Source organism: Pseudonocardia sp. CA-142604 (assembly GCF_050948475.1).
Classification (GTDB): Bacteria; Actinomycetota; Actinomycetes; order Mycobacteriales; family Pseudonocardiaceae; genus Pseudonocardia; species Pseudonocardia alaniniphila.
Genome location: NZ_CP192045.1, coordinates 4,257,009 through 4,314,679, shown reverse-complemented (window position 1 = coordinate 4,314,679; position 57,671 = coordinate 4,257,009). Strand labels below are relative to the sequence as shown.

At 69.1% G+C, this 57,671-nt stretch carries 50 protein-coding genes and 1 pseudogene (2 of these 51 cut by a window edge); 24 read left to right on the top strand and 27 right to left on the bottom strand.

Features of this window, described 5'->3' with window-relative positions:
* Positions 1 to 383, bottom strand: the 5' end (the start) of a protein-coding gene (locus ACQPZQ_RS19545) for a hydantoinase B/oxoprolinase family protein (protein ID WP_433297824.1). The gene continues 1,339 nt to the left of window position 1, outside the view; 383 of the gene's 1,722 nt are visible here — the first part of the coding sequence; the start codon lies at positions 381 to 383; its stop codon lies off the left edge, out of view.
* Positions 380 to 2,422: a hydantoinase/oxoprolinase family protein gene (locus ACQPZQ_RS19540; protein ID WP_433297822.1), complete on the bottom strand. Its 2,043-nt coding sequence runs from the start codon at positions 2,420 to 2,422 to the stop codon at positions 380 to 382. The genes ACQPZQ_RS19545 and ACQPZQ_RS19540 overlap by 4 nt, the downstream gene beginning before the upstream one ends.
* Positions 2,423 to 2,604: 182 nt before the next feature.
* Here ACQPZQ_RS19540 and ACQPZQ_RS19535 point away from each other — a divergent pair, with 182 nt between their 5' ends.
* From ACQPZQ_RS19535 to ACQPZQ_RS19505, 7 genes are read left to right on the top strand one after another with little or no spacing between them, the layout of a single operon-like run.
* Complete coding sequence (locus ACQPZQ_RS19535; protein WP_433297820.1) at positions 2,605 to 2,931, top strand: putative quinol monooxygenase; 327 nt, start codon at positions 2,605 to 2,607, stop codon at positions 2,929 to 2,931.
* Positions 2,931 to 3,947 (top strand): sugar ABC transporter substrate-binding protein, encoded by a 1,017-nt coding sequence (locus ACQPZQ_RS19530; RefSeq protein WP_433297817.1) that lies wholly within the window; start codon positions 2,931 to 2,933, stop codon positions 3,945 to 3,947. The genes ACQPZQ_RS19535 and ACQPZQ_RS19530 overlap by 1 nt, the downstream gene beginning before the upstream one ends.
* Before the next feature lie 9 nt (positions 3,948 to 3,956).
* Positions 3,957 to 5,489: a sugar ABC transporter ATP-binding protein gene (locus tag ACQPZQ_RS19525; protein ID WP_433297815.1), complete on the top strand. Its 1,533-nt coding sequence runs from the start codon at positions 3,957 to 3,959 to the stop codon at positions 5,487 to 5,489.
* Positions 5,490 to 5,526: 37 nt separating this feature from the next.
* Positions 5,527 to 6,516 (top strand): ABC transporter permease, encoded by a 990-nt coding sequence (locus ACQPZQ_RS19520; RefSeq protein ID WP_433297813.1) that lies wholly within the window; start codon positions 5,527 to 5,529, stop codon positions 6,514 to 6,516.
* 19 nt (positions 6,517 to 6,535) lie between these two features.
* Entirely contained in the window at positions 6,536 to 7,834 is a 1,299-nt protein-coding gene (locus tag ACQPZQ_RS19515; RefSeq protein ID WP_433297811.1) for a hydantoinase/oxoprolinase N-terminal domain-containing protein, read from the top strand.
* Positions 7,831 to 8,934, top strand: a complete 1,104-nt coding sequence (locus tag ACQPZQ_RS19510) for an S-methyl thiohydantoin desulfurase domain-containing protein (RefSeq protein WP_433297808.1) — start codon at positions 7,831 to 7,833, stop codon at positions 8,932 to 8,934. Before ACQPZQ_RS19515 ends, ACQPZQ_RS19510 begins: the two co-directional genes overlap by 4 nt.
* Positions 8,931 to 10,556 carry a PucR family transcriptional regulator gene (locus ACQPZQ_RS19505; protein WP_433297806.1) on the top strand — a complete coding sequence of 542 codons (1,626 nt, stop codon included), beginning with the start codon at positions 8,931 to 8,933 and terminating at the stop codon, positions 10,554 to 10,556. The genes ACQPZQ_RS19510 and ACQPZQ_RS19505 overlap by 4 nt, the downstream gene beginning before the upstream one ends.
* 48 nt (positions 10,557 to 10,604) lie before the next feature.
* Here the strand turns inward: ACQPZQ_RS19505 and ACQPZQ_RS19500 are convergent, their stop codons facing one another.
* The 4 genes from ACQPZQ_RS19500 to ACQPZQ_RS19485 form a co-directional block, all read right to left on the bottom strand.
* Positions 10,605 to 10,856, bottom strand: coding sequence for a helix-turn-helix domain-containing protein (locus tag ACQPZQ_RS19500; RefSeq protein WP_433297804.1), 252 nt, complete (start codon positions 10,854 to 10,856; stop codon positions 10,605 to 10,607).
* Between the two features lie 73 nt (positions 10,857 to 10,929).
* Positions 10,930 to 11,286 carry a type II toxin-antitoxin system RelE/ParE family toxin gene (locus ACQPZQ_RS19495; RefSeq protein ID WP_433297801.1) on the bottom strand — a complete coding sequence of 119 codons (357 nt, stop codon included), beginning with the start codon at positions 11,284 to 11,286 and terminating at the stop codon, positions 10,930 to 10,932.
* A gap of 133 nt (positions 11,287 to 11,419) precedes the next feature.
* Positions 11,420 to 13,108 (bottom strand): hydantoinase B/oxoprolinase family protein, encoded by a 1,689-nt coding sequence (locus tag ACQPZQ_RS19490; RefSeq protein ID WP_433297799.1) that lies wholly within the window; start codon positions 13,106 to 13,108, stop codon positions 11,420 to 11,422.
* The gene (locus ACQPZQ_RS19485; RefSeq protein WP_433297797.1) at positions 13,105 to 15,150 is read right to left on the bottom strand and encodes a hydantoinase/oxoprolinase family protein; all 2,046 of its coding nucleotides are present in this window, start codon (positions 15,148 to 15,150) and stop codon (positions 13,105 to 13,107) included. The genes ACQPZQ_RS19490 and ACQPZQ_RS19485 overlap by 4 nt, the downstream gene beginning before the upstream one ends.
* 433 nt (positions 15,151 to 15,583) lie before the next feature.
* On the opposite strand from ACQPZQ_RS19485, the gene ACQPZQ_RS19480 reads away from it, so the two are divergent.
* Complete coding sequence (locus tag ACQPZQ_RS19480) at positions 15,584 to 16,978, top strand: LytTR family transcriptional regulator DNA-binding domain-containing protein (RefSeq protein WP_433297795.1); 1,395 nt, start codon at positions 15,584 to 15,586, stop codon at positions 16,976 to 16,978.
* An 18-nt stretch (positions 16,979 to 16,996) separates the two neighbouring features.
* Here ACQPZQ_RS19480 and ACQPZQ_RS19475 read toward each other — a convergent pair whose 3' ends face one another.
* Both ACQPZQ_RS19475 and mmuM read right to left on the bottom strand, forming a co-directional pair.
* Positions 16,997 to 17,557, bottom strand: a complete 561-nt coding sequence (locus ACQPZQ_RS19475; protein ID WP_433297792.1) for a manganese efflux pump MntP — start codon at positions 17,555 to 17,557, stop codon at positions 16,997 to 16,999.
* A gap of 255 nt (positions 17,558 to 17,812) precedes the next feature.
* Positions 17,813 to 18,706 (bottom strand): homocysteine S-methyltransferase, encoded by an 894-nt coding sequence (gene mmuM / locus ACQPZQ_RS19470; RefSeq protein ID WP_433297789.1) that lies wholly within the window; start codon positions 18,704 to 18,706, stop codon positions 17,813 to 17,815.
* Between the two features lie 231 nt (positions 18,707 to 18,937).
* Here mmuM and ACQPZQ_RS19465 point away from each other — a divergent pair, with 231 nt between their 5' ends.
* Genes ACQPZQ_RS19465 through ACQPZQ_RS19455 form a run of 3 tightly spaced genes read left to right on the top strand, consistent with a single transcriptional unit; the run spans position 18,938 to position 21,419 of the window.
* Complete coding sequence (locus ACQPZQ_RS19465; protein ID WP_433297787.1) at positions 18,938 to 19,984, top strand: alpha/beta fold hydrolase; 1,047 nt, start codon at positions 18,938 to 18,940, stop codon at positions 19,982 to 19,984.
* A 5-nt stretch (positions 19,985 to 19,989) separates the two neighbouring features.
* The gene (gene amrS, locus ACQPZQ_RS19460; protein ID WP_433297784.1) at positions 19,990 to 21,090 is read left to right on the top strand and encodes an AmmeMemoRadiSam system radical SAM enzyme; all 1,101 of its coding nucleotides are present in this window, start codon (positions 19,990 to 19,992) and stop codon (positions 21,088 to 21,090) included.
* A gap of 59 nt (positions 21,091 to 21,149) precedes the next feature.
* Positions 21,150 to 21,419 (top strand): hypothetical protein, encoded by a 270-nt coding sequence (locus ACQPZQ_RS19455; RefSeq protein ID WP_433297783.1) that lies wholly within the window; start codon positions 21,150 to 21,152, stop codon positions 21,417 to 21,419.
* Here the strand turns inward: ACQPZQ_RS19455 and glnA are convergent.
* Positions 21,407 to 22,822 (bottom strand): type I glutamate--ammonia ligase, encoded by a 1,416-nt coding sequence (gene glnA / locus ACQPZQ_RS19450; protein ID WP_433297780.1) that lies wholly within the window; start codon positions 22,820 to 22,822, stop codon positions 21,407 to 21,409. The two genes, ACQPZQ_RS19455 and glnA, sit on opposite strands and share 13 nt — an antisense overlap.
* A gap of 298 nt (positions 22,823 to 23,120) precedes the next feature.
* Between glnA and ACQPZQ_RS19445 the strand changes: the two genes are divergently transcribed.
* The 4 genes from ACQPZQ_RS19445 (at position 23,121) to ACQPZQ_RS19430 (ending at position 27,115) form a co-directional block, all read left to right on the top strand.
* Positions 23,121 to 24,395 (top strand): CaiB/BaiF CoA transferase family protein, encoded by a 1,275-nt coding sequence (locus ACQPZQ_RS19445; RefSeq protein ID WP_433297777.1) that lies wholly within the window; start codon positions 23,121 to 23,123, stop codon positions 24,393 to 24,395.
* Positions 24,396 to 24,518: 123 nt separating this feature from the next.
* Entirely contained in the window at positions 24,519 to 25,451 is a 933-nt protein-coding gene (locus ACQPZQ_RS19440) for an HpcH/HpaI aldolase/citrate lyase family protein (protein ID WP_433297774.1), read from the top strand.
* Positions 25,448 to 26,416: a 2-hydroxyacid dehydrogenase gene (locus ACQPZQ_RS19435; protein WP_433297772.1), complete on the top strand. Its 969-nt coding sequence runs from the start codon at positions 25,448 to 25,450 to the stop codon at positions 26,414 to 26,416. Before ACQPZQ_RS19440 ends, ACQPZQ_RS19435 begins: the two co-directional genes overlap by 4 nt.
* A gap of 24 nt (positions 26,417 to 26,440) precedes the next feature.
* Positions 26,441 to 27,115, top strand: a complete 675-nt coding sequence (locus ACQPZQ_RS19430; RefSeq protein ID WP_433297770.1) for a GntR family transcriptional regulator — start codon at positions 26,441 to 26,443, stop codon at positions 27,113 to 27,115.
* A 53-nt stretch (positions 27,116 to 27,168) separates the two neighbouring features.
* On the opposite strand, the gene groL is transcribed toward ACQPZQ_RS19430, so the two are convergent.
* Complete coding sequence (groL, locus tag ACQPZQ_RS19425; RefSeq protein ID WP_433297768.1) at positions 27,169 to 28,806, bottom strand: chaperonin GroEL; 1,638 nt, start codon at positions 28,804 to 28,806, stop codon at positions 27,169 to 27,171.
* 179 nt (positions 28,807 to 28,985) lie between these two features.
* On the opposite strand from groL, the gene ACQPZQ_RS19420 reads away from it, so the two are divergent.
* Positions 28,986 to 29,654: a TetR/AcrR family transcriptional regulator gene (locus tag ACQPZQ_RS19420; protein WP_433297766.1), complete on the top strand. Its 669-nt coding sequence runs from the start codon at positions 28,986 to 28,988 to the stop codon at positions 29,652 to 29,654.
* A 15-nt stretch (positions 29,655 to 29,669) separates the two neighbouring features.
* Here ACQPZQ_RS19420 and ACQPZQ_RS19415 read toward each other — a convergent pair whose 3' ends face one another.
* From ACQPZQ_RS19415 to ACQPZQ_RS19365, 11 genes and pseudogenes are all read right to left on the bottom strand, one after another.
* On the bottom strand, positions 29,670 to 30,083 hold the full coding sequence (locus ACQPZQ_RS19415; protein ID WP_433297764.1) for a hypothetical protein: 414 nt from the start codon (positions 30,081 to 30,083) through the stop codon (positions 29,670 to 29,672).
* 160 nt (positions 30,084 to 30,243) lie between these two features.
* Positions 30,244 to 30,924 carry a GntR family transcriptional regulator gene (locus ACQPZQ_RS19410; RefSeq protein WP_433297762.1) on the bottom strand — a complete coding sequence of 227 codons (681 nt, stop codon included), beginning with the start codon at positions 30,922 to 30,924 and terminating at the stop codon, positions 30,244 to 30,246.
* Between the two features lie 93 nt (positions 30,925 to 31,017).
* Entirely contained in the window at positions 31,018 to 31,905 is an 888-nt protein-coding gene (locus tag ACQPZQ_RS19405) for an LLM class flavin-dependent oxidoreductase (RefSeq protein ID WP_433297760.1), read from the bottom strand.
* Positions 31,906 to 31,927: 22 nt separating this feature from the next.
* On the bottom strand, positions 31,928 to 32,455 hold the full coding sequence (locus ACQPZQ_RS19400; protein ID WP_433299291.1) for a carbohydrate ABC transporter permease: 528 nt from the start codon (positions 32,453 to 32,455) through the stop codon (positions 31,928 to 31,930).
* Between the two features lie 48 nt (positions 32,456 to 32,503).
* Positions 32,504 to 32,611, bottom strand: a pseudogene (locus tag ACQPZQ_RS19395) (carbohydrate ABC transporter permease); the annotation flags it as partial.
* Positions 32,612 to 32,865: 254 nt separating this feature from the next.
* A complete protein-coding gene (locus ACQPZQ_RS19390) occupies positions 32,866 to 33,825 on the bottom strand; it encodes an ABC transporter permease (protein WP_433297758.1) in 960 nt (319 codons plus the stop codon).
* Between the two features lie 85 nt (positions 33,826 to 33,910).
* A complete protein-coding gene (locus ACQPZQ_RS19385) occupies positions 33,911 to 36,235 on the bottom strand; it encodes a CoA transferase (RefSeq protein ID WP_433297755.1) in 2,325 nt (774 codons plus the stop codon).
* Positions 36,228 to 37,064: an enoyl-CoA hydratase/isomerase family protein gene (locus tag ACQPZQ_RS19380; RefSeq protein ID WP_433297753.1), complete on the bottom strand. Its 837-nt coding sequence runs from the start codon at positions 37,062 to 37,064 to the stop codon at positions 36,228 to 36,230. The genes ACQPZQ_RS19385 and ACQPZQ_RS19380 overlap by 8 nt, the downstream gene beginning before the upstream one ends.
* A 4-nt stretch (positions 37,065 to 37,068) precedes the next feature.
* Positions 37,069 to 37,479 (bottom strand): Zn-ribbon domain-containing OB-fold protein, encoded by a 411-nt coding sequence (locus tag ACQPZQ_RS19375; RefSeq protein ID WP_433297750.1) that lies wholly within the window; start codon positions 37,477 to 37,479, stop codon positions 37,069 to 37,071.
* A gap of 13 nt (positions 37,480 to 37,492) precedes the next feature.
* A complete protein-coding gene (locus ACQPZQ_RS19370) occupies positions 37,493 to 38,719 on the bottom strand; it encodes a thiolase family protein (protein WP_433297747.1) in 1,227 nt (408 codons plus the stop codon).
* Between the two features lie 6 nt (positions 38,720 to 38,725).
* Positions 38,726 to 40,396, bottom strand: a complete 1,671-nt coding sequence (locus ACQPZQ_RS19365; protein ID WP_433297744.1) for an extracellular solute-binding protein — start codon at positions 40,394 to 40,396, stop codon at positions 38,726 to 38,728.
* Positions 40,397 to 41,131: 735 nt separating this feature from the next.
* Here ACQPZQ_RS19365 and ACQPZQ_RS19360 point away from each other — a divergent pair.
* From ACQPZQ_RS19360 to ACQPZQ_RS19340, 5 genes are all read left to right on the top strand, one after another.
* Complete coding sequence (locus ACQPZQ_RS19360) at positions 41,132 to 41,680, top strand: UGSC family (seleno)protein (protein WP_433297741.1); 549 nt, start codon at positions 41,132 to 41,134, stop codon at positions 41,678 to 41,680.
* The gene (locus tag ACQPZQ_RS19355) at positions 41,677 to 42,747 is read left to right on the top strand and encodes a hypothetical protein (protein ID WP_433297738.1); all 1,071 of its coding nucleotides are present in this window, start codon (positions 41,677 to 41,679) and stop codon (positions 42,745 to 42,747) included. Before ACQPZQ_RS19360 ends, ACQPZQ_RS19355 begins: the two co-directional genes overlap by 4 nt.
* Positions 42,744 to 42,986: a hypothetical protein gene (locus ACQPZQ_RS19350; RefSeq protein WP_433297736.1), complete on the top strand. Its 243-nt coding sequence runs from the start codon at positions 42,744 to 42,746 to the stop codon at positions 42,984 to 42,986. Before ACQPZQ_RS19355 ends, ACQPZQ_RS19350 begins: the two co-directional genes overlap by 4 nt.
* The gene (locus tag ACQPZQ_RS19345; protein WP_433297733.1) at positions 42,983 to 43,840 is read left to right on the top strand and encodes an IclR family transcriptional regulator; all 858 of its coding nucleotides are present in this window, start codon (positions 42,983 to 42,985) and stop codon (positions 43,838 to 43,840) included. Before ACQPZQ_RS19350 ends, ACQPZQ_RS19345 begins: the two co-directional genes overlap by 4 nt.
* 66 nt (positions 43,841 to 43,906) lie before the next feature.
* Positions 43,907 to 44,836, top strand: a complete 930-nt coding sequence (locus tag ACQPZQ_RS19340) for an SDR family NAD(P)-dependent oxidoreductase (protein ID WP_433297731.1) — start codon at positions 43,907 to 43,909, stop codon at positions 44,834 to 44,836.
* A 15-nt stretch (positions 44,837 to 44,851) separates the two neighbouring features.
* Here the strand turns inward: ACQPZQ_RS19340 and ACQPZQ_RS19335 are convergent, their stop codons facing one another.
* From ACQPZQ_RS19335 to ACQPZQ_RS19310, 6 genes are all read right to left on the bottom strand, one after another.
* A complete protein-coding gene (locus ACQPZQ_RS19335; RefSeq protein ID WP_433297729.1) occupies positions 44,852 to 46,024 on the bottom strand; it encodes an acyl-CoA dehydrogenase family protein in 1,173 nt (390 codons plus the stop codon).
* A gap of 203 nt (positions 46,025 to 46,227) precedes the next feature.
* Positions 46,228 to 47,850 (bottom strand): ABC transporter substrate-binding protein, encoded by a 1,623-nt coding sequence (locus ACQPZQ_RS19330; RefSeq protein WP_433297727.1) that lies wholly within the window; start codon positions 47,848 to 47,850, stop codon positions 46,228 to 46,230.
* A gap of 135 nt (positions 47,851 to 47,985) precedes the next feature.
* A complete protein-coding gene (locus ACQPZQ_RS19325) occupies positions 47,986 to 49,608 on the bottom strand; it encodes an ABC transporter substrate-binding protein (RefSeq protein ID WP_433297724.1) in 1,623 nt (540 codons plus the stop codon).
* A gap of 236 nt (positions 49,609 to 49,844) precedes the next feature.
* Entirely contained in the window at positions 49,845 to 51,194 is a 1,350-nt protein-coding gene (locus ACQPZQ_RS19320; protein WP_433297721.1) for a Rieske 2Fe-2S domain-containing protein, read from the bottom strand.
* Between the two features lie 674 nt (positions 51,195 to 51,868).
* Complete coding sequence (locus ACQPZQ_RS19315; protein WP_433297719.1) at positions 51,869 to 53,041, bottom strand: LLM class flavin-dependent oxidoreductase; 1,173 nt, start codon at positions 53,039 to 53,041, stop codon at positions 51,869 to 51,871.
* A gap of 24 nt (positions 53,042 to 53,065) precedes the next feature.
* Positions 53,066 to 53,860, bottom strand: coding sequence for an alpha/beta fold hydrolase (locus ACQPZQ_RS19310; RefSeq protein ID WP_433297717.1), 795 nt, complete (start codon positions 53,858 to 53,860; stop codon positions 53,066 to 53,068).
* Between the two features lie 386 nt (positions 53,861 to 54,246).
* Between ACQPZQ_RS19310 and ACQPZQ_RS19305 the strand changes: the two genes are divergently transcribed.
* The 3 genes from ACQPZQ_RS19305 to ACQPZQ_RS19295 form a co-directional block, all read left to right on the top strand.
* On the top strand, positions 54,247 to 55,128 hold the full coding sequence (locus ACQPZQ_RS19305; protein WP_433297715.1) for an AraC family transcriptional regulator: 882 nt from the start codon (positions 54,247 to 54,249) through the stop codon (positions 55,126 to 55,128).
* Positions 55,129 to 55,213: 85 nt separating this feature from the next.
* On the top strand, positions 55,214 to 56,821 hold the full coding sequence (locus ACQPZQ_RS19300) for an ABC transporter substrate-binding protein (protein WP_433297713.1): 1,608 nt from the start codon (positions 55,214 to 55,216) through the stop codon (positions 56,819 to 56,821).
* A 41-nt stretch (positions 56,822 to 56,862) separates the two neighbouring features.
* Positions 56,863 to 57,671: the 5' portion of an acyl-CoA dehydrogenase family protein gene (locus tag ACQPZQ_RS19295; RefSeq protein WP_433297711.1), read on the top strand. 358 nt of this gene lie beyond the right edge of the window; 809 of the gene's 1,167 nt are visible here — the first part of the coding sequence; it begins with the start codon at positions 56,863 to 56,865; its stop codon lies off the right edge, out of view.

The window sequence follows — 57,671 nt, the reverse complement described above, 5'->3', positions numbered from 1 at the left end:
TCGAGCACGTGGATGCGGCAGGACGCGAAGCCTGCCAGCGCACCGTCGACGTGGATCGGGGCGAACACCAGCGGGTCGAGGGTGTGCGCCGAGGACCAGTACGGGTAGTTCAGCACGAACATGTCGCCGGGGGCCATCGCGTCGGCGCCGAGGAACTCCACGGCCTTCTTGATGCCGTGGTCGTTGCCGCGAGTGAAGATCGCGATGCCGGGGGCGTCGGCCACGACGTCGCCGCTGACGTCGTGCAGGCCGATGCCGTAGTCGTGGATCTCGTAGACGACCGTGTTGTAGGCCGTGCGGCACAGGTTGCGGGCCATCTCCTCGGCAGCCGCCAGCAGGCCGTGGCGGATGATCTCCACGGTGATCGAGTCGGTGCCGGTCATCGGGCGGTTCCTCCCCGTACGGTGACGACGAGCTCGCCGTGCGCGCCGACGCGCAGGTGGTCGCCGGTGTGGATCACGGTTGTCGCGGTGTGCTCCGCGATCACCGCGGGCCCGGCGATCTCGTCGCCGGCGAGCAGCGCCTCCCGCGTGTACAGCGAGTACGGCACGGCAGGCTCCTGCGCCGACCGGTACACCGGGCGGCTCCCGTCGGGCTCCGGCCCGCCCGATTCCCGGCGCGGCAGCAGCGGCAGCTCCGGCTTCTCGACCGCGCCGGTCGCGCGCAGCCGCAGCATGGTGACCTCGACCGGGTCGGTCATCGTGTGGCCGTACTGCCGCTCGTGCAGCCGGGCGAACACCTCCTCCACGGTCGCGCCGAACGCGGCGTCCGGGGCCGGGCACGGAACCGTCACCGAGTGCTCCTGGCCCGCGTACCGAACGTCCAGGCTGCGGGCGATCCGGCGGTCCGGCGCCGCGAAGCCCTCGGCGTCGAGCGCCTTGTCCGCCTCCTCGGCCATCTCCGCGTAGACGGCCTCCACCTGGGCCGGGTCGAGGCCCGCGAGCGGCGCGACGAGCGTGCGGGCGAGGTCGTGCTGCACGTCGGCCATGAGCATCCCGAACGCCGAGAACGCACCCTGCCCCGGCGGAACGATGACCGTCGGCACGCCCAGCTCGGCAGCCACGTCCACCGCGACCAGCCCGCCGCCCCCACCGAACGCGAGCAGCGCGAAGTCCTTCGGGTCGCGCCCCACCTCCACCGTGATGGCCCGGACGGCGCCCATGATCTTGGTGGTGGAGATCCGCACGATCCCACCGGCGAGCGCAGGCACGGTCATGCCCAGCCGTGCCGCGATCGGGGCGAGCGCTTGATCGGCGCGCTCGGCGTCGAGCACCAGCCGGCCGCCCAGCGGCGTCTCCGTGCCGAGATAGCCGATCGCCAGCGCGGCGTCGGTGAAGGTCGGTTCGGTGCCGCCGCGCCCGTAGGCGGCGGGGCCGGGCACCGCACCCGCGCTCTGCGGCCCTACCTGGAGCGCACCGGCCTCGTCGAGCCGGGCGAGCGAGCCGCCGCCCGCGCCGATCGTGTGGATGTAGAGCGAGGGCGTGTTGATCGGCAGCTCCTCGAACTCGGCGCCCTGGTGCAGCACCGGCTCGCCGTCGAGGACCAGGGAGGCATCCAGGCTGGTGCCGCCCATGTCGATCGTGATCAGGTTCGGCTCGCCCAGCATCCGGGCGAGCGCGGCCGCGCCGATCACGCCGCCGGCCGGGCCGGAGAGGATCAGGCTCACGGGCTGCTCCCGGGCCCGCCCGACGGTCATCGCGCCGCCGCCCGAACGGGTCATGAGGAAGCGGCCGCGGAACCCGTCACGGGTGAGGCTGCCCTCCAACTCGTGCAGGTAGCTGCGGACCACCGGCTTCACGTAGGCGTCGAGCACCGCGGTGCTCGTCCGCTCGTACTCCCGGTACTCCCGCGACAGCTCGTGCGACAGCGACACCGCAACGCGCGGAGTGACCTCGGCCAGCACGTCGCGCATCGCCAACTCGTGTGCCGGGTTGGCGTAGGCGTGCAGGAACGCGACTGCCACGGCCTCGTAGCCGCGCTCGGCGATCGTCGCCGCCACCCGGCGGGCGTCGTCGAGGTCGAGCGGGACGTGCACCGAGCCGTCGTAGAGGCTGCGCTCCACCACCTCGAACGTGTCGTAGCGCTCCAGCAGCGGCGCGGGCTTGCGGTAGGTGATGTCGTAGTTCGTGCGACGGTCGGTGCGCCCGAGCAGGTAGACGTCCCGGAATCCCGCCGTCCCGATCACGGCGGTGCGGGCGCCGCTGCGCGTGAGCAGCGCGTTCAGGCCCAGCGTCGTGCCGTGGGTGAACATCGTGACGCCTGCCGCGCCCGCCTCCGCCACGTCGACGGCGTTCAGCACGCCCTCCGTCGGGGCCTGCGGGGTCGTCGGCACCTTGTCGAACCGCAGCCTGCCGGCCCGCAGCTCCACGACGTCGGTGAACGTGCCGCCGACGTCGATCGCCAGGCGGCTGGTTCCGTTCATGGTCGATTCGCCTCTCTCGCCGGATCCGGGGCAGGCGGAGTATCGGAGTTTCCGGCGAGGAACGACTGTGTGACGGTGCACAGGCGCGGCGCCCGGCCCTGTGCGCGCAGCACAGTGGCGCGCTCCCCATGACCGTCAGCATTCCTCCACCCGATCACACCCAACGGTGGAGGTGGCCACGGATGATCCGCAGTGTCCTGGCTCTGCAGGCCCGACCCGGCGCCGCCCGCGCCGTCGAGGAGCTCTACCGCGACCGCAGGATCATCGAACGCTCCCTGCGCTTCCCCGGGTGCCGCAGCTCGGCGCTGCTGCGCTCGGTCGACGACAGTCCGGCCTCCCACCTCGTGGTCGCCGAGTGGGACGACGCCGACGCCTACGCCCGCTGGGTCGCCGACCCGTGGCGCGCCGCCGTCAGCGCCGAGCTCGCCGAGCTGCTCGAGGCCCCGCCCGGCTCTCCCGTCGTGGCCCGGCTGTACGAACCCGTCCCGCTCACCCCCGAGGAGCAGTGATGAGACGCCCGCTCAGGCACTTGGCGCTCGCCGGCGCCGCACTCGCCCTGTCCGTGTCGGTCCTCTCGTGCAGCAGGCCCAGCACCGACACCACCACCGCGGCACCACCCGCAGCGGCGGACAAGCAGCTCAGCATCGGCTTCTTCGGCTTCGCGAAGGCCAACTCCTTCGCGCAGGCGACCTGGGCCGGTATCCAGGAGTACGCGGCGGCCAACAACGCCACGGCCACCTTCCTGGACTCGAACTTCGACGGGCCGACGCAGGTCAACCAGCTGCAGGACGCCGTCACGTCCAAGCGCTACGACGTGGTCATCGTGCAGGCCAACGACGGCACCGCGATCGTCTCGGCGGTGAAGCAGGCCGTGGCGGCCGGCATCACGGTGGTCATCGAGTTCACCCCCGTCGGCGGGCGCTACGACACCACCGAGGCGCAGATCCCGGGCACCGTCAGCATCGTGGACGCCCCGACGATCAACGGCGAGGGCCTGGCGACGCTCGGCCTCGGCGCGTGCAAGGAGGCGGCCGCGACGCCGTGCAAGGTGGCCTACCTGCAGGGCTTCGCCAACTACCCGCTCGACACCGCCCGCACCAACGCGGCGGTGGCGGCGCTGGAGAAGGGCGGCGCGCAGGTGGTGGCCAACGTGGTCGGCGGCTACACCCCCGACTCCGGCCGGGCGGCATTCCAGAACGTGCTGCAGGCCCAGCCCGATGTCGACGTGGTCATCGGGTCGTCGCAGGCGATCGAGGGCGCGGCACCGCTCGCCGCCGGCAAGGACATCAAGTTCGTCGGCAACGGCGGCTCGACGCAGGCGTTCGACGGGGTGGACTCGGGCGCCTGGTACGGCGTCTACGTCATCCCGGAGAAGGCCGAGGGCGCCAAGGCCGCGGAGCTGGGTCTCGCGAAGGCCAGGGGCCAGCAGGTTCCGACCGCAACCGACGCACGGTCCCTGACCCCGTACGCGGCGCTGGGCACGAAGGCGACGCTGCAGGGGCAGACGGCCGACTACTCGGACTGACGAGGAGCCATGGCCTCGCTCACCACCGCGGGATCCACGACCGCAGCGTCCACCGGCACGGCCCCGAACATCTCCCTGCGGGGGATCGGCAAGAACTACAGCGGGGTGTCGGTCCTGCGGGACGTCGACCTGGACATCGGCCGAGGCGAGGTCCACAGCCTCGTCGGCGAGAACGGCGCGGGAAAGAGCACGCTGCTCAAGATCCTCGGCGGCGCCGTACGTGCAGACCACGGCACGCTCAGCTTCGACGGCGAGCAGGCCGCGATCAGCGGGCCGCGCGACGCGATCCGCCACGGCGTCAGCCTCATCTCGCAGGAAGGCGCCCTGGTACCGGCGATGACCGTGCTCGAGAACGTGTTCCTCGGGCGCTGGTCGAACCGGCTCGGCCTCGCGCGGCGCCGCGCGGACCGCGCCCGGTTCGACGAGCTGATCGACGTCACCGGCTTCGCGGTCGACCCGCAGGCCCGTGTCGACCGGCTCCCGATGGGGACGCGCCAGCAGGTCGAGATCCTGCGCGCGCTCGCCCGCGGCGCCACGGTGCTGGCCATGGACGAGCCGACGGCCGTCCTGACCGAGCACGAGAAGGAGAACCTCCTCGGGCTGATCCGCAGGCTCGCCGCGGGCGGCACCACGGTGATCCTCGTGTCCCACTTCCTCGACGAGGTGCTCACCGTGGCCGACCGGGTCACGGTGCTGCGCGACGGGGCACTCGTGATCACCGACGACGCCGCGCAGCTCACCCCCGCCACGCTGGTCCGCCACATGGTCGGGCGCGAGATCGACGTGCTCCACGCCGAGCCGGCCCCGGTCCCACCGGACGCGCCCGTCCGGCTGGCCGCTCGCGGGCTGCGGCGGGGACTCGTCGACGGCGTCGACCTCAGCGTGCGGGCCGGGGAGATCGTCGGCATCGCGGGGCTCGTGGGCAGTGGCCGCAGCGAGACGCTGCGGCTCCTCTTCGGCGCCGACCGGGCGGCCGACGGTGTCGTGGAGCTCGACGGCGAGACGCTCACGCGGCTCACCCCGCGCAAGGCGATGGCCGCGGGCATCGCGCTGGTCCCGGAGTCGCGCAAGGAGGAGGGGCTGGTCATGGTGCGCTCGGTGCGCGAGAACGTCGCGCTGGCCTCGCTCGCCGGGCGCCGGTACGGGCCGTTCGTACGGCCCGCTGCGGAGCGGACGTCCGTCGACGATGTGTCCCGCACGGTCGACATCCGCGCCGCGCAGCCCGCTGCCGCGGTCGAGACGCTCTCCGGCGGCAACCAGCAGAAGGCCCTGTTCGCCAAGTGGCTGCTCCGTGAGCCCCGCGTGCTCTTGATCGACGAGCCCACCCGCGGCGTCGACGTCGCCGCCAAGACCCAGATCCACCGCCTGGTCGTCGAGCTGGCCAGGAACGGGATGGCGGTCGTGGTCGTGTCCTCCGAGATCGAGGAGGTGCTCGGGCTCTCCCACCGGGTGCTGGTGCTGCGGCAGGGGCGCGTGGTCGGCGAGTTCCCGCGGGGCGCTCCACGGGAGGACGTCATGGCGGCCGCGTTCGGACACGCCTGAACCACTCCGCACGCACCCGACAGAAAGGAGGAATGCCATGGCCCTCGACACCCCCACCGCGCATCGACGCACCCCGGCGCCGACGATCTCGCGCGGAGCGCGGGTGCGCGACTACGGGATCGTCGTCGCGCTCGTCGCGATCGTCATCGCGCTGTCGCTCTCCACCGACACGTTCCTGAGCACCGGGAACCTCGTGAACCTGCTCGACCAGTGCGCCGTGGTCGGGCTGCTCGCCACAGGCGCCACCGTGTGCATCATCAGCGGCGTCTTCGACCTCACCGCGAGCGCCACGCTGGCGCTCTCGGCGATCGTCGGTGTGCAACTGGTGCGCACCGTGGGCGTGCTGGGCGGCTTCGCCGCAGCCGTGGTGGCGGGCGCCCTGCTCGGCCTGATCACCGGCACGATCGTCGTGCGCAGCGGCGTCAACTCGTTCATCGCGACGCTCGCCACCAGCATCATCTACCGCGGGCTGGCGGTCGTCGTGACCGCCGGTTCGATCATCTACCCCCTGCCGGAGCAGGCCGAGGACTTCGGCATGCTCACCTTGCCGTCGGTGTTCGGCCTGACGTCCGCCACGATCGTCTTCGTCGTGGTCGTGGCCGGCATCGGAGTCCTGATCGCCGCCACGACGTTCGGGCGCCGGGTGTACGCCGTGGGCGGCAACGTGGAGGCCGCGCGGCTGTCCGGCATCCGCGTCGGACAGATCCACGTCGCGGTCTACGTCGTCAGCGGCATCTGCTCGGCGCTCGCGGGCTTGATCCTCGCCTCCCGGGCGGGCTCCGCCCAGTCGAGCATGGCCACCGGCATGGAGCTCACGGCGATCGCGGCGGCCGTCATCGGCGGCACGAGCATCCTCGGCGGCGAGGGCGCGATCTGGCGCGGTGTGGTCGGGGCGCTGCTGCTCACGCTGATCGGCAACGGGTTCAACCTGCTCGGCTGGGACACCATCTACCAGCAGGTCGTGCAGGGCTGCCTGATCCTCGTGGCCGTTGCCGTGGACCGCTACCTGCGCAAACGTGGTCGATAGCCGGAGGTAGTGTTCAGAGATGCCTGGCCGGGCTGCTCCACCCGCACTGGTCGGCGTGAGCCTCGGCCCGGCACGCTCGCACGCTGTCGTGATCCAGAACCGCAGCGTGATCACGTCCCACTCGGTGGCCGGTCCCGACCCCGCCGAGCTGTTCGCCCGCATCGCCTCCGAGTTGCGGCTCCCCGTGGCGGGCGTCGTCGTCGACATCGGCCGGCTGCTGCTCGAGCGGATCCTGCGGCAGCCTGCGGAGCTGTCGGCCGTGGCGATGATCCGCGTCGTACCCCGAGCCGCGTCCGACCCCGCTCTCGGCCGGCACCCGGACGACGTCATCGAACGGCTCATCACCCAGCGGTTCACCGTTCCCGGCGGCCACGACCTGTTCGGCCACGAGCTGCGCCCCCTCGACCGCGAGGCGTTGGGTGCGGTCTGCCGGGAGATCGCGGCGTACCCGACCCGCTGTGTGGCAGTGGTCGCCGCGGGGGCTGGCACCCAGCCGCGCCACGAGCGCGAGGTCGCCGACGCCGTGCAGGCCGCGGTACCGGACGCGCGGATCTCCGCTGCACACGAGTTCGGCGGGCAGGGTCTGGCGGCACGCGAGGCCACGGTCGTGCTGAACGCGGCGCTCGCGGCGGCGGCGCAGGACGTCCTGGACTGCTGCGAGCGGGCCGCACAGCGCGCGATGCCCGGCGTGCCACTGCACATCGCGCGCGGCGACGGCGGATGGAACAGCGCATCCCGCCTGCGGGTGCTGCCCGTACTCGGCCTCGGCGCCACCGACGCGCTCCAACTGCGCGGTGCGGCCGAGGTGGCAGGCGGGGACTGCCGGGTCCTGCTCCGCCGCACGCCGCATCCCGTCGTCGGCGACGTCCGGCGCGGCCTGGTCGCAGTGCGGCCACAGGTCCTCCGCGAGCTCGACACCGCCCTCGTCGTCCCGACCGCGACGCTCGCGCGCGCCGGGCCGGATCCGGGGGCGGGACCGGCGGGCGACGTTCCGCTCGTCGTGGCCGACGGCGACCCCGACGAGCTGGCCTGCATCGGCGCCGCCGTGAGCCGTCCGACGGCGTGGCTCGACGAGATCGCGTTCATCGAGTCCACCGCGCGGCTCGACGGCGTCCGGCGCGACGCCGAGGCCCGTGCCACGGCCATCGCCACCGCCAACGGCGCAGCGCCCGGCACGTCCGACATCGTCGAGGTGTCGACGGTCGCCGTGCCCTACAGCCCGTCGGGCACGGTGCGGATCCGCGTGCGTGTCGCGGGTGCACCGGACGGGACGCAGAGCCCGGGCCGATCGGCTGAGCTGTCCCCGGTGACGGGATGACCAGCAGGTATGTGGGGGCCGCGAGCTCGGTGACGGCCGACGACGTGCCCGCGCTCGTCGAAGGCGCCAAGTTCTACTCCCCCGCCGTCGGTGACGCGGGATGGATCTCGATGGTGTCGTGGACCACCGAGCTGCTGCGCCGCAACGGGCCTGTCGTCCTCGTCCGGCCGGACGCCGTGGCCCCGCAGACGCGCGCCGTCGCGTTGTGCGCCATCGGCTCCGGCGCCGCGCTGGCCGACCTGCCCCCGGCGGGCGACGAGTTCGCCCTCGCGGTGCGGGAGGTCGAGCACCTCACGCGCCGGCGGGCCGGTGTGGTTTACCCCCTTGCCGCGGCCACCGTCAGCGCGCTGGTCCCGCTGGTCGCCGCCGCGCAGCTGGAGGTGCCCTTGCTGGACGCCGACGGGATGGGCCGCACCTTCGCGCTGATCCACCACACGTCGATGCACCTCGCCGGGCTCCCGATCGGCCCGCTCGTCGCCCGCGGCGCCACCGGGGAGTCGATCGCGCTGAGTGTGCACGCCGCGGCCCGCGCCGACACGCTGCTGCGCGGGGGCATCGACAGCCTCGGCGGCTGGGCCGCTCTCGCCGCCTACCCCTGCACAGCCGGACAGCTGCGCACAGCCGCGCTGCCGGGCACGGTGTCGCGACTCATCAACGTGGGCAGGCTGCTTCTCGAGTCCGGCGACACCGAGGTGCTGATCGGCAGGCTCGCCGCCGTGGCGGGTTGCCGTCGCATCGGCCGCGGCCGGATCGTCGAGCTGGAGCACCTCAGCCGCCCCAGCGACGTGACGATCCCCGCGCACCCGTCGAGCGTCGTGATCGACGAGGTCGGCGGCCACGGCAGGTTGCTGCGCCTGGAGCTGCGCAGCGAGATCGTCGCCGTCTTCGCCGACGGCGCGCTGGCCGCAGCGGCGCCGGACCTGATCTGCCTGATCGACGTCCTGCGCGGCGAGCTCGCCACCCTCGACAGCCTGGAACCGGGCGCACTCGTCGACGTGCTGGTGATGCCTGCCGACGCGGTCTGGTACTCCGCCGACGGCCTCGCCATGGTCGGCCCCGGCTCGCACGGAATCCCACTGGACCATCCGAGGCGCCGGTGACCGGGACCGTGCGTCACCCCCCACCGCGGCGATCCGCCACCGCCCCGCTGGAGCTGGCAGAGCTCCTGCGGGTCGAACCGCTGGCGAGCGCTGACGCCGTACACGTCCCCGATCCGGGACGGCTCGTGCACCAGGTCGTGCTCGCCGAGACCTTCGAGCGACTGGGCCGGACGGGGCCGCACGCGCTGGTCGTGCTGCACGCGGAGGCGGCGACCGGTGGCTGGTCACTCGCGGCCGGGCTGCACGCCACGTGGGAGCGCAACGCCGCCGCAGTGGTCGTGCCGCGCCCGGCGATGAGCGCCTCCAGCGTGATACTCGCGCAGCGGCTGGGCATCGCGCTCCTGGTGATCGACGCTGACCCGGTCGACACATCGCTCGCGCTCGCCGGGCAGGTGAGCGCACCGGAGGCGGCGCGGGCCCTCCGCGTGGCGCTGTGCGCCGAGCGACTCGCCGACCAGACGAGCATCCGCGGCGTACTCGGCGTGCTGAACGCCGAGCTGGCACCCGCACCCGTCGCTCTGATCGTCGGCAGTTCCGTCGCCGCGGGGCGCGCCGCCGCGCTGCAGGAGCGACCCGACCACCGGCAGGTGCGGATAGAGGTCAACGGAGCGGGCGGGCGCCCGTGGGCCGAGCTGGTGGCGAGCGTGCCGGGTGCCACCCGGGCGGCCGCGGGTCACGTCGAGTCGTTGCTGGGTCTCGCCCGGCTGCCCCTGCTGGCGGCGTGGGCGCAAGCCCGCTTGCAGACGTCCACGCAGGCCGTCCAGGAGCGAGCCGCGTTCCAGCTGCTCCGCAGGCTCGCAGGCGACCCGGACAGCGATGCACTTCCGCGTTCCCGCGTGGAATCGCCCGATGTCGCGGCGCCGTCCTGGGCGAGCGACCTCGGCTGGCGCGTCACAGGCACCAACCGCGCGGTGTGGATCGGCGCGGCACACGGCGCCGACACCGAACCCGCCCCGGAGCTGACGGAGCTGGTGCGCTCGGCGTGGCAGCGCGAGCGGCCGGACTGGCCGATCATCGCCGACGCCGACGGCTGGGTCTCGTGGCAGAACATCTCGGCCGAGGCCCCGACCGGCGACGACCCCGACGGGGATCACGTCGACGACACCGACACCGACGACGCAGCGGCGATGCGGAAGGTGATCGGCGCGGTCGGGCGAGTGGCCCGCCGCCACGGCCTGGTGCTCGGCATCGGCGGCGCGCACGCCGGCATCCCCGGCCTGATGCACTCGGTCGAGGAAGCCCGGCTGGCCGCCCACGTCGCCCGCGACGGCGGACCAGGGACGGTGCAATGGTTCGACGAGGTGGGAGCCCGCGCCACACTGGCCTGGCTGCCGCGCGGCCAGATCGCCGGGGTGGCCGAACTCTCCCTCCCCGACCTCATGGCCGCCCGCGACCGCGTCTCGCTGGTCGACACCGTGCTCACGGTGCTGGACTGCGGCGGCTCACTCAGCCAGGCTTCCACGAGGCTGGGAGTGCACCGCAACACAGTCCTCGCGCGAGTGGCCCGAGCCCGGGAGCTGGGCCTGGTGGTGGACGACCCGGACCGACGCCTGGCGATGCACGTGCTCTGCTACGCCCTGGCGACCCTCTGGACGACGCCCGCCCGCACTATGGACACGTAACGCTGTTCGAACGGGCGCCAAACAGCGTCATGTGTCCACAGTGGATGCTCAGGCCAGGACGATCTTCTGGTCTCCGAAGTCGGCCACCACGTCGAGGTGGCCTCCCAGCGCCTCGACGTAGGCACGGATGGTGGCGATGCCCGCGCGCTCGATCTCGCCGCGTTCCAATGCGGAGATCGAGGGCTGCGTGACATGCATCCGCGCGGCCAGATCCACCTGGGTCACGCCCTGACGTTCACGGATCTCGCGCAGCCGGTAGGCACGGACCTCCGCGTCCATGTGCGCCCGGTGCTCGGTCACCCGATCCTCACGCGGTGGGCGCTCCGCGCGAATCTCGTGCCAACTCCTCGCCATCGACCTCACCTCCCCTGGCTCACTCGCATCCTTCGCTTCGCCGCCACTCGTCATACCGGCGCTCCGCGAGCGGAATCGCCGAGGCGTACCACGATCGCCAGGCTCGTGCCTTGTCCCCGGCCACCAGCAGCACCGCCCGGCGCAGCGGATCGAACACGAACAGGATGCGCACCTCGCTGCACCCGGACGAACCTGGCCGCAGCTCCTTGAGATTGTGCGTCGCGGACCCCGTGATCCGGTCGACCAGCGGCCTGCCGAGCGTTGGTTCGTTGTGGGCGAGTTTGTCGATCGCCGCAGCGACCTGGTCGTACGAGTCGTCGTCCAGCGCTAGCAACCACGACTCCACCTCCTCCAGCACACGGACGTCCCATCCCACCGGCCGGAATATAGACCACAGCCACTATAAGTCGTGGCCTGTTCCAGCGCCATGGGCGGGCGAGTGCGGGTCATGGACACGTAACGCTGTTCGAACGAGTCGCTTGACAGCGTTACGTGTCCATAGTGCGAGGTCAGGTCGTGTGCGGGCCCACCCCGTAGCGTTGGAGCGCTGTTGATTCCGTGATGTGGCGGTCCAGTACGTCCGCGCGGACGTCGGCCTCGGCGCGTTCTACCGGGTCGCCGAAGCCGCCACCGCCACCGGTGGCGCACCGCACCACGTCGCCCTTCTTCAGGGCGGCGCCGTTGACCTTGAGCATCCGTCGCTCGTCGGGGCGCCCGGGGTTGATCACCACCTCCGGGCCGGTGGCGTCCTCGCCGCCGAACAGGCCCCACGCCGGCTGCCGCGACCGCTCGAACCACAGCGAGATCGAGCAGTCGCACAGCGCCTCGTACTCGCGGATGACGCCGTTGCCACCGCGCCACCGGCCCGCCCCACCGGAGTCGGCGCGGATGCGGTACTCGCGGATGCGCAACGGGTAGCGCGTCTCCAGCACCTCGATCGGGATGTCCTTCAGCGAGCCGTTGACGTTGTTGATCAGCGCGCTCTCCCCGTCCGAGCCCTGCCAGGCGCCCCAGCCGCCGACGGTGGCCTCGAGGTTGACGAACTCGCGGCCCACGCGGGGGTCGAGTCCCGAGGTCAGCACGATCATCGAGTCGCCGTGGCTCGCTCCGGCCACCCGCTCGGGCACGGCGGGCGCCAGCGCCCTGGCGACCATGTCGATGAGCAGGCCGAGGTGGGAGAAGTACCACTGGCACGCCGCGGGCGCCTGCGCGCCGAGGACGGAGCCCTCCCGGACCTGGGTGGTCATCGTGCGGAACGAGCCGCCGTTGCCGGGCAGGTCGGGGCTCACGAGGAGCTTGTAGCCGACCCGCAGCGCCGACACGGCCTGGGCGACGCCGCAGTTCACCGGCCCGGTGGTCTGGTCGGCGGACTCCCGGACGTCGAAGTCGATGGTGTCGCCCGCCACGGTGATCCGCAGCCGGATCGGCACCGGGGCGTCGAGCACGATGCCGTCGTTGTCCAGCACGCCCTCGGCGGTGTAGACGCCGTCGGGGATCGCGGCGATCGTCGCACGCTCCAGCGCCTCGGTCTGCCGGAAGATCTCGTCGCGCGCTTGCGTGAGCGTGTCGAGCCCGAAGCGCTGCACGATCTCCTGGAGGCGCTTCTCCCCCATCGTGATGCAGGCGATCATCGCGTGCATGTCCCCGGTGGTCGGGTACGGGAAGCGCACGTTGCGGGCGATGGTGTCCATGAGCGCACGCTCGTCGGCTCCGCCGGAGACGAGCTTCTGCGGACCCAGCCGCAGCCCCTCCTGGAAGATCGTCACCGAGTCCATCGAGCCGCCGGGGTCCTTCGAGCCGACGTCCACCCAGTGGGCGCGCGACGCGGTGAAGCCCACCAACTCCGTGCCGACGAACACCGGGCCGAAGATCGTGACGTCGTTGAGGTGGGTGCCGCCGAGGTAGCTGTCGTTGAGGATCCACACGTCGCCGGGCTGCCAGACGTCCCGGCCGAAGGTCTCCTCGGTGGCCTTGGTGCAGGTCTCCAGGTTGCCGAGGAAGATCGGCAGCCCTGCGGACTGACCGAGCACCTGGTGGTCGGCGTCCAGCAGCGCCACCACGCAGTCGCCGCACTCGTAGATGATCGGGGTGTAGGCGGAGCGGATGAGGGTGGCGTTCATGTCCTCCGCGGCGGAGTTCAGCGCGTTACGGATGATCTCGACGGTGACCGGGTCCACCCCGATGGTCGTGCTGGTCATGCCTTGCCCTCCACTCGGATGATCATCGAACCGAGCTCGTCGACGGTCAGCTCGTATCCCGGCGGGACGACCGTGGTGGCCGTGTCCTCCACGACGACCGCCGGTCCGGTGAGGCCGTGACCGGTGAGAAGGTCGTCGCGGCGCACCACCACCGTGTCACGGGCTTCGCCGTCGAAGATCACCTGTCGCACCTCGTGCGGGAACTCCGGCGACTGCGCGAGCGGCCACTTCTGCGGTTCGGGGCGGCCCAGGTCCCCGAACGCCGTGGTGCGCAGCGTGACGAACTCGATCGGCGCACCGAGGTTCGCGTGGCCGTACCGGCTCTTGTGCATGTCGGCGAACCGGCGTGCGACCACGTCGAGGAAGTCCGCCCCCGCCGGCTCCGCGGCGTCGGTGAGCGGCACGGTGAGCGTGTACTCCTGTGCCTCGTAGCGGATGTCGACCGCGTGGGACACCGCGCGGTCCTGCTCCGGCACACCCTCCTCGCCGAGGGTGGCGAGCGCGTCCCGCTCGATGCCGGCGAGCACGGCTGCCATGCCTGCGCCGTCGAGATCGGCGTCGAGGGAGAAGTACGGCTGGGTCAGGTCCTTGCGGATCCTGGTCTGCAGCATCCCCCACGCGGAGAAGGCGCCGGGAAAGCGCGGCACGATCGTCTCGGCGATACCGAGCTCTCTCGCAAGGAAGACCGCGTGCATCGGGCCGGCCCCACCGAAGGCGACGAGGCTGGAGTCGCGGGGCTCCACACCCCGCGAGACCGTGATCGTCCGGATGGCCTGCGCCATCTTCGAGTTGGCGACGTCGCAGACGCCCTCGGCCATCGCCACCGCGTCCAGCCCGAACTGCGCGCCCAGGCCCTCGACGGCGGCCACCGCCAGGTCCACGTCGAGCGACATCGAGCCGCCGGCGAACCCGTCGGGATCGATGCGCCCGAGCACGAGGTTGGCGTCGGTGACGGTGGGTTCGGTGCCGCCACGCCCGTAGCAGGCCGGTCCGGGCCGGGCACCCGCCGAGCGCGGTCCGACGCGCAGCCCACCCGCCTCCACCCAGGCCACCGAGCCGCCACCCGCGCCGACGGTGTGGATGTTCACGACGCTCATCAGCATCGGCAGGCCCTCGAGGTGCGCCTCGGCCGACACGTCCGGCTCGCCGTCGACGATCAGGGAGACGTCGAAGGACGTGCCGCCCATGTCGATGCCGATCAGGTTGGGCCGCGCAGCCGCTCGCGAGAGTTCGGCGCACGCGATCGCGCCGCCGACGGGGCCGGACAGCAGCGTCTGCAGCGGCCGGTGGCGGGCGGAGTCGGCGGTCAGGATCCCGCCGGACGACTGCATCACGTGCAGCGGAACCCCGAGCCCGCGCTCCCGCAGCCGGGACTCGAGATTGCTCAGGTAGCGCCGGACGATCGGGCCCGTGTAGCTCTCGACGACCGCCGAGGACGTCCGCTCGTACTCACGCCACTCCTTGGCCGCCTCGTGCGAGAGCGAGACGGTGAAGTCCTCGCCCAGTTCCTCCAGCACGATCTCGCGGGCTCGCAGCTCGTGGGCGGGGTTCTGGTAGCTGAACAAGAAGGCGATCGCGATCGCCCCGAGCCCCCGCTCCCTGGCCGCGACCGCGGCGTCCCGCACGGCCTGCTCGTCGAGCGGCTCCAGTTCCGTGCCGTCGACGGCGAGGCGCCCCCCGATGCCCACGGTGTCCCGGCGCGGCACGAGCGGCTCGGGCTTGCGGTAGTGCAGGTCGTACAGGCGGGTCCGGGGACCGCGCGCGATGTGGTAGCTGTCCTCGGCGCCCGCCGTGGCCAGCAGGAGCACCGGCACTCCGCGGCGTTCGAGGAACGCGTTGAGGCCCTGCGTCGTGCCGTGCACCAGGAAGCTGATGTCAGCGGGTGCGTCGACCACCGCGGCCAGCCCGGAGACCACGCCCTCGCTCAGGTCCTCCGGGGTGGTCGAGGCCTTGCTCGCGGTGAAGGCCCCGGCCTCGTCGTCATAGGTGACGACGTCGGTGAACGTGCCCCCGATGTCCATCGCCACGCGGTACCGAGCCATGAGATCTCCCTCCGACGGCCGACGCCCGTGAAGCTAGGTGGCGGCGCCGCCGGTGGGCTGTGCGCTGCGCATAGCCCGGGCACGCAGGCGCGTGCGGAGCGCACGACAGCGGGCCTACCAGGGGTGGAGCCATCGTGACGCGCGGCGCGAAAGGGAATTCACGATCATGTGCGACTGCGAATTCCGGCAAATCGGCTCCGCGAACCCGCGAGACATCACAGTTTCGTCATATCTGAAGCATTGATCGACTCAAATGAAGATCCGTATTGTGAGTGGAAGCCGTCAGTGGTGCTGGCCGTGGCGGCGTGACGGAGCAGCAAGACGCGCGACGCGGTGTCCAGTCCGCTGCCTGCTCGGCTGTGAGGAGCGGCCGCCAGGGCGGACCGAGCGCATGCCGTCCCGCGTGGGGATGGACCAAAGGTGGTTCTCCACGGTGAAGGACGTACACCCGCACGAAGCCACGCTCGGCAACCCGGGCCGGGGCACGGTGCTCGCGGCATGGGAACGGTTCGTGCAGGGCGAGGATCATGTCCGGGGCGTTCGCCCGGAGGTGGCGATCTCCTGGCACCGGTGCCGGGAGCGATACCGGGTGGACCCACACCTCACCGCAGCACCGGCTGCTGTCGAACGAAGCGACCATACGGTCGAGCACGACGTGGTGTTCACCGAATTGGGAGGCATGGCGGCGTCATTGGCACCGGAGGTGAACAACCTCAGCGGCATCGTCACCGTCGCGGACGCCACTGGCCGGGTCCTGGCGGCCTGGGGCGACCAGACCACGCTCGCCAAGGCCCACGAATCCAACCTCGCGCCGTGGTCCTGCTGGTCGGAGGGTGCCGTCGGCACGAACGGCATGGGCACGGCCCTCGAGGTGCGCGGCCCGGTGCTGATCAGAGGCGCGGAGCACTGGTGCCAGGCGTTCCACAGCTGGGTGTGCGCGGGCATCGCGGTGCGTGACGTGGTGACCGGCGAACCGATCGCGGTGCTGAACATCTCGAACTGGCGCACACACCTGCCCGAGGCAACCGGCGGATGGCTCACGCAGGCGGTCACCAGGACACAGAGCATGTTGAGGAGGCGCGCCCGTGACACGGGCACCGAGTTGGCCGCCGCCTTCTCCAAGGCCAGGGAAGCCTCCGGCGCAGCGCTGGCTGCGGTGGACACCGTCGGCAAGGTCGTGATCGCCGACGACCAGGCCAGCGTGCACATGAGCGTTCCCGCCCACACCCCGGCGGTCGATCCCGCCGTGCGCTGGAACTCCGCACTACCTGATCTGATCGGAGTTGCCCGGTATGCCAGTAAGCACGCTGCGCTGGATCCGGACTGGGTCGGCTCGACACAGATCTTCACCCACCTCACCGACGAACCCACACCGATCAGCGTCCGGCCCGTGTTCCTGGCCGGTCGTCTGGCCGGGCATCTGATCTCGTTCGGCAGCTCGGACGGGGCGCAGCTGCCTCCGATGGAGGGGCGGAAGGGTTCCCCGGGGCAACCACGCCGGTTGATCGCGCTGCGCGACGACAGGATGGTGCTGTTGCGCCTGCGGGAGGTCCATTTCGCCGAGTCGGACGGCAACGACGTCTGGCTGTCCACCGACCAGGGGCGGCTCCGCGCGGCCTCGCAGGGTCTGGACAAGCTCGACGGCGAACTGGCCGATGCAGGCTTCCTGCGGGTGCACCGTCGCTACGTGGTCAACCTCAGGCGCGTCCGGGAGATCGAGCGCGCGTACAAAGGTGAGATGTACCTGGTCATGGAGGGCACGACGAACGACATGGTGCCGGTTTCCCGGCGAAACGTACCGGTCGTGCGCCGTGCGTTGGGCATCTGAACAGGGCCGGCCCGACCGCTAGTTCCCGAACGCTATCGGGAGCACAACGGCTGCGACGATGAGCGCCACACCGCTCAGCAGATCGGAGCGGATGCGGATGAGACGAGCGGCTACTCGCCCGACGTGCAGCCCGACCAACGACATCACCGCCGTGGTGAGCCCGAATACCGTTGCCGAGATCCAGGGAGCGAATCCGAGCAATCCCAAGCCTGCGCCGGCGAGAAGATTGTCCAGGCTCAGTGACAGCGGAATGCCGAACAGTGCCCACGGATGGTCGATCTCCTCGGGTTCCGGCTTTCGCAACGCCCCGATGAGCAGGTACAAGCCATAGGCACCCAGCGCGGCCGACCCCACATATTCGGCGACGGTGCCGGTGGTCTGGCCGACGTAGTTGCCGAGCATCAGACCCGCAAGTGGCATCACGCCGTCCCACAGCCCGAACACCAGGGCCACCTGCAGGGATCGGCGAACACTGAACGGAACCGTGCCGAGCGCGATCGCGACCCGAAAATTGTCCAAGCTGAGAAAGAACCCGAGAACGAGGAGTTCGACGATCATGCGGCTGCGGATTTCAGCCACCGACCCACATGACAGGCACCACGACAACAGCGTCGCTCTCTCATGTCGCCCACTCTAGTTCTATACCCCGCGGCATTCAATCTTTGTTCGAGTCCAACAGCACTCGATTTTCCACCCCGACGCATCGCCTTTCGGCGACACCGGAACCAAATCGCACATATCAGCCGAATCGTTATCGTCTGAATCTCGAGGCTGATCCTGACTTCGCCTCACCGGGCAGTGAACGGCTCGCGGCCACGCGCCCGGCCGCGGTGGTCAGTCTCGAGCGTCGACGAGCGCGGCGATGTCGGCGGGCCCCACGCGGCAGCACCCGCCGACGACACGAGCCCCCTGCGCGATCCACTGCCGGGCGTCCTGCCCGGAGAATCGCGCCTGCCCCGTCCATTCCCCACGCCGGACGTCCCAGCCCTCGCCGCTGTTCGGGTAGACGATCACGGGCTTCCCGGTGACCTCGCGGGCGATCGCGATCGCCGCCGGCACGTCGCTCGGCGCACAACAGTTGACGCCGACCGCCACGATCTCCGGCACGCCGACGAGAACCGCGAATGCCTCGGCCAGCGGCTGCCCGGCACGCGTCCGGTCGCCGTCGATGCTGTATGTCAGCCACGCCGGGACACCGAGCCCGGCGACGGCGGCCACCAGCGCCTCGGCCTCGTCGACGTCCGGCACGGTCTCCAGGGCCAGCACGTCCGGGCCGGCCTCGGCGAGCACCTCCAGGCGGGGCCGGTGCCACGCCCGCAGCTCGGCCGCACTCAGTCCGTAGCGACCGCGGTACTCGGATCCGTCCGCAAGGGCCGCACCGTACGGGCCGGCCGAAGCCGCGACCCACCGGCGGCGCCCGTCGGCCGCCAACTCCGCGCGGGCCGCCTGAGCCAGTTCCACACCGCGCCGCAGCATGCGCGCAGCTGCGGTCCTGTCGAGGCCGTACTCGGCGAAGCCGTCGAAGGACGCCTGATAGGTCGCCGTGGTGGCGATGTCGGCACCGGCACGGAAGAACGCACGGTGAACCGCGGTGATCTCCTCCGGGGAGTCGACCAGCAGCCGCGCCGACCACAACGCGCTCGACAGATCGTGGCCGCGCGCTTCGAGTGCGGTCGCCAGGCCACCGTCCCCGATCAGGACGGTGCCCTCCGGCCCGGGAAAGCCCACCGGTCCACCCTACTGACGCGATCGTGCAGGTCACCGGGCTGCGTGCGGCTGCCCCACGGCCACATGGCCGATTGACCCTCGCCTCCACGCGAGCACGATGGGACGACCTGAGTCGCCGCGGCGCGCTCACAGCGGCCGTCAGCCCCGCCGGAACCGGCGCGTCGTGCGTCTCACCCTCACAGCGCGCGGAGACGCCGACACCACTACCGCGACCGGAGGAGAGGATTCGAGATGGGTAGCTACTACTCCGAGGAGACTCACGGCCCGCACCAGTACTTCGAGCTGGGCGACTACGAGCTGGAGAGCGGAATCACCCTCCCCGGCGCCAGGCTCGCCTACAAGACCCACGGCGAGCTGAACGAGGCCAAGGACAACGTCGTCCTGTTCCCCCACATGTGGTCGGGCACGCCCAAGGCGATGGAGATCGTCATCGGCCGGGATCGGCCGCTCGACCCGGGCAAGTACTTCATCGTCCTGCCGGGCCAGTTCGCGAACGGGTTCTCGTCGTCGCCCAGCAACACCCCACCGCCGTTCAACGGCGGCGCCTTCCCGAACGTCACCATCGGCGACGACGTACGTGCCCAGCATCGACTCCTGACCGAGCAGTTCGGAATCGAGCGTCTGGAGCTGGTGCTCGGCTGGTCGATGGGTGCCGAGCAGACCTACGAGTGGGCCGTCCGGTTCCCGGACATGGTGAAGAGAGCGCTGCCGTTCGCAGGCACAGCGAAGACCACTCCCCACGACTACCTCTTCGTCTGCTCGCACGAAGATGCGCTGAAGTCCGATCCCGCGTGGAACAACGGCTTCTACGCCGATCAGAGCGACGTGCACGTCGGGCTCCGTCGGCACGCTCAGATCTGGTCGGTGATGGGGCTGTGCCCGGAGTTCTACAACTCGGAAGCCTGGCGCAGCGTCGGGTTCACGTCGCTCGAGGACTTCCTCAAGCGGTTCTGGGAGGCCTACTTCGCCCCGATGGATCCGAACAACCTGATCTGGATGGGCTGGAAGTGGCGCCACGGTGACGTCAGCCGCCACACCGGCGGGGATCTCGCCGCCGCGCTCGGGCGGATCACGGCGAAGACCTACGTCGTGCCGTTCTCTCGCGACATGTTCTTCCCGCCGGCCGACTGCGAGGCCGAGCAGCGGCTCATCCCGAACAGCGAGTTCCGGGTCGTCGACAGTCTGTGGGCCCACTTCGCGATGTTCTGCATGACGACCGCCGACCGTGAGCAGATCGACGCGTGCATCGCCGACCTGCTGAAGGAGGAGGTCGGCTGACCGGCATGACCTCCGAGATCAGCCTTGACGACCGGCACACCGTCGCCGGCCGCTTCTGGCACCGGCTCGACGACGGCCGGCTGCAATGCGACGTGTGCCCCCGCGCATGTCGGCTGCGCGAAGGCCAGCGGGGGCTGTGCTTCGTCCGGGGCCGGGTCTCCGACCAGGTGGTGCTCACCTCGTACGGCCGGTCCAGCGGGTTCTGCGTCGACCCGGTCGAGAAGAAGCCGTTGAACCACTTCCTGCCCGGCACCCCGGTGCTGTCCTTCGGCACTGCGGGCTGCAACCTCTCCTGCCGGTTCTGCCAGAACTGGGACATCTCGAAGTCCCGCGAGATCGACCGGCTGACCGACGCCGCCGGCCCGGACGACATCGCCGAGGCCGCCGAGCGGCTCGCGTGCCGCAGCGTGGCGATGACCTACAACGACCCGGTGATCTTCCTCGAATACGCGGTGGACGTCGCGGACGCCTGCCGCGCCAGAGGGATCAAGGCGATCGCCGTGACCGCCGGCTACATCACCGGCGAACCCCGGCGGGCGCTGTTCGCCCACCTCGACGCCGCCAACGTCGACCTCAAGGCGTTCACCGACGACTTCTACCACCGCATCTCGGCCGCGCACCTGCAGCCGGTGCTGGACACACTGCTGTACCTGCGCCACGACACCGACGTCTGGTTCGAGATCACCACCCTGCTGATCCCCGGGCACAACGACTCCGACGGCGAGATCGACGCGGAGTGCGCCTGGATCGCCGACAACCTCGGCACGGACGTACCACTGCACTTCACCGCGTTCCACCCGGACTTCAAGATGCGCGACGTCCCACCCACCCCTCCGGCGACACTGACCCGGGCCCGTCGCATCGCCCTGGGGCACGGGCTGCGCTTCGTCTACACGGGCAACGTCCACGACCCCGAGGGGGGCCAGACCATCTGCCCGGCGTGCGGCACGGTCGTCGTCGAGCGCGACTGGTACGTCATCGGCCGCTACGAGATCACCGGCGATGGTCGCTGCACCGGCTGTGGTGCCGCGATCCCCGGCCGCTACGACGGACCGGCGGGGCAGTGGGGAGCCCGCCGCCTGCCGGTGTCCGTCGGTCGGCACTGAGTACGAATCCGTCGCCTCGGGGGCTTCCACGAAGCGCCGGGCGGGTGTATCACGAACAGATGGCGGAGCACGACGCGCCACGCCACTCGACATCGCGATATGTCGCCATTGCCGATCTCTTCGCTGCGCTCGACGAACTGATGTGCAACTACCGGTCGTCGTCCGAGCACGAGCGAATGAAACGTTGGTCGGACGACGCCGAACGAATCACCGGCGAGGTCGCGCGCCATCTGTCCGTCGCCCGCGTCCGGATAGCTGCTGTTCCACGTCACGATCCGGAGGAGAGCGGCTACCCCGCGAAGCCGCGTGATGTCGATCAGAGGTCGTAGTAGAGCATGAACTCCCAGGGGTGGGGCCGCAGCCGGATCTGGTCCACCTCCTTGGTCCGCTTGTAGTCCAGCCAGGTGTCGACCAGGTCGTCGGTGAAGACGTCTCCCTCGGTGAGGAAGTCGCGATCCGCCTCGAGCGCCTCCAGCACCGCCTCCAGCGAGGCCGGCACGTGTTTCACCGCTCCTGCCTCCTCGGGCTCGAGTTCGTAGAGGTCGCGGTCGATCGGCTCAGGTGGCTCGGTCTTGTTCCGGATCCCGTCGAGGCCCGCCTGCAACATCGCCGAGAAGGCGAGGTAGGGGTTCGCGGTGGGGTCTGGAGGGCGGAACTCGAGGCGCTTGGCTTTGGCGCTCTGCACGTACATCGGGATGCGCACACAGGCCGAGCGATTGCGCTGCGAGTAGACGAGGTTGATCGGCGCCTCGTAGCCGGGAACGAGACGGCGGTAGGAGTTGGTGGTCGGCGCACAGAACGCCAGCAGCGCGGGAGAGTGCTCGAGGAGCCCGCCGATGTAGTACCGGGCGAGGTCGCTCAGCCCCGCGTACCCGGCCTCGTCGTAGAAGAGGTTCTCCCCGTTGCTCCACAGCGACTGGTGGACGTGCATGCCCGAGCCGTTGTCGGCGAAGAGCGGCTTGGGCATGAAGGTGGCCGTCTTACCCGCCCGCCAGGCGACACTCTTGACCACGTACTTGTAGTTCATGACGTTGTCCGCCATGGCCAGCAGGGATGCGAAGCGCATATCCATCTCGGCCTGGCCTGCGGTGCCCACCTCGTGGTGCTGCACCTCGATGGGGATACCGAGCGCCATGAGGGTCAGGGCCATCTCGCTCCGCAGGTCCTGGTGCTGGTCCATGGGAGGAACCGGGAAGTACCCCTCCTTGTACCGGGGACGATAGCCGCGGCTCCCTGGATCTCCGGATGCCCACACCCCTTCGATCGACTCGATGTGGTAGTAGCCCTCGTGCTGGTTCTGGTCGAAGCGCGCTCCGTCGAAAATGTAGAACTCGAGTTCGGGGCCCCAGTAGGACACCTCGGCGATACCGGTTTCCCTCAGGTGGGCCTCCGCCTTCCTGGCGATGTGGCGGGGATCGCGGGAGTAGCTCTCCCGTGTGATGGGGTCGACGACGAAGCAGTGAATCTGGAGGGTGGGTACATCACGGAACGGATCCATCACGGCCGTCGACGGATCCGGCATCAGCAGCATGTCGGACTCGTGGATCGCCTGGAACCCGCGGATCGAGGAGCCGTCGAAGCCGTAGCCCGACTCGATTCCTTCTTCGGTGAGTTCCTCCACAGGGATGGAGAAGTGCTGCATCAGCCCGGGAAGGTCGCAGAACCGAAGGTCCACGATCCGCGCGTCAGCGCTGTGGGCAAGTGCGACGACATCGTGCGACGTTTCTGGCATAACCAGCTCCTGGTGAACCTGGCCGGTGCGTTGGAAGATCTTTCCAGGGTTCCCCCGTCAGTGCCCAGAACGGGGGCGGGAGGACAACACCGTGTGCCCAGGCTCCGAGCACGGTCCACAAATGAGAACAGCGAAAGGAATGGTAACGCCGCACTCATGATCAGCGTGAATCACGGCGCCGGTACTCGCTGGAGCCCGCTCGGCGGCGAGCCGGCCCGCCCGGACGCAAGGTGACGCATCCGGGTGCTCGCACGGCGGGGGTTGTCAGGGAACGAGGGGCCGGCATAGCTTTTATCAAATGTTTGACACGACTGACGCCGCTGCCGAGCTCCCGCTCTCCGGCGTACGGGTCGTCGACGCCGCGACGATCTACGCCGGTCCGATGATCGCGACGCTCCTGGGCGATTTCGGCGCCGACGTGGTCAAGGTCGAGCATCCCCACGGCGACGGCCTGCGCTCCTGGGAGTGGCGCAAGGACGGCGAGTCGCTGTGGTGGGCACTCGTCGGGCGCAACAAGCGCGCGATCACGCTCGCGCTGTCCGACCCCCGCGGTGCCGCGATGCTGCGCCAACTGCTGGCGGAGGCCGACGTGTTCGTCGAGAACTTCCGGCCGGGCACGCTCGAACGCTGGGGCCTCGACCCCGAGGACCTGCTGCGCATCAACCCGCGGCTCGTCGTCGTGCGGGTCTCGGGGTTCGGCCAGACCGGGCCGTACCGCTCTCGCCCGGGCTTCGGCACGCTGGCCGAGGCGATCTCCGGCTTCGCCCACACCAACGGCCCGGCGGACGGCCCTCCCGTGCTCCCCCAGTGGCCGCTGGCCGACGGCGTGGCTGCCCTCGCAGGCGCGTTCGCCACGATGATCGCGCTGCGCCACGCTGAACGGACCGGCGAGGGACAGGTCGTCGACCTGTCGATCTACGAGCCGCTCTTCTGGATCCTCGGCGCGCAGACCTCCGCCTACGACCAGCTCGGCACGGTGCCGACGCGCCAGGGCAGCCGCACCGGCTTCAACGTGCCGCGCGAGTGCTACCGGACCCGCGACGGGCGATGGGTTGCGCTCTCCGGCGCGACGACCGCAACGGGCAGGCGGATCCTGCGTGCCGTCGGTCGAGACGACCTCGCCGACGCCTCGTGGTTCGGCGACATCACCGGGTGTATCGCGCATCGGGACGAGATCGACGACGCCATCGCGAGCTGGGTCGCAGAACGCGACAGCGCTGAGGTCCTTGCCACCTTCGACGCCGTCGGCGCCACTGTCGGCCCGATCTACTCGATCGCCGACATCGCCGCCGACCCGCACTTCACCGCGCGCAGCGTCACGACGGTCGAGCACCCCGGCCTCGGGCCGCTGCGGATGCAAGGGCTGATCGCGAACCTGACCCGCACCCCCGGACGCATCCGCAACGCCGGGCCGCTGCTCGGCGAACACAACGACGAGATCCTGCGCGACCGGCTCGGGTGCCGGCCCGCGGAGCTCGCACAACTCATGGCCGATGGCGTCATCGGACCGACCGGCACCCGCTCGCCCGGTGAACGCAGCGAGCGCTCGCCGACGGCGTGGACACCTCGATGATCGGTGAGTGGATCGTCGAGCCGGTGACGGGTGTGATGACGTTCGTCGACGGGGAGCACTCCACGCGGGGTCGAGCCCACGTGGGTCGACCCGCTGCCGTCCAGTGGGAAGGGTGTTGATCCGATGACCGTGCCGAGCGCGCAGCCGCTGCGGTTGCGCACGCTGCTCTTCGTGCCGGGGGACCGGCCGGACCGCATCCCCAAGGCCGCCGCCGCGGGCGCCGACGGGATCGCGATCGACCTCGAGGACGCCGTCGCGCGCTCGCGGAAGGAGGCGGCCCGGCAGGCCGTAGCGGCGACGCTGCCGACCCTGCCGCCGGACGGGCCGGCGATCGCCGTGCGGATCAACGCCGTCGACACGGGCCTCGCCGAAGCCGACGTCGAGGCGCTCGAACCCGTGCTCAGCCGCGTCGACCTCGTGATCGTCCCGATGAGCTCCAGCCCGGCCGCGGTCCGCACCGCCGCCGCACTCCTCGGGAAGGCCGAGGCCCGTGTGGGCGTGGAGCCGGGCCGGACCAGGATCGTTCCGCTCGTCGAGACCGCGGCGGGAATCGCCGAGGCGCGCTACATCGCCGCGGCCGACCCGCGGGTCCACACGCTCGCCTTCGGCCCGGCGGACCTGTCCCGCGAGCTCGGGGTCACGCCCACCGCCGACGGCGAGGAACTGTTCGTCGCGCGATCGCAGGTGGTGCTCGGCGCCGCGGCCGCCGGACGGCCCAAACCGATCGACGGACCCCACCTCGACCTCGACGACACCGACGGGCTCGCCCGGTCCGCGGCTCGTGCGCGGCGGCTGGGGTTCGGGGGCAAGCAGGTGATCCACCCCCGGCAGATCCCGGTCGTCGCCGCGGCGTTCGCGCCGAGCGCCGAGGAGCTTCAGTGGGCCCGCCGGGTGGACGAGGCGTTCCACGAGGCCGAGGCGGCCGGCGTCTCCTCGATCCGCCTCGACGACGGTACGTTCATCGACTACCCGATCGCCCACCGCGCCCGCGCCCTGCTCGCCGAAGAAGCCGCAGGCCCGAGCATCGACCAGAGCCCGAGGACGCCCACCATATGAGCCCCGAGACCCCGCGGATCGTGGTTACCCGCGCACTTCCGCCAGCGGCCCTCGAACCGTTGCACTCTGTCGGTTCCGTGTGGGTGTCACCGCACGACCGGCCGCTGACCGTCGACGAGTTGCACGCGGCCGTCCGCGGGGCGAGCGCGATCATCAGCATGCTCACCGATCGGATCGACGACGACGTCATCGCCGCCGCGGGCCCGGACCTGAAGATCGTCGCGAACACCGCCGTCGGCTACGACAACCTCGACGTTCCCGCCATCACCCGCCGCGGCGTGCTCGCCTCCAACACCCCCGGAGTGCTGGTCGACGCCACCGCCGATCTCACGATGACCCTGCTGCTGACCGTCACACGGCGGGTGGCCGAGGGCGACCGCCTCGTCCGGTCCGGCACGCCGTGGTCGTGGGACATCGCCTTCATGCTCGGGTCGGGGCTGCAGGGCAAGCAGCTGGGGATCATCGGGATGGGGAGCATCGGCCGGGCCGTGGCACGGCGGGCCGCCGCCTTCGGCATGGACGTCGTCCACCACTCCCGCCGACCCGTCGATGTCGACGGCTCGCACCCGCTTCCGCTGGACGAACTGCTGGCGACGTCCGACGTGGTCTCCGTGCACTGCCCCCTCACGCCGGAGACCCGCCACCTCATCGACGCCGACGCCCTGCGCGCCATGAAGCGCGACGCGTACCTGGTCAACACCGCACGTGGCCCGATCGTGGACGAAGCGGCGCTGGCCGCGGCGCTCGCCGACGGCACCATCGCGGGCGCCGGTTTGGACGTCTACGAGAACGAGCCCGAGGTGCACGACGAGCTGCGCCGCCTCGACAATGTGGTGCTGGCTCCGCACCTCGGGTCGGCCACCGTCGAGACGCGCACCCGCATGGCCGAACTGGCCGTGGACAACGTCGTCGCGGTGCTCACGGGGAAGGACGCCCCCACACCCATCTCAGTACCGTCCTCCTGACCATCCACCGACGGGAGGCGCTCGATGCCGGGGAAGCGGGATCGCGTGTCGGTGACGAAGGCCGAGGAGGCCTTCACCGTGATCCGGCGGCAGATCGAGCGCGGCCGGCTCGCGGGAGGCGCGAAACTGACTCTGCAGAGTCTCTCGGACGAGATGCAGATGAGCCTGACGCCGATCCGCGAGGCGCTGCGCATGCTCCAGGCGCACGGGCTCGTCGAGTACCGGCCGCACCACGGCCACGTGGTCACCCGGTACTCCATCCCGCGGGCCGAGGAGATCTACCTGCTGCGCGAGACTCTGGAGCCGCTCGCCACCCGGCTGGCGAGCGAACGCGCGACGGCAGGCGAGCTCGAGGAGATCCGCGGCCTGCACGAGGAGTTCCGCGCCGCCGCCGAGAAGGAGGACGGCGAGCAGGGCGTGATCGTCGATCTCAACGCGCTGTGGCACCGCACCGTCTACGAGGCGGCACACTCGGCGTTCCTCGACGAGTTCATCGACCGGCTCTGGACGGGCGTCCCGTACCAGGCGATCTGGTTCATCCATCGCCGCCACCGCTCCGTCGACGACCACGCGGCCGTCACCGACGCGCTGCTCTCCCGGCGGGCCGACGAGGCTGCCACCGCGATGCTCGACCACATCGAGCGCGGCAAGATGGCCACCATCCAACACCTGCGGGCAATCGGGGCCCCCGAGACCTGAGCGAGCAGGGGACGCCGGGCCGGGACGGGCGGAGTGGCCCGGCGCCCCGTGGCTCAGAAGTCCATGCCGCCCGTCGGGTCGCCGCCGACCGGGGCCGGGTTCTTCTCCGGCTTGTCGGCGATGACGGCCTCGGTGGTGAGGAACAGGGCCGCGATCGAGGCCGCGTTCTGCAGCGCCGAGCGGGTGACCTTGGCCGGGTCGATGATGCCGGCCTTGATCAGGTCCTTGTACTCACCGGTGGCCGCGTCCAGGCCCTCGCCCGGGCCCCGGCCGCGCACCTTCTCCGCGACGACACCACCCTCGAGGCCGGCGTTGACCGCGATCTGCTTGAGCGGGGCCTCCAGCGCAACCTTGACGATGTTGGCGCCGGTGGCCTCGTCACCGTCCAGGACGCCGAAGAAATCACCGGGGCCCTCGAACAGGCCGGCACCGGCCTGGATGAGCGCCACGCCGCCGCCGGCGACGATGCCCTCCTCGACGGCCGCCTTCGCGTTGCGAACGGCGTCCTCGATGCGGTGCTTGCGCTCCTTGAGCTCGACCTCGGTGGCCGCACCGGCCTTGATCACCGCGACACCACCGGCGAGCTTGGCCAGGCGCTCCTGGAGCTTCTCGCGGTCGTAGTCGGAGTCGGTGCGCTCGATCTCGGCGCGGATCTGGTTGACCCGGCCCGCGATCTGGTCGGCGTCGCCGGCACCGTCGACGATGGTGGTCTCGTCCTTGGTGACCACGACCTTGCGGGCACGGCCCAGCAGCGACAGGTCGGCGTTCTCCAGCTTGAGACCGACCTTCTCCGAGATGACCTCGCCACCGGTGAGGATGGCCATGTCGGCCAGCATCGCCTCGCGACGGTCACCGAAGCCCGGGGCCTTCACCGCCACCGAGCGGAACGTCCCCTTCAGCTTGTTCACCAGCAGAGTCGGCAACGCTTCGCCGTCGACGTCCTCCGCGATCACGACGAGCGGCTTGCCCGTCTGCATCACCTGCTCCAGTACGGGCAGCAGATCCTTCACCGACGAGATCTTCGATGCCGCGAACAGCAGGTACGGCTCGTCGAGGACCGCCTCCATCCGCTCGGGATCGGTGATGAAATGCGGGGCGAGGTAGCCCTTGTCGAAGCGCATGCCCTCGGTGAGCTCGAGCTCCAGACCGAAGGTCTGGGACTCCTCGACCGTGATCACGCCTTCCTTGCCGACCTTGTCCATCGCCTCGGCGATCAGCTCACCGATCGTGGAGTCAGCCGCCGAGATCGAGGCGGTAGCAGCGATCTGCTCCTTGGTCTCGACCTCCTTGGCGGTCTTCAGCAGCTGCTGCGAAACGGCCTCCACGGCCTTCTCGATGCCCCGCTTGAGCGCCATCGGGTTCGCACCCGCAGCCACGTTGCGCAGACCCTCACGGACCAGCGCCTGCGCCAGGACCGTCGCGGTGGTGGTGCCATCACCCGCGATGTCGTCGGTCTTCTTGGCAACTTCCTTGACCAGCTCGGCCCCGATCTTCTCCCACGGGTCCTCGAGCTCGATCTCCTTGGCGATCGACACACCATCGTTGGTGATGGTGGGCGCGCCCCACTTCTTCTCCAGGACGACGTTGCGACCACGCGGGCCCAGCGTCACCTTGACAGCGTCGGCGAGGGTGTTCATGCCGCGCTCGAGCCCGCGGCGCGCCTCCTCGTCGAAAGCGATCATCTTCGCCATGGCGACTGTCCTCTCAGGATGGTGGGTGATCGGCACCGGAGCCCGCGACGGCTGGACCTCGGTCCCACCGGCGCCTCTCACCGGACTGGCACTCTCGTGTCCGGAGTGCCAGCAGGAGAGTACACAATCATGCGCGCACGCAAAATTGCGTGCACGCATGGCCGGGCTATGCTCCCGGCATGAACCCGAAGGAGAGCGGCGGGCTGCGCGAGCGCAAGAAGGTCGCCACCCGCGAGGCGCTCAGCGCGGCGGCGTTGCGCCTCGCGCTGGAGCGCGGCCCGGAGAACGTGCGGGTCGAGGACATCGCCGAGGCCGCGGGCGTGTCACCGCGCACGTACAACAACTACTTCTCGAGCAGAGAGCAGGCGATCGTCGCCGCGATCGAGGCAGAGCGGGCCTTGCGGATCGGTGCGGCCCTGCGGGCCCGGCCTGCCGACGAACCCCTGGCCGAAGCCGTCGTCGAGGCCGTGGTCGAGCAGTACGTCGCCGACGGCGAACCCGGCGAGGACATGCTCGCTCTGATCACATCCGCACCGCGGGTACGTGCGGAGTTCCTCGCCCTGGTCGCCGGGATCGAGCAGCCACTCACATCGGCGATCGCAGCGCGGACCAGCGGCGACGACGACCTGGCACCGGCGGTGCTCGGGGCGGCGGTGTCGGCTGCCGCCCGGGTGGCAGCCGAGCGCTGGCTGCGTCCACCGCGGGAGATGCAGGAACGGGGCAGCGCGCAGCTCCTCGTCGTTCCCCAGGGATCGCTTGCAGACATCCTCCGGGAGGCGCTCGCGCCTCTCGTTCCCGCACTCCAGGCGGCCGACCCTCGCCGCCGGACATCGAATCCGGAGCGCTAGAAGGTCTGCTTCTCCTCAGGCGACAGTTCGGTCAGGCTGCCGCCGTGCCCGCAAGGCGGCGAGCTGGACGAGCGCGAGGGCGGCCGGTGCGAAGAACAGCCCGATCGATAGCCCCGTGATGCCGACATACACGGCGAGAAGCAGGGCGCACACCGCCGTGACCAGCCGCGACACGAGCGTCAGCGCGCGCAGTGCGAACGGCACGGCGGTGAGCACCAGCGGTACCGCCGCGAACGCCAGCAGCACCGGGAGGTCGTCCGGACCGAGGCTCGTCACGAGGACGGCCACCCCCACCTCACCGAGGAGCGCCAGTCCGAGGGCAGTCCGTGCCGTCCAGGTATCGAAGCGGTCCGCAGCGTCTCCCCCGCCGGCCATCAGTCCGACGATCACCGCGGCGGCGAGCAGAGCGAGGAGCACGATGCCGACCACGGTGACCACCTATCGCTTCGGAGCAGGCTTTCCGGGCGTCCTGGGGGAGAAACCGTACTGCTGGCAGACGCGCCGAACGACAAGAGCGCGGTGGCGCGAACGAGATCTGAGATGGGTTCCAGCCGATGTGCCACTGCCGGATGGACGGGTACAGCCGGCCTCAGGACGCCTCGGTCCTCTCCAGACTCCTCACCGCCACGAGCGCGGCCTCCTTCGCCGCGAGAACGTGCAGGCGGGCCAACTCGACGGCTTGGCCCGCGTCGCCGCTCTTGATCGCGGCAAGGATGTCGTCGATCTCGCGGCGACTTTTCAACTGCCGGCCAGGTGCTCGCAGCGAAACCCGCCGCAGCGCGTGGATCCGGGCGTCGATCGACCCCGCTATTTGCTGCAGGATCGGGTTGGCTGTGCCCTCCAGCAGGATTCGATAAAATTCGCGGGTGGCCTGAAGCTCCTCCTCCGGCTCCGGCGCTTCGAGCTGGCGGGTTGCGGTCAGCGCAGCGACCTGCTCGGCGGTGGCGCTCCGAACGAAGAGCTCCACGGCGGCCGGCTCCAGCGCGGCACGGACGTCGTAGAGGTGGCCGACCACCTCGGGGGTGAGTACCGCGACCCTCAGACCGCGGCTCGCCGAGCTCTCCACAAGCCCTTCAGCCTGCAGGTGACGCAGTGCCTCACGAAGCGATGTGCGGCTCACGCCTGTGAGCTCGCCAAGCTCGCGCTCGGTGAGCCGCCGTCCAGGAGCGAGGCTGCCGCGCAAGATCGCTTCGCGCACGACGTCGACGACTCGGTCCCGGAGCAACTGCTCCGGGCGCTCGATCCGCATACCAAGGTCCGACGCGGACACGCCACTCCCCTCCGAGGGTCTATATGACCGTCCAGATCCTACCGTCAGCGCAGAAGGCAGCCGGAGAACGAACTGCGCATTCGCTCCGAGCCGCTAGGCCGCGACCGCGCTGCGCGGGTCCTTCGGCAGCAGCGAGCGAATCGTGGCCAGATCGTCCGCGGTGAACTGCGCTGTCCGCCGGCTGCCCGTCTCCCGTTCATCGACAAATCGGAGGCAGACGTCGTCGAAGCCCAATTCGACGAGGCGGTTGAGCCGCTCCGCGGCCTCGTCCGGACCGCAGATCAGGGTGAACGGACTGTCCTCGTCCAGCTTGCGGTTCGGGGCGCGCAGGTCGACGCGGCACGTGGTCGTCATCGCGCGCCGGCCACCCAGGTCCCGGTAGCGCCGGATGCCTTCCCCCATGATCTTGATGTTGGTGAGCCCCGAGGAGCTCATCCAGCCGTCGTAGTCGCGCGCCGCCCGGCTGAGGGAGACCGGACTGCTCCACGCGCCGAGCACGAAACGGGGGCCGCCCCGCGCACCGGGGAAGGGCGGCAGGACAGCGTCGTCGACTTCCTCGCCGTCGAGTAGTTGGCGGATCTTGTCCATGTGTGAGTGGAAGATCCTGAACCGGTCGTCGTAGGGCACGTGCACTGCCTGGAATGCGCCGCGGAAGGTTGAGCCGGCCCCAACGCCCGCGGTGAACCGCCCATTCGTCAGAGCGTGGGTCGTGAGCAGGCGCTGGGCGAGATCGACGGGCTCGCGCAGCGGCACCTGCAGCACTGTCAGCCCAACCTCGATGCTTTCGGTCGCCGCCGCGCACAGGACCGACCACTGAAACGGATCCACCTCGGTGTACTGGCCTCGGTAGTAGGACGCATCACCGTGCCAGATTCCGTCCAGCCCGGCGTCCTCGATCATCTTCGCCCGGGTCATCAGCTCCTTCGCGTCGAGGAGATTCCCGTTCGCGTCGTTCGGGGGGACATCGATGCCTATACGCAACTTGCCGTCCTTCCGTGGACAGTCAGCTCTTGACGGCGCCCGTCAACACGCCCTTCGCGAAGTGTCTCTGAAGGAACGGGTAGACGAGCAGGATCGGGACGATGGAGAGCACCAGGATCGCCATCTGAATCGACTCGGTAGGCGGCGGCGCGGTGGTGGCCAGTGGGTCGCTCAGCGTGGCGTTCTGGATGACGTACGAACGCACCACCAGTTGCAGCGGCCACATCGTTGCATCATTCAGGTACAACAGCGCATTGAAGAACGCGTTCCAGTAGCTGACTGCGTAGAAGAGGCCGATGACAGCGAAGACCGCCTTGGAGAGCGGCATCACAATCAGCCGCAGGGTGGCGATCTCCCCAGCGCCATCGATACGGGCCGCCTCCATGAGTTCCCTCGGCAGCCCCATGAAGAACGCGCGCATGACGATCACGTTGAACCCGTTCACCGCCACTGGAAGGATCAGGGACCAGTACGAGTCAAGCAGCCCGACCTGCTGGATCACCAGATAGTTGGGGATGATTCCTGGGGCGAAGAGCAGGGTGGCGAGCACTGTCAGCAGGAGCGGCCGGTGCCCGAAGCTCTCCGGTCTGCTGAGCGCGTACGCCAGTGTCGCCGTGCACGCCAGGCTGATGAGCGTACCAACCACCGTGATCGCCAAGCTCACGAGGAACGCTCTGGTCACGACGCCGCCCTCGAAGAGGGACTCGTACGCCCGCAGGCTCGGGTTGTCCGGGAACAGCACGAACCCCCCGGCCTGACTCACCTGTGCCTGGTCCGCGAGGCTCGTCGAGACGACGCTGACAAACGGGATCACGACGAAGGCGCACAGGATCGTCAGCACGATCCCCTTCAGCACCCTCGCGAGCATGGACGGCGGCGGCATCCCACCCACCAGTACCGGCCGCCGCCTCCGGCGTGACGGAGGGGTTGTCGTGGTGCTCGGCCGAGCGATGGTCACGGTCATCGACTGCTCCTGGAATCGTAGAGACCGGGTTCACCGAACATATGAGCGACCTTGTTGGCGCCGAGTACGAGAACGACGCCGACGATTCCTTTCAAAAGCCCGACAGCGGCCGCAGCACCCCAGTTGCCACCAATAATACCATTGTTGTAGACATAGGTGTCGAGCACTTCGCTGGCTCGGATTCCTACCGCAGGTTGCTGCAACAGGATCTGTTCGAACCCGACGTTCAACGCTTCACCCAATCGAAGGATGAGGAGCAGGATGATGATGGAACGGAGTCCCGGCAAGGTAATATGCCACAATTGCCGCCACCGGCTCGCGCCATCCACACTCGCTGCCTCATACAGTCCGACGTCAATCCGGGACAGCGCAGCGAGAAAGAGGATGGTGGCCCACCCGGTGTCCTTCCAGATCACCTGCGAAGTGATGAGGGCAAAGAACCAGTCTTCGTTCCCGATGATGTTCACTGTTGCGAGGTTCGCGCCCCGCAACGCGTTGTTGATGATTCCGGTTCCGCCGAGCAACTGCTGGGTGATGGCCACGACCATCACCCAGGAAAGGAAGTGCGGCATGTAGAGGATCGACTGGACCAGCCGCTTCCACCGCTCGGCCAGCATGCTGTTGAGCAGCAGCGCGACGATGATCGGCGCTGGGAACACAAGCACGACCTGGATCAGGGTGATGATCAGCGTGTTCGTGAGGGCGTTCAGGAAGAGAGGGTCGGCGAGGATACGGAAGTTGTCGAACCCCACCCATGAACTTTCGGAGATGCCAAGGAAGGGCTGGAAATCCTGAAACGCGATCACGTTCCCGAGCAGCGGAACGTAACGAAACAACAGGATGATCAGAATTCCGGGAACGGCCAGCACGAGCAGGATCCGATCTCGGCGGATCCGCTGGACGATCCTCTCGGTGAACCTCGACGACCTTATCGTCGGATGACCTGCAGCTGTCACGCCAACTCCTTTGTCGAGCGCCTCACCCAATTCCTGCAGCGCCGGGACCTCGTGGCGACCGGCGGCCGGCAAGTGCCGGCGGAAGTCACGAGCGCCGGATCGGGCTTCCCTCGCCGAGGACCAGATCCGTGTGCTCCCCCACCTGCGGCGCCGGTCCCGGGGGAGGTGGCAGGTGGCCTTCGAAGACGAGCGGAAATCCCTTACGGCGCACCGGACCGTCGAGGAATACCCGATGTCGGATGAAATGCGTGTCCCGCGCGCGATCTTCGGCGTTCAGCACCGGGACGCACGGGACAGCTAGCGCGCCCAAGATGCGCACGCATTCCTCGCGCGACCGCACGCTCGTCCACGCTTCGATGGCCTGGTCGATGCGGCCGGCATCATCACCGTAGCCCTTCCAGTCGGAACCGATCCGCTCCAGCCCGACGACGGCCGCGAGGGCCGCACGCTGCTCGTCGGTGAAGCAGGCGATGGCCACCCACCGGTCGACGCCCGAGCACGGGTAGACGTCGTGCGGAGCGGCACCCGGGCGGCGGTTGCCGGTGGGTCCGGCGATCCGGCCCGTCGCCAGGAACGCCTCGATCTGGTCGGCCAAGGTCCAGGAAACGGTCTCCCGCTGCGCGACGTCCACGTAGGTGGACACGCGGCGGTTCCAGCAGTAGGCCACGAGGGCGGCACCGAAGAGCGACACGAGTTGGTCCGGGTAGTTCACGTCCACCGAGGACCATGTGGGTGGCCCGTCCTCGTACCCGGTGAGCGACGCGAGCCCGGAAAGCATGTCCAGCGTCGATCCGTAGGAGCGCGACTGCGCCTCGGGGCCATCCTGCCCCTGGCTGGACAGCGACAGATAAATCAGGGCCGGGTTGATCCTCCGCAGGGACGCGTAGTCCACGCCGAGGCGCTTCGTCACTCCGACGCGGAAGTTCTCGATGACGACGTCGGCCCCGGCGACGAGCCGGCGGAACTCCTCCTGCCCCTCATCCGACTTCAGGTCCAGCGTCACGCCGAACTTCCCGGCGTTGTTCGACTCGAACACCGGCGAGACGGTGTCGCCGTCCCGCGGCAGCTTCTCGGCAGGTGTGCCTGCGATAACCCACTTGCGAAACGGGTCAGGGCGTTCCATTGACTCGATCTTTATGACGGTGGCGCCGTAGTCGGCCAGCAGCCGTCCGGTGGCGGCGCCGGCCGTGATCGTGCCGAGGTCCAGGACGACCATGCCGGCCAGCGGTCCGGCGGTCGGGTCGGCGGCGTTCGTCGCTGGTCGGTGAGCAGCCTGCGTACGAGGCGGCATCCGACTACCGAGCAGCTCGGCCGTGTGCTGGCCCAGCGCCGGGACGTCCCCAGTCGTCCACGGCAGCTCTGCGGCCGTGAAGAACTTCCCCAACGTCGGAGGTAGGACACCGGGCTGCGGTTCCGGGATGAAGCCACGGGAGCGGTAGTGCGCCGACGCGGTGAGGTCGGCCATGTCCGTGCTGATGCCGAACGCCAGACCGAGTCCCTGTGCCTCTTTGTAGATCTGGTCGCGCGTCCGGACGGCTGCCCACTCCTCGATCACCGGCCACCACTCCTCGACCGACTCGTCGCGGGAGGGCTCGTCGGCGAAACAGGGATCGGCCAGTCGCTGGTCGCCGATCAGTTGGATCATGGAGTCCCACTGGTCTGGCTGATAGATGACGCCCGCCCAGCCGTCGAGCGCCGGGACCATCCTCCACCGGCCGCGCCGGACGCCGCCCCGGCGCGGGGTAACACCCGTGACCGCATGCGCGACGTCGCTCTTCCAGTCGATGTAGGCCACGACGTCCGAAAGGGCGACGTCGGCGACGTCGCCGCCTTTGCCCTGCCGCACGCGTTGGAGCGCGAGCATCGCGCCGAAGAACCCGACGAACCCAGCCGCGTGCGCCGCCTGCTCTCCACCGAGGCTCAGCGGACGCCGGTTCGGCTCGCCGATCATGACGGCCAGGCCGCCGAACGACTCGGCGAGCATGCTGTCAGGGCGGTGGACCGACCAGGCGTTGTCGAGCCCGAATCCCGTCACCGACACGGTCACCAGCTCCGGCCAGTGCTCCCGCCTGGCCTCGCCCCTCAAGAACAGAGCGTCCGCCTGGTCGGCGCAGAGATCGCTGATGACCACGTCGGCGGTCGCGATCAGCTCCGTCGCGCTGTGCCGACCCTCTACCGAGTCGAGGTCGATCGCGACGCTCCGCTTCCCCGCATTGAGGGCGGCGAACCCGAACGCCATGACGTCCGTGCTGGGACCGGACGTGTCGCGCGTGCCTCGCAGGTAGTCCCCCGTGGGTGGTTCGCACTTCACGACCTCGTGGCCGAGGCCGGCGAAGAGCCGGCCTGCCACGGGCCCCGCCACGCCCTGGGCCAGCTCGACCACCCTCAGCACCTCGCCCGACTCACCCATGTCTGCCACCGTTGGCGCCTTGCCCCGGGTTACGCCGGCCTTGAGCGAAAGCACTCAGCCCGTCTCCCACAGCGCCGGTGCGGGAGCGGATCTGGGTTCCGACGCTCTCCCCGTACTCGAGCGCGGCGGTCCAGTCAGTGATGTGCATCGGCACTTCCCACAGCGCCTTCTTGCACCATTCGAGCGTGACCGGATCGCGCTGTGCGATGTCGACGGCCAGCGCCAGCGCTTCGTCCTGCAGTTCGGCCGGCCCTACGGCGAGGTTCACCAAACCCCATTCCTGCGCAGTTCGCCCGCTTATCCGCCTGCCGGTGAGCACCATCCACGCCGCCCGCTTAGGGCTGAGCCGCAGTTGTGTCGAGGGACCGGCGAGACCTGGGTACAGACCGAACCCGATCTCCGGCATCCCGATCTCGGCTTCGGCCGAGGCCAGCGCCAAATCAGAGCTGTTGATCAACGTCACGCCGCCGCCGAGGGCGAACCCGTTCACCGCGGTGATCACGATGGCCGGATGCCGGCGGATAGCCTCCTGCACCGCGATCCACGGGTCGTCCCCGTCCAGCGCATTCTGCGCCGGTCCGGCCGCATCGACCTCCTTCAGATCGACCCCGGCGCAGAACGCCGGCCCGGCTCCCGTCAACACGATCGCGCGTGCCGCGCCGCGACACCGATCCAGGGCCGCGATCAGTTCCCTGCGCGCCCGGCGGCTCATGGCATTCCGCTTCTCGGGACGGTTGAGTGTGATGCGGGCGACGCCATCGCTCGGGAACTCAAGCAGCACCAACGGTGCATCCACAGCGACTTGCTGATGACGATTCGAGTCGGTCACGTCGTCACTTCGCCAGTCTGAACTTCGCCACGGTGCGGCTGCCCACCTGGTCGAAGTCGGCCTCGACGTCAGCGTCGATGGTGAGGCGCTCGATCGGGTCGGTGATCGTGCCGATGAAGAACGGCCCCTCCTCCAGTTTGATGAAGGCGATCACGTACGGCCGTTCGTCCTCGAACGCCGCGAAGTAGTTCTGGTGCATCCGGATCCAGGACCACAACGTGCCTCGGCCACTGGCCGCCTTCCATGTGAACTTCGGCGACAGGCAATGGGGGCAAACAGGCGACTCCGGAAACCAGGCCGTGCCGTCGTCGTCGCAGAACTGCACACGCAACTCCCCTGCCCGCAGGCCCTCCCAATAGGGGCGATTGGCAGGCGTCTCCGCAGGCAGGATTCGCTCGAACGCATCGATGTCCACAGCTGTTCCTCCCTCAGGCCGCGGTGAACACATGCGAGGTGACGATGGGCGACGCGCACATGTACTGCACAGCATCGCAACCCGAAACCTGCCGTTCGCCCGCTTCGCCTCGGACCTGTTTGACCGCCTCGACATGCAGCGCCCAGCCCTGCATGTAACTCTCGGCCGTATGTCCGCCTGACGTGTTCATCGGCCGGTCCCCGTCGAACCCGATACTGTTCTCACGCACCCATTCCCACGCCGTCCCCCGATCGGCATGCCCGAACCCCTCCAGGGTGAACAGAATCGTGGGAAGGAAGTTGTCGTATACCTCCAGCGCTTTCATCTCCTCTGGACGCAGACCGGACTGATCGTGGACCTGCAGTGCGACGTGCCGGCAGGCGTCGAAGAAGAAGTCTGCGCTCGTGTAGAAGTTCGTCAGCTCCGCCATCCCGGCCGTCGCAGCTACCCGCACCGGCGGCTTGGCCAGCGTCCTGGCGCGTTCCATCGTGGTCACGATGAATGCGACGCCACCGTCATTGATGATGCAGTAGTCGAACAACCGCATCGGCTCGGCGATGAACCGCGAACCCATGTACTGGTCATGCGTGATCTCTTCCTGAAAGACGGCCAGCGGATTGCGCGTGGCATTGCGCCGGTTGTTGATGGCCAGCGGGGCGAGGGCATCCTCGGGCACCCCGTACAAGTGGCGGTACCGCTGGTACATCATGGAGACGTACGCGCCCGGCGACGTCATGCCATACATCGCGTCATAGCCGGCCGTGGGGCCGGCGCCCTCTCCAGCTCCCTCACCGCCGTACTTCATCTGCGCGGAGCGCCCGTTGTTCCCGTACACGCACGCCACGACCTCGGCCGCCCCACTCGAGATCAGCGCCACTGCGTTCTGGAGGGCGACACCGCTCATCCGGCCGGAGCCCTCGAGCTCTTGAACGAAACGGGGACGATGGATCCCGAGCACGTCGGCCATCCGGTTGTAGCCGACGCGAGAGACCAAGAGACCGTCGAGCTCCTCCTTCGCCATTCCGGCGTCATCGAGAGCGAGCCGTAGCGCCTCAGCGCCGAGAGCGTGAGCGTCCCGCTGTACACCTTTCTCCTGGAACAGCTCCCGGTGGTTCGTCTGGCCGACGCCGACAACCGCGATCTCGCGCGGACCGACCGCACCACTCATTCGGCGACCCCGTCCGGCAGACATCCCACTAGAACCACGGCCTTTCCTTTCGTGATAGGAAGCATTCTCCACACTCGCCTACTTCGAAGCCGCGAGAACCTCTTGGTACTCCTGTGCGATCCGGTCGCCGCCCTGCGCCTTCCACGTCCGGACCGCGTCGTCCCAGGTCGACAGAGGCTGATTGCCCTTCATGATCTCCGCCTGGGCATCACCCATCGCCCGCTCGAGGGTGGCCCACTTCCGGCCCTCGGTCTCCGAGTAGAGGCCGAGGCTGGCGTTGGCCACCGAGGTCTCCATCATCGACTTCTCGATCTCGTACTGCTTCCTGACCGAATCGGCGATTCCGGGCGTGTACAACACCCGCGGCGGACACGCGATGTAAGGAAGCCCGAACCCGGTGAGCTCGGCCTTGCCGAGCGGTGTGATCACCGGATCGCCGCCCGCGCCGTCGGGGTTCCAGTGTGTGCCCCGCGAACCGAAATTGATGAAGCTGTACTCTTCCGAGCCGAACGGCGTGGCCAGATAGTTGGCAATCTCGAGCAGGGTCCTGATGCGCTCCGGTTCGCCCTGCTTGATGGCTGTAATACTGAATGCAGGTGTCCGCTGCCAGGCGCGGGCGTCCGTGCCCGCGGCGTACGGCACCGGCTTGGCGCCACCGATCCTCATCTTGTCGCTGATGCTCAGGTTGAAGAAGCGCGGCAGCGACGTGAGGCCCCCGGGGATCCCCATCACCGCACGCCCGATCGCCATGTTCGTCACGAAGTCGACCGTGGCACCGCTGAACGCCTCGGGGTGCACGTAGCCGTCCTTGACCAGGCCGGCACATACACTGATCGCTTCCTTGGTCCGTTCATCCACGTGGTAGCTCGTGAACGTTCCGTTGTTCTCCGACCACACGTTTCCGACGCCCATGCACTGGAGCACGTAGGCGAAGGTTCCGGCCGGCGCTTTGGCAGTCGGCTCCACCACGTGCGTGAGGGCCCACTGACTGTTCCTCGGGTCGTTGACCGCCTTGACGAGATCCAGGAACTCATCGAACGTCCCGAACGTCGTGCTGAGACCCTTGCCCTCGATGATGTCGTCGCGCGTGAAAAGGTAGTTCACCATCTTGTACGCGGCAATTGGAATCCCGTATATCCCACCGTTGTACATGACCGAGGTATCCCAGAAGTACCCTGGAATATTCGCAAGGAAGGGATAGTCCTTGACCTTGTCACCGGCCAGGAACGGCGCCAGATCCTGGAACTTCGCCTTCAGAAGGTCCGGGAAGGACGGCGGGTAGGTCTGGAACTGGACGAAGTCGGGAATGTCGTTGCCGGCCAGCACGGTGGGGAGCTTCGAACCGTAGTCCCCGGCCGGAACCTGCTGCATCTTCAGGTTCACGCCGAGCCGCTGGTTCACCTCCTGCCAGTAACGATTGTTCTCGACGCCGGGCACGATCGGGTCATAGGTGAGAACCATCGCGGTTACGTCACTGCCGTCGCCGGGCACGCCGTCAGTGAGCTTCCTGGGGTTACTCGGATACTTCAGGTAGGTGTCGGCCAGGCCGAAGTCGTTGCCCGGCAGGTCGGCCGGCGGCTTGTTCGCATACGGAACGTACGTCGGCGTGACTGCCCTGCCCTGGGAAGCCCCTCCAGGTGCCGACCCACCGCCACATGCCGACAGGAGCCCAGCCGCCCCCAGCATTGCGGCGCCCGTCAGACCGGCCCGCAGAAACGTTCGTCGATCCACCCCGTTGTGTATCGGCATTTGACGAATCCTCCAACCCTCAGAGATCAGAACGCGAAAGGCGTACTCCTTTTGCGGGCACGCCGATATCGGCCATAGCGCATAGCGCCGCGGCCGGGCCGAAGAGCAGTCATCAGACGGTAGTACGTATGACGTAAGACGGGATTTGATGTTCCACCGTGGACATCCGCGCTGTCAAGCGATCCTCGGGAAGACGCCGGCTGCGGCTGGCCGTCAGGGATGAGCGCAGGTTGCGTGGTCCTTGTCGCGGTACTCGAACGAGCCGCCTGGACCGCTCTCTGTCGCACCCAAGCCGGGGCGCGCGACGCCCGACGAGCTGGTACCAGGGACCGATGTGGCGCAGGACGCGGCGGCACCGGGGTTGGCCGGGCGGCGAAGACTCCGATTCAGCCGGAGGAGTCTTGGTGGAGCCCGCTGCCCTCGCCGTCGTGCCCCATCCCTTCCCCGCAGCCTGCCGAGTTGCCGGGCGTCAGGCCCCACGGCGCATGTCCTACGCGGCGGCCCATCACCGGCCTCTCCGCAGGTCGGACGGCATGTGCGAAGGCAGCCCCGCGCTTCCACGGCACGGAAGTCGCATAGCAGAGGCGGGCCGCCCGCAATTACCGTCAATCCGGACCGACGGTGCAGGGCCCCGCCGCCGGTACTCGGAAGCCGGACGCTGATCGCGGATCCGGCACCCGCCACTCACACCGTGCGGCAGCCCCATGTGCGCCGCGGCGACGGGAGGGACCCACGTTGTTCGAAGCCCTCATCGACCCCACGGCAGGTGCGACCCTGTCCGGCGGCGCCACCGCGCTCGCGCCCCGTCCCGCCGACTTGCACGGACGCACCGTGGGCCTGCTGGCCAACACCAAGCGCAACGCCGAGCAGTTCCTGGACGCGGTCGCCGACCTGCTCGCCGCCGAGCACGGCGCGAAGGACGTGGTGCGCCGCCGCAAGCTCAGCATCACCGACCCGGTGCCCGCCGACACACTCGCCGAGCTCGTCGCGGCGTGCGACGTGGTCGTCGTCGGGGTCGGTGACTGTGGCTCGTGCAGCGCCTCCGCCGTCGCCGACGGGCTGGCGCTCGAAGCCGCCGGGGTGCCGGCCGTCGTGATCTGCAGCGACGCGTTCACCGTGAGCGCCGACGCGATGGCCCGGCTGCAGGGCAGCCCGGGCTACGACTACATCACCACCGCGCACCCGGTGGCCCCGCTCGACGCCGACGGGATCCGCGAGCGGGCACGGCTCGCCCTGCCGGAGATCGTCGGGACGCTGACGACGGACGGCGCGGCGGCGGCGTGACTCTCGACTCGGCGCTGCAGCAGGACACCGAACGGCTGGACTACGCCCGCCGCGTCGTCGAGCACGCCTACGAGCAGGGCTGGACCGACGGACTGCCGGTCGTACCCGTGACGGCGGAGATGGTGGAGGAGTTCCTGGCCGCCACGCCCCGGGCCCGCACCGACATCGTCGCCGCGATGCCGAACCTCGACCGCGCGTGCACGGTGGAGCAGGCGGCGGTGAACGCCGCTATGGCCGGCTGCCTACCGGAGCACTTCCCGGTCGTCCTCGCGGCATGGGACGCGCTGATGGGCGAGCGGGTCGTCACCGGAGGCGCGTGGCAGAGCACGAGCGGGCCGGCGCCGCTGATCATCGTCAACGGCCCGGTCAGGGGCGAGCTCGGGATCAACTGCGCCGGTGGGGTGCTCGGTCCCGGGTTCCGGGCCAACGCCACGATCGCCAGGGCTGTCGGCCTCATCGTGCGCAACGTCCTTGGGGTGCGCCCGCAGGAGCTGGAGCAGGCCACGCAGGGCGTGCCCGGGCGGTGGTCGCTGTGCATCGGGGAGAACGAGGAGGAGAGCCCCTGGGACCCGCTCGCGGTGGAGCTGGGGCTCACGGCAGGCACGGACGCGGTGACGGCGCTGCTCCTGCGCACCTGCGAGTTCGTGGACAACCGGCACACCACGGTCGCCGAGGAGGTGCTGTGGGATCTGTGCGACACGGTCTCGCGCACCGGCGCGGCGATCGGGCGGCACTCCTCGGCGGGTCTCGTCCTCGGGGTGGAGCATGCCCAGTTGCTCGCCGGCGCCGGCTACACCAAAGCCGAGGTGCAGCAGTGGATGTACGACCACGCGGTGCGCAGCCATGCCGACCTGGAGCGTGCGGGCAAGGGCCTCGGCGGCATGGAGGGCCCGGGCATCGACGCGCACGGACTGCACATGCTCGCCGCGCCCGAACAACTGCTCGTCGTCGTGGCCGGGGCACGCAACGCCGCGATGTCGATGGTCGTGCGGCCCTTCGGGTTCGGGGGCTGGTCACGCACGGCACATCCGATCGACCGGGTCCGCACGGAAGGACCGACCTCGTGACGAACGACGAAACCGCCCTCGCCGGACTACGCGCCACCCTCGCCGCCGACGACTACGCCATGGAGATGCACCGGGACGACGCCGGCGTGCAGGTGCGGATCACCGCCGGGCCCGAGGCGTGCGCCGACTGCCTCGTGCCCAAGCCGATCATGCGCAGCATCCTGCACGGCGCCCTCGGCGTGTCGGAGGAGGCGATCGCGCTGGTCTACCCCGGCGACGAGCCCGGAGCGCGACCGTGACAGGCCGCGGCCCGGGAGGCGCCGGCCCGGGCCGTGACGCAAAGGACGCACCGCGGGACGCTCTGCGCGACTCGCCATTGCGGAGGCTGCTGCTTCTGCTGGAGTCGTTCGACCCGCAGCACGACGAGCTGACCCTCACCGAGCTGAGCAAACGTTCCGGGCTGCCGCTCACCACCACCCACCGCATGATCGGCGAACTGACGGCGGCGGGCGTGCTGGAACGCACGGCGACGGGCCGCTACCACGTGGGCCTGCGGCTGTGGGAGACCGCCGCGCTCGCCCCGCGGGCGCTCGGCATGCGTGAGACCGCGTTCCCCTTCCTCGAGGACCTCTTCCTGGCGACGCGGGAGAACGTCCTGCTCGCCGTGCGCGACGGGAACGAGATGGTGTTCGTCGAGCGGCTTTCCGCGCCGCGGGCGATACCGGTGCTGTCCTTCCTCGGCAGGCGCCGCTCGCTGCACGCGTCCAGCGCCGGTCTGGTGCTGCTCGCGTACGCGGAGCCGGAACTGCAGGAGCGGGTGTTCGCAGGCCCGCTGCGGCGCTACACCTCGCGGACGCTGGTCGATCCGACGGCGCTGCGCGCGGAGCTGGACCGCATCCGCCGGTGCGGGCACGCGATCTCCGAGGGCCACATGTCGCTCTCGGCGGTGTCCGTCGCCGCGCCGGTCAGGGACGAGACCGACACCGTCACCGCGTCCCTCACCGTCGTGCTCGCCGGGAGCAGCGCCGACGCACGCCGCCTCGTGCCGGCGGTGGTGGCCGCGGCCCGCGGAGTCTCCCGTGCCCTCGGTGCCCCGAGCGCGGGGCGCAGCCGCAGGCTCCGCGCGGGGCGCCGGCCGGTGGCGCCCTTCTGATCGTGGGTGCTGAGCGCGCCCACCTTCCCCTACTGACGTCGGACACCGCACGAGACGGGAGCACACGTGGAGATCTCGCTGGAGGGCAAGGTCGCCCTCGTCACCGGAGCAGGCCCCAACATCGGCAGCGGAATCGCGTTGGCCCTCGCGCGCTACGGCGCGACGGTGGCCTGCAACGACATCGATCCCGCCGCAGCCAAGGCCTGTGTGGACCGGATCGAGCGCAACGGCGGCCGGGCGATCGCGGTGCCGGGCGACGTCACCGACGAGCAACAGGTGATCGGTTACGTGCAGCGGGTGATCGACGAGCTCGGACAGATCGACATCCTGGTCAACAACGCCGCGCTGCTCGGTGGCAAGGGCGTGCTCGACGAGAGTGCGGAGTTCTTCTCCCGCGCCGTGCAGGTGGCGGCGATGGGAAACTTCCTCAACACCAAGTACGTCGGGCGGCACATGGCCGAGCGCGGCATCCGCGGCTCGATCGTCGCGATCTCCTCGTCGAACGGCTGGTCCGGGTCGGCCGGGGTCATCGCCTACGCCTTCCACAAGGGCGGGGTGAACAACTTCGTCCGGGCCGCGGCGATGGACCTCGCGCCGTACGGGATCCGCGTGAACAGCTACACGCCCACCGCCCCCACCCCGGACAACCCCACTCTGATCGCCGAGCGCGGCGCAGGCGGGGTCCTCGACCGGCCCCGGACCGGCATCGGCGGAGCCACGGGCGACGAGGAGTGGCGCAGGCCCTCACGGTGGACAGGCGAGCGGCCGCCGATGGCTCCGATGGGCAGCACCGGCACTCCCACGGACATCGGCCATTGTGTGGCGTGGCTGTCCTCGGATTACGCGCGGCTCATCACCGGCTGCGACCTCGTGGTCGACGGCGGCGCGCGGGCGAAGAACTTCGCCTATTTCCCCGGTCCCGCCGCCGACCTCGCCGGGCCGGTGCCGGTGATCCCGCTCGACGTGACAGGCGAGCTGGACCGCGAGCCGACGTAAGGCGCAGGCAGGACCTCAGAGGGCGGGCAGGGGTGGCTCTGAACCGAAGTACAGCCCGCCCGCCCATTCCCACACTCGCGTCTGACCCAGAATGTGCTGGACCAAGGTGTTCAGATCCCGCAGCTGGCGCTCCAACGGGCAACTTTTCTGAATGGCCGCGGTGCCGACCGTGTCCACCAGCAGCTGCACCGCAGTACGGCATGTCGTCACCGTGTGCACGAAGCAGCCGGCGAGCTGAGCTCTCAGCTCGAAGGACGGTTCGTCGCCTGCTTCGAGCGTGGCCCACAAGGTGTCGGCAGTGTCGTACGCGTAGCTGCGAGCCGCGCCGACCATGGCTCGGGCCCGGGCGATCCCGGCTCGGACGCGGGGTTCGTCCCTGGCCGGGATCATCTCGGGCATCGACACCTTGCCCGCGAGGATGCCGGTGGCCACGTCGCACGCTTCGAGGGCGACACCGAGCGGCACGCCCACGAAGTTGACCACGAACATCCCGCGCCAGGCGTAGAGGGTGCCGGACCGATGGTTCTGGCCGTATACCCAGGTGTTCTCGGCGGGCACGAACGCGTCGGTGATCGTGTAGTCGTGGCTGCCGCTTCCGGCCAGGCCGCCCGGGTTCCAGGTGTCCAGCACCTGCCATTGTGCCGCCGGCAGCATCGCTATCCGCTGTTCCGGCACGCCGTCGGCCGAGGTTCGAGGTGACCCCTTCTCGGTGACGCGAGCACCGCCCAGGATGACGTCAGCATGCGTCGAGCCGCTGCCGAACGACCATCGGCCCGACAACCGGTAGCCGCCGTCGCACACCTCGAGAGTGCCTGCCGGAACGACCCAGCCTGCCGTGACCGAATCGAGGTCGGGGTACAGCGACCGGGCGGTGGCATCGTCGATAAAGCTGCTGTAGTAGCCGCTGTCGGAGCCGATCATCGCGCACCAGCCGACCGACGCATCCGCTCGCGACAGCGTCTCGATGATCTCGATCTGGGTGCAGATGTCCAGCTCGGGCCCACCCCACGCCTCAGGCATCGACATCCGGAACACCCCGGTGGACCGAAGCGCGTCGACGACCGGTGCGGTCAGCCGGCGGGCGGCTTCCACCTCGGACGCGGACTCCCGCAGCAGTGGCCCGATCTCGCCGGCTTTCGCACGGATGGCGGCACCGTCCAACGCCGCTCGGCTGTCAGCTTTTGTCACTGCGCGATCCCCGATTGTGTCGAATCGTTTACTGTCGCTGGCAGGCCGGGCCGGATGCGAGGAATGCGCGATTTCTGTGGTTGACCCGGGCCGATCGGACAGGAGTCAATGATCGGCTTCCCGTGTCCATCTGCTCAAGGTAGCACTCCCGATACCACCGCGACGGCGCAAAAGCCGCGAGCGGAATGTGAACAATGGTCGGTCTACTGCTTGATCCATACGGCCTCGAACCAGGTGCCCGCTGTCATATAGCGGTAGACGCCGTTGACCGCCGCTCGGGTGATGTTGGACGAGTAGTTCCGGCTGTACCACCCGACGGCGAGGTCGCGGGCGGACAACAGCTCCACCTGCTGGTAGTCCTTCGTGCGCTGCGCCTCGTCGGTCGTGAGCATCGCGTCGTCGAGTAGCTGGTCCACCTCGGGGTTCGAGTACTTACCGTAGTTGCCGCTGCCGCCGCTGCGCAGCAGGTTGGCGACTGCCGGGTAGGGCGTGTCGATCGAGCCGAGGTACGTCGTGAGCTGGAAGTCGCCGCTCTGCATGACGGCCGAGGAGAACTGCGCGAGATCGTAGAGCTGGATGTCCACCTTCACGCCTATCGCCGCCATCTGCGCCTGGACGAACTCGGCGAACGAGGTGCGGCTGTTGGAGGTCTTGAACGTGAAGTCGGGATTCCCCCCGTCGGCCCGGTAGGCCTCGACGAGCTGCTTGGCCTTCTCCAGGTCGTACGCCGGCCAGGCATCCGAGGCCGCCTGCGTGTGGTATTGGCTGCTGGCATCGAAAAGACTATCCGCAGGGATCATCTGATTGCCGTACTGGCTGGCCGAGAGCGCCTTCAGATCGATGGCCCGGATGATGGCCTCACGCATCCGGCGATCGTCGAACGGCGCTCTGACGTGGTTGAACTGGAGGCGCTCCCCGCCGGAACCCGGCCCGTAGTAGACCTTGAGGTTCGGATCCCCGAGTGCGCGGCTCAGCTCCTGGTAGTAGCCGCCGTAGATGAAGTCGACATCGCCGTTCTTCATCGACGCGAACCTGGTCTCCGTGTCGGGGAGCGGCCGGAACTCGATGCCGTCGAGATACGGCAGCCCGTCCTGCCAGTAGTTCTGGTTGCGGGTGAACGTGATGCGGGAGTCCCTGACCCACTCGACGAGCGTGAAGGGCCCGACGCCGACGGGATGGGTACCGATGGCGTCGCCGTACTTCTGCAGGGCAGCGGGCGACACGATCATCCCGAGCGTTCCGGCCGAGTAGCTCAGCGCGAATACGGTCGGGAACTCGCCCATCGGCTGACCGAGCACGAATTCCACGGTCAGCGGGTCGACCACCCGCATCGAACTGATCCGCTCGGCGAACCGGTGCGCGGGCGACGCAACGGTGTCGATGTGCCGCTGCACGTTGAGCACCACAGCGTTGGCATCGAGATCGGTGCCGTCCTGGAACTTCACGCCGGGACGCAGTCCCATCAGCCAGGTGAGGCCGTTGTCGGGGCTCTCCATGGACTTCGCCACGAAGGGCTCGGTCCTGCCGTCCGGCGTCAGTCTCAGCAACGAGTCGTAGACCACGGACGCGGCCTGGTTGGCGTTCGGGACCACGGGGTCGAAGCTGACCGCATCGCGGTCCATCCCGACCCGCAGCGTCCCGCCGCGCTGCGGTTCGCCCTCGGCCGCACGGTCACCGCCGTAGGGGCTCACCGCTCTGAGCGTCTGGACACCGGAAGCGTTGCCCTGGGCCTGCACCGCGCCGCAGGAGGCCACCAGCGCAGCCAGGCCGATGACCGTCACGAACGTGACCAGCGCGCGCCGATACCGCCGTGGAATTCGAATCACTGAGTGCTCCTCCGGATCGACGCCCGCTCTCACCGGTATTTCTCGCGGCGGATCGTTCCTCGCCGGCGCCGGCCTCGAACGTTGTCGTGGCCGGCGCCGGTGGGGGGCGGGGTTCTGCAGTTCAGGCCGGTTCGCTCAGCGATCCAGCCACGTCGTTGCGTAGAACATGTCGCGCGAGACGTATCGGACGACACCCTTGACGTCCGGTTTCGCGATCGTCGACAGGTATCCACGGCTGTACCAACCCACGATCAGGTCCTGGTTGGCCAGCAGTTCGATCTGTTGGTAGAGCCGCGTTCGCTCTGCTTTGTCACTGGTGCTCAGCGCCTGGTTCAGCAGCTTGTCCATCTCCGGGTTGGAGTACCGGCCGTAGTTGCCGGGTCCGTCGGAACTGAACAGTCGCATCGTCGACGGATACGGCGACTCCCAGGGCCCGCCCACCCAGCTGGTCAGCTGGAAGTCGTTGCTCTGGACGACCGCCGAGGAGAACTGGGCCAGGTCGTAGAACTTCAGGTCGACGGTGATGCCGATCGCCGCCATCTGGGCCTGGATGAACTCACCGAACGCGACCCGGTTGGGAGCGTTCGACGTCTTGAACGTGAAGTTGGGGTTGCCGCCCGACGCGCGGTACTCCTCGACGAGCGCCTTCGCCTTCTCCAGGTCGAACGCGGGCCACGCGTCCGAGGCAGCTTGGGTGTGGTACTCGCTGCTCTCGCCGAAAACGCTCTTCGCCGGCTGCAACTGGTTGTCGTACTGGCTCACGCTCAGCGCGTTCACGTTGATCGCCCGAACGATCGCCTCGCGCATCCGGCGGTCGTCGAACGGAGCCCTGGCGAAGTTGAAGTACACCCACTCGGCCCCGTTGGCCGAGCCGTAGTACGTCGTGAGATTCGGGTCGGCCATTCCGCGCGAGAGCTCGGTGATGTAGCCACCGAAGATCAGGTCGACGTCACCGTTGACGATCGACGCCCACCGCGACTCGGTGTCCGGCAGCGGACGGAACTCCATCCCGTCGAGATACGGCAAGCCCTGCTGCCAGTAGTTCGGGTTGCGCGCCATCACCAGCCTGCTGTCACGCACCCAGCTGACGAACGTGAAGGGGCCGGCCCCCACCGGGTTGTTGCCGATCTGGTCCCCGTACTTCTCGAGCGCTGCGGGAGAGACCACGAAGGCGAGGCTGCCGGTACCGAACGGCTGCGCGAACCCGCTGGCGAAATCGCCCGTCGGCTCGGTGAGGTCGAACTCCACCGTCGTGGCGTCGACGGCCCGCATGGACTTGATCCGCTCAGTGAGCTGATGGCCGGGCGAGGACACCTTGTCGATGTGGCGCTGCGTGTTGATGATCACCGCGTTCGCGTCGAACGGGGTGCCGTCGGAGAAGGTGACGCCGGGGGTGAGCGTCATCTTCCAGGTGAGCCCGTTGTCGGGCGACTCCATCGACTTGGCGAGGTAAGGCTCGATCGTGCCTTCCGGGCCGAGCTTGAGGAGATAGTCGTAGATGGCGGACGCCGCCTGGTTCGCGTTCTGGACGGTCGGATCGAAACTGACGATCTCCCGGTCCATTCCCAGAAGTAATGTGCCACCCCTCTTCGGGGTGCCTTCCGTGGCCGGATCGCCACCGTAGGGGTTGATCGTCCGGACCGTGGAACCTGTGGTCGGCGGCGCACTTTCCGCCGCGCCACAAGAAACCATCAATGCGCCGCACACGACCGTCGCGAGAACAGCGACAATTCTCGAGGTGAAATTCTGCAACCGCATCGTACTCAACTCCCCATTGAGTTCGAGCGACCGGTCGCCGTGCCGTCCGTTCCGAGAGTTCGGACGCAAGCAGACACGGCGACAGCCGCCCGGGACCGCGGCACGGACCTGCACACAGCCCGGAAATCGGGTGTGCGCAGGTCCTGCCCGGCCGAGTGATCATCGGTGGACGCAGCGCGTCCGTGCATTGCAGACTGCTGCCGGGACCCGCTCTGGTCCCGACGTGACGAATGCGATCAGGAGCCCGCGACAGGATGGCGGTCGGCCGCCCAGTCGGTGTCCATCTCCTTCACCAGAGGGTCGTCGTTGGAACCGAGAATCCGCCAGTCCTCGCCCGGCTCGAGGATCTTCTCCGCCGAACGGACCTCCCGGTAGTCGTGCTCGTCGGAGGTGGCCGGCGCTTCGCCGCCCTCCTGCAGTCCCTTCGCTGCGGCGATCAGCAGCCGGCGCATCCGGATGATCGCCTTGTCGGAGGTGCCCAGGCGCTCCTGGGTGCGGTCGTAGATCGCGCCCATCGACTCGGTGACCATCAGGTCCTGGCTGGCGAACTCGGCGACGCCGGAGTACGTGAGGTTGCGCTGCTCGTCGCGGTCGATGCCGTAGTCGTTCTCGGCGGTGTACTCACGCGGCACGATGCCGTTGCCGCTGACCTCCGCGCGGGCCAGCTTGAACGGGGCCACCGCGAACAGGTTCGCCCCGCCCACGCCGCGAGAGTTGTCGATCACGCGGGTGGTGAAGCTGTAACGCCAGCAGTTCTCGTCGTCGATCGGCACGAACATCCCGAGGCGGACACCGAACGGAACGGTCGCGACAGCGGTGTGGTAGGGGTAGCAGAACGCGGTCATCCGGACGTGGGTGAACCCATTGGGGGTGGTGCGGATGCCGGCGTACTTGAAGCCGTACCAGGTGTCCTCGACCTCCAGGCGCGGCGCCCGGTCGTGGCGCCAGAACTTCCAGGACATCGCATTGGACGGGTAACCGGGCTTGTCGCTGCCGTCGTCGGGGATCTGGTCGACGCCGTTGAACTGGTGCAGCCAGGAGACGTGCGAGGTGTCGATGTTGCCCTCCATCGCCTGCACCCAGTTGCACGTGGTGTGCATCTTCGAGGCGGCGACGTGCTCCGGCGCGAGGCTCTCGGTGCCGAAATCCCGGAACGGGGTGATCTTGTCCGGTGGGCCCATGTAGGTCCACACGATCCCACCCGACTCGTGTGTCGGATAGGACTTCAGCGTCACCTTGTCCTTGAAGACGCTGTTCGGTGGCTCGCTGGGCATGTCGACGCACGCGCCGTCGGCGTCGAACTTCCAGCCGTGGTACGGGCAGCGCAGCCCGCACTCCTCGTTGCGTCCGAAGTAGAGCGACGCGCCACGGTGCGGGCAGTTCTCCCCCACCAGGCCGACCCGGCCGTTGGTGTCGCGGAACGCCACGAGGTTCTCACCCAACAGCCGGACCCGTACCGGGTCACCGTCGGGTGTGGGCGCCTCGCTGACGAGGAGCGCCGGCGTCCAGTAGCGGCGCAGCAGATCGCCCATCGGGGTTCCGGGCCCCACCCTGGTCAACAGCTCATTGTCCTCGGTTGACAGCATTGTCCTCCTCTTTCCGGCTTCTCAGGCTGCTCGATCGAACCGCAGCAACGAGGTTGCGACCCGGTCTCGATGGAGCTCGTCGCAGCCGTCGGGGGAAATGTCGATACAGCAGCAACGCACCGGCCCCGGTCGTTGCTCATCCCCCGGCATCACCAATCAGTCACCCCGACATCGTCGTGTTTCGGTCCCGCCCCATGCCTACGAGGCAATACGCACCCGGGACCCTCGCGGTCGACCCCTCTCGCCGCGAGACCCATTCGTGCGCCGCCCAGGCCACCCGAATGTGTGATCAGCACCATAACTCTCGACGCCCGGAGTGGCAACCAGATTGTTAACAATCTCGTCACCGAGATGATCAACTGAGTGGGATCATGAGCCGGGACGATCGGACGCCGGGGCCACCGCAAGCCTGGTCAGGCTCCGTGGCTCCGTGCGGCGGGGCGCAGCGATGGTCCAGCGGATGGGCCGTCCGGGCCGCGGCGAGTCGCCCGAATCCCGAGCACAGGTGACGAAGATCGCCGCGAGATCCGGCTACGCGCCCTCCCCGGGGCGAACGAGCACATCTCACGCCGATCTTGCCGCCAGTACCCGCGAGTCCCGATCGTCGATCATCGTCGGAGCTCGAACCGGGGGTGATCAGCTGACCCGCCGATCGCCGAGCATCGTCGGGCCGGTCAGGTGGCCGGTGTCTCGACGAGGGCCGGGGCCGGCGCCTTGCGGAAGTGGGGAATCACCTCACTGGCGAAGATCTCGGTGTTCCGCCGGGTGAGCTCGGCAGACATGTCGCCGATGGCCAGCAGGACCATCATCTGGCCGAATCCGAGTTCCTCACGGAACTCCTCGATGCGGTTGCGGACGGACTCGGGTCCGCCCACGATGACCAGCCCCTGCTCCACGAGTTCCTCGAAGCTCGTGTCGCCGTAGGAGCCCGTGCGCGACCTCAGCAGGCCGCGAAGGGCCTGCGGCGACATGTACCCGGGCGGGAAGACCAACGGGCTGCTCTGCCGGAGTCCGCGCTTGAACAGCCATTCGACGTGCTGCTTCGCCTCACGATGCGCGGAGGCATCGTTCTCTCCCACGAACACCGGGATGGCCAAGGCGACGTTCTCGGGGTCTGGCTCGTAGCCGAGATCGGCAGCAGCCTTGCGGTAGCCGTCGAACCACGTCTTGACCACGCTGATCGGGGCGTAGACGGAGACGTACATGTACCGGTTCTCGGCGACCCAGCGCATCGTCTCCGGGCTACCCGCACCCGGAACCGCGATCGGCGGGTGCGGAGACTGCAGGGGCCGCGGCCACACGTTCACATAGCGGTACTCGTAGTGCTCGCCGATCCACTCGAAGGGGCCCTCCGTGGTCCACGCCTTCTTGATCAGGTCGTGCGCCTCGTTGAACCGGGACCGGGACTCGGCCGGGCTGACGCTGTGCGCGAAGTGCTCCCACCCGATACCGCGAACGAACCCGGACACCAATCGGCCGTTGGTGAGGTGGTCGAGCATCGCGATCTCCTCGGCCACCCGCAGCGGGTTTCCCCGAATCGGGAGCGCGTTGCCGAGCACCAAGATCCTCGATCGGCTGGTCCTGCGCGAAAGGGCCGCTGCCATGATGTTCGGGGAGGGCATCATCCCGTAGGCGGACTGGTGGTGTTCGTTCACCACGACACCGTCGTAGCCGAGTTGGTCGGCGTACTCCAGCTCGTCGAGATAGCGGTGGTAGAGCTCCACGCCCTTCGCCGGATCGAAGTGCCCGTTGGAGAACGTCAGTGACGGCGACGGGTACTTCTCGACATCGTCGAAGTCGTCCGGTAGGTAGGGATAGGGCATGAGGTGGAAGAAGTTGAATTTCATGTCACAATCCTCGAAATAGAATATTCAGTCAGCAATGAAGGTGGCCACGGCTGCGGCGAGCTCTGCCGGCCGTTCACCGTGGAGCGCGTGCCCACAGTCGGGGATCACCACCAGCTCGGCGTCGGGGATCGCAGCCGCGTAGCGCTCACAGTGCAGGCGCGGAACGATCCGGTCCTCCGCGGCGGCGATGATCCGGGTCGGTGCGCTCACTCGCCTCAGACGGCGTTCCAGCTTCGGATTGTTGAGAAACGGCCTCCACCCGAACCGGGCGAGTGCGCCGAGGTCGCGGTAGCTCTGCATGACCTGCTCGACCGTCGGCTCGGCCGCAAGGGCGCCGGCGACGAGCACCGGATCATGGAAGAGCGCCGGCACGAGTTGGTCGGGCGTCATGATGAACAGATCGGCGACCGGTGCTTGCGGAACGCGCAGACCAACTGGGCCCAGGAGCACGAGCCGGCGGACGCGCTCGGGCGAATGCACGGCGAGCTCTGCAGCGAGCCACCCTCCGAAGGACGCTCCGACCAGATCAACCTGGTCGAGGCCGAGGAGATCGAGCAGATCGAGGTAGTGGTAGACGAGGTCGTCGACCGTCGTGAGCTCGGCGAGATCATCCGACGCGCCGAACCCGGGATGATCCGGAGCGAGGACGTCCGCGCGCTCACTGAGGTGTTGGTGGAAGGGCGCCCACTCCCCTGCGCCGCCCGCGGCGTGCAGGAACAGAGTCGGCCGGCCCTCGCCTGCGCGGAAGAGACTGATCGAGCCGCTGCCCATCGTCACGCGTTGGGCCGCGACCGCGGCGGGCTGGAGGGCTCTGGACATGCATCCTCCCGGTGGGGATGAACTGTGTGCCCACGCCGCCACGGCGGAGGCTCCCGCTGTGCTGGTCGTCGGTTCCCGGCACTTCGCAGGCTATGGAGGCCGCGTGGTCGTCGGCGATCCCATTCCCGCGCGAGTTGTAGCCAGTTCCTGCACCGAGCACGCCTGACGACCCCTTGACTTCCCCCCACCCGCAAGCCATGCTGGGAATAAGCGGACAATCGTCCGCCAGGCGGTTCCATAGCGGACCAGTTCCGGAGTCGATGATGACAACGGCGCAATTCCCCGACGAAACCGACTATCAGATCGGCACTGCCCAGGGTTTCTGCTCCTCGAACCCGGGCGAGGTTGAAATTCGTACCGAAGAACTTCTTCGATGCGATCATCAGATGACCGTGCTCGCCGGGCAGGCACCCTTTCGCGCCCGCGTGGCGTATTCGGCCCTGGACGGCTTCAGCCTGATGGCCACGAGCTACGGCCCGCCGATCGAGATCGTCTGTGTTCCGCCGATCCCATGGGTGACCATCAGCTTCCACTCCGGCGGCGAGTCGGTCTTCACCCACAGCGACGGCCGCAGCACCCGGGTAGGCGGCTCCCGCGCCGCGATCCTCACCTACGAACACGGAGTGCGGATGCGCAGGCCCGCCGGGGTCCGCGCCCTGATGGTCGCGGTGCCGAAGGCGCGAGTGGAGCGATACCTCGAGCGGATCCTGCAGCGCGCGCTGGACGAGCCGTTGCGCTTCGAGTCCTCCGTGGACCTCGACGGAGACGGGCGGGGTATCGCCGGCGCCGTCGCAACCGCCCGCCGGGTGCTCGCGAGGTACGCACCCGATGTGCCGCCGCCGCTCGTGGCCGCCGAACTCGAACACAGCATCCTGTCGTCGCTGCTGTTCGGACAGCAGCACAACTACATGGACGCGATGCTGAGCCCGTCGCCGCCGCCGTCGTCGCGGGTGGTCGAACGGGTTCTCGACCTGGTCCACTCCGCGTGGGAAACGCCGCTGACGGTGGCCGACCTGGCCGATGTCGCGGGAGTGAGCGAACGCTCGCTGTACACGGCATTCCAGCAACAGCTCGGGGCCTCACCGATGGCGTATGTCCGACGCCACCGGCTCGAGCGCACGCATGACGAACTGCTCGATGCGGCGCCGAACGGGCGGACGACCGTCACCGGCGTCGCACTGCGCAATGGATTCACTCACGCGGGACGCTTCGCTGCCGCTTACCGACGCCGATTCGGGGAGTCTCCGTCCGAGACGCTTCGACGCTGACCTGTCTCACATTGCGTGTTCCGAGGCGACGGACGCATGTCCGATGACCGGACGGCCGTGTGCTGGACCTCGACGAGGAGTTGCGATGTTGCGGTGGCCATCGGCTCTCCGGTGGTGTGGTGCCCTGCTGGCCGTGGCCGCGCTCGTGCTCACTGCGTGCGGCGCGCCGCAGGCCGACGAGACCGCCCGCCCCACCATCACGTCCACCAAGCCCTACGGCGGTGACCCCGCCACCGAGGGCACCCCGAAGAGGGGTGGCACCGCACGCATCGGCATGGACCGCGAGGCGGTCAGCTTCGACACGACGGTCCAGAACACCAACTCCGCCGCGTTCGCCGTCTACGACACTCTGCTGAAGGTCAACCCGCAAGGCGTCGCCGAGCCGTACATGGCCAAGTCCATGGACACCCCGGACGGCGGCCTCACGTGGAGGCTCGGGCTGCGCGAGGGCGTCATGTTCACCGACGGCACCCCGCTCGACGCCGAGGCAGTGCGCATCAACATCCAACGCCACATCGACAAGGTCACCTCGCCCGCGCATGCCCTGGCCGTCCGCATCGCGGCGATGCGTGTCGTCGACCCGCTCACCCTGGAGATCGCGCTCACAGAACCCTTCGGGGTGTTCCCGCTGATGTTCGCCCAGCCCATCAGCACCGGGTCCCTCGGTGTGATCATCTCCCCCGCCGCGCTGCAGAAGTACGGGGCGGACATCGGCTCCCATCCCGTCGGTGCCGGACCGTTCATGTTCGTCGAGTGGATCCGCGACTCGCGCATCGTGCTCGAGCGCAACCCGAACTACTGGCAGAAGGGCCTGCCGTATCTCGACAAGCTCGAGTTCCGTCCGCTGTCGGACACGGAGAGCCGCTACGCCTCCATCCAGAACGGCGACGTCGACATCATCTACGGCGCATTCAACGAGGAGCTCGTGCGCGCCGTACAGGACGAGAACCTGACCGTCTACTACGGCGAGCAGAACGGCGGCGAGCTCCTGTACTTCAACTTCAACCGCCCGCCGTTCGACGACAGGCGCATGCGCGAGGCCGTGGTCCGCGCGATCGATCTCAAAGCGCTTTCCGCTGTCCACTACGGCAACCAGATCGTCCCGGCCGACAGCCTGTTCACCGCCGCAAGCCCCTACCACGACGACGCGGCGTCGACACTGTGGCCGACGCACGACCCCGCGCGGGCGAAACAGCTCGTCGACGAGTACCGGGCGTCCGGGGGCAACCCCGACTTCGTCCTGAAGACGGTCAACACCTGGCTCGACTTCGCCGCGTTCATCCAGGCACAGATGGCCGCGGTCGGGATCACCGTGAAGGTCGAGGTCTACGACCTGGCGCAGTACGCCTCGCAGGTGGTGCAGAGCGGGGACTTCGATCTGTCGACCACGGTCGGGTCGTTCGACAACCCGTACCCGGGCGCGGTGCGGCTGCTGAGCTCCACCGGCAACCAGAACTACGGCAAGTACAACAACCCGCAGGTCGACGACCTGCTCGACCAGGCCGCCGGCACCGTCGACGAGACGCAGCGGCAGGCCGACTACCGCGAGGTCGAGAAGATCGTCAACGAGGACCTGGTGTTCTGCTGGCTCAGCCGCGGATTCGTCTCGACGATCACCCGCAACGACGTGAAGGGCGTCGTCCGCTACCTGTTCCGCGACATGTACTTCGCCACGCTGTGGCTCGACCGGTGACCGCGGTCGGCCCGGGCGGGCGCCGACACGGGAGTTCGACGATGACCCACACACTTGTGCCCGCCACGGAAGCGGACGGCCGGATCACCGCGCTGCTGGCCGCCGTCCGCCTGCAGCGTCCGGCCTTCGAGGGAGCGGCCCTGCGCGCCGAGGAGGAGCGCACGCTCCCTGCGGACATCGTCGCGATGATGCGCGACCTCGGCCTGTTCTGGCTCAAGACCCCGACCGAGCTCGGGGGGAGCGAGATCGACCCGATCTCGTTCTGCGACGTCCTGGAGGAGATCGCCTACTACGACGCCTCGGCGGGCTGGGCGGCGATGATCGGGAACGGTACCACCGGCTGCATCGCGGCCTGGCTGGCCGACGAGGGGATCGCCGAGATCTTCACCGACGGCCCGCTGCCGATCATGGCGGGCCAGTTCACGCCGCGCGGGTCGGCGACAGCGGACGGCGACGGCTTCCGCGTGTCGGGCCGCTGGAGCTTCTCCAGCGGCATCCTCCACTCGTCGTGGCTGGTCGGTGGCTGCCGCATCGACGGCACCGACGAGCTCGTGCTCGCCGTGGTGCCCAAGAGCGAGGCCACGGTGCACGACACCTGGCACGTCGCCGGCCTGCAGGGCACGGGGAGCCACGACTTCTCGCTCACCGACGTCCACGTCCCGGCGGCGCGCATCTGCCGCTGGTTCGGAGCTGCGCCGAAGCGGGGCGGGTTGCTCTTCCGGCAACCGCAGCTGCTCTTCCTCGCCAACGAGCTGAGCCCTGTCGCCGTCGGCATCGCCCGCCGCGCGGTCGACGACATGTACGAGATGGCCGCGGCCACCGCGCGCGGGCCCCGCGGGTCGGTTCTCGC

Coding starts and splice junctions, on each gene's coding strand:
- ACQPZQ_RS19540 (WP_433297822.1), bottom strand. CDS start 2,422: ATGAACGGAACCAGCCGCCTGGCGATCGACGTCGGCGGCACGTTCACC.
- ACQPZQ_RS19535 (WP_433297820.1), top strand. CDS start 2,605: ATGATCCGCAGTGTCCTGGCTCTGCAGGCCCGACCCGGCGCCGCCCGC.
- ACQPZQ_RS19530 (WP_433297817.1), top strand. CDS start 2,931: ATGAGACGCCCGCTCAGGCACTTGGCGCTCGCCGGCGCCGCACTCGCC.
- ACQPZQ_RS19525 (WP_433297815.1), top strand. CDS start 3,957: ATGGCCTCGCTCACCACCGCGGGATCCACGACCGCAGCGTCCACCGGC.
- ACQPZQ_RS19520 (WP_433297813.1), top strand. CDS start 5,527: ATGGCCCTCGACACCCCCACCGCGCATCGACGCACCCCGGCGCCGACG.
- ACQPZQ_RS19515 (WP_433297811.1), top strand. CDS start 6,536: ATGCCTGGCCGGGCTGCTCCACCCGCACTGGTCGGCGTGAGCCTCGGC.
- ACQPZQ_RS19510 (WP_433297808.1), top strand. CDS start 7,831: ATGACCAGCAGGTATGTGGGGGCCGCGAGCTCGGTGACGGCCGACGAC.
- ACQPZQ_RS19490 (WP_433297799.1), bottom strand. CDS start 13,108: ATGACCAGCACGACCATCGGGGTGGACCCGGTCACCGTCGAGATCATC.
- ACQPZQ_RS19485 (WP_433297797.1), bottom strand. CDS start 15,150: ATGGCTCGGTACCGCGTGGCGATGGACATCGGGGGCACGTTCACCGAC.
- ACQPZQ_RS19465 (WP_433297787.1), top strand. CDS start 18,938: ATGGGTAGCTACTACTCCGAGGAGACTCACGGCCCGCACCAGTACTTC.
- amrS (WP_433297784.1), top strand. CDS start 19,990: ATGACCTCCGAGATCAGCCTTGACGACCGGCACACCGTCGCCGGCCGC.
- ACQPZQ_RS19455 (WP_433297783.1), top strand. CDS start 21,150: ATGGCGGAGCACGACGCGCCACGCCACTCGACATCGCGATATGTCGCC.
- glnA (WP_433297780.1), bottom strand. CDS start 22,822: ATGCCAGAAACGTCGCACGATGTCGTCGCACTTGCCCACAGCGCTGAC.
- ACQPZQ_RS19445 (WP_433297777.1), top strand. CDS start 23,121: ATGTTTGACACGACTGACGCCGCTGCCGAGCTCCCGCTCTCCGGCGTA.
- ACQPZQ_RS19440 (WP_433297774.1), top strand. CDS start 24,519: ATGACCGTGCCGAGCGCGCAGCCGCTGCGGTTGCGCACGCTGCTCTTC.
- ACQPZQ_RS19435 (WP_433297772.1), top strand. CDS start 25,448: ATGAGCCCCGAGACCCCGCGGATCGTGGTTACCCGCGCACTTCCGCCA.
- ACQPZQ_RS19430 (WP_433297770.1), top strand. CDS start 26,441: ATGCCGGGGAAGCGGGATCGCGTGTCGGTGACGAAGGCCGAGGAGGCC.
- groL (WP_433297768.1), bottom strand. CDS start 28,806: ATGGCGAAGATGATCGCTTTCGACGAGGAGGCGCGCCGCGGGCTCGAG.
- ACQPZQ_RS19420 (WP_433297766.1), top strand. CDS start 28,986: ATGAACCCGAAGGAGAGCGGCGGGCTGCGCGAGCGCAAGAAGGTCGCC.
- ACQPZQ_RS19385 (WP_433297755.1), bottom strand. CDS start 36,235: ATGGGTGAGTCGGGCGAGGTGCTGAGGGTGGTCGAGCTGGCCCAGGGC.
- ACQPZQ_RS19365 (WP_433297744.1), bottom strand. CDS start 40,396: ATGCCGATACACAACGGGGTGGATCGACGAACGTTTCTGCGGGCCGGT.
- ACQPZQ_RS19325 (WP_433297724.1), bottom strand. CDS start 49,608: ATGCGGTTGCAGAATTTCACCTCGAGAATTGTCGCTGTTCTCGCGACG.
- ACQPZQ_RS19320 (WP_433297721.1), bottom strand. CDS start 51,194: ATGCTGTCAACCGAGGACAATGAGCTGTTGACCAGGGTGGGGCCCGGA.
- ACQPZQ_RS19315 (WP_433297719.1), bottom strand. CDS start 53,041: ATGAAATTCAACTTCTTCCACCTCATGCCCTATCCCTACCTACCGGAC.
- ACQPZQ_RS19310 (WP_433297717.1), bottom strand. CDS start 53,860: ATGTCCAGAGCCCTCCAGCCCGCCGCGGTCGCGGCCCAACGCGTGACG.
- ACQPZQ_RS19305 (WP_433297715.1), top strand. CDS start 54,247: ATGACCGTGCTCGCCGGGCAGGCACCCTTTCGCGCCCGCGTGGCGTAT.
- ACQPZQ_RS19300 (WP_433297713.1), top strand. CDS start 55,214: ATGTTGCGGTGGCCATCGGCTCTCCGGTGGTGTGGTGCCCTGCTGGCC.